Annotated in this window: 42 protein-coding genes and 1 pseudogene (1 of these 43 only partly in view); 11 read left to right on the forward strand and 32 right to left on the reverse strand. The window is 42.1% G+C overall.

Annotation, left to right across the window (positions count from 1 at the left end; genetic code table 11):
* From ACSQ8O_RS34365 to ACSQ8O_RS34410, 10 genes are all read right to left on the reverse strand, one after another.
* Positions 1-1010, reverse strand: partial view of a hypothetical protein gene (locus ACSQ8O_RS34365; protein ID WP_436245378.1) — the 5' portion only. Its footprint begins 307 nt before the window's first position; the window shows 1010 of its 1317 coding nt (coding positions 1-1010); its start codon is at positions 1008-1010; its stop codon lies off the left edge, out of view.
* Positions 1011-1030: 20 nt separating this feature from the next.
* Positions 1031-1867, reverse strand: a complete 837-nt coding sequence (locus ACSQ8O_RS34370) for a sugar phosphate isomerase/epimerase family protein (RefSeq protein ID WP_436245425.1) — start codon at positions 1865-1867, stop codon at positions 1031-1033.
* A gap of 114 nt (positions 1868-1981) precedes the next feature.
* Entirely contained in the window at positions 1982-2908 is a 927-nt protein-coding gene (locus ACSQ8O_RS34375) for a GNAT family N-acetyltransferase (RefSeq protein WP_436245379.1), read from the reverse strand.
* A gap of 11 nt (positions 2909-2919) precedes the next feature.
* A complete protein-coding gene (locus ACSQ8O_RS34380; protein WP_436245380.1) occupies positions 2920-3972 on the reverse strand; it encodes a response regulator transcription factor in 1053 nt (350 codons plus the stop codon).
* 4 nt (positions 3973-3976) lie between these two features.
* Positions 3977-5779 carry a sensor histidine kinase gene (locus ACSQ8O_RS34385; RefSeq protein ID WP_436245381.1) on the reverse strand — a complete coding sequence of 601 codons (1803 nt, stop codon included), beginning with the start codon at positions 5777-5779 and terminating at the stop codon, positions 3977-3979.
* A 116-nt stretch (positions 5780-5895) separates the two neighbouring features.
* A complete protein-coding gene (locus tag ACSQ8O_RS34390) occupies positions 5896-7869 on the reverse strand; it encodes a DUF4838 domain-containing protein (protein ID WP_436245382.1) in 1974 nt (657 codons plus the stop codon).
* Positions 7870-7884: 15 nt separating this feature from the next.
* The gene (locus tag ACSQ8O_RS34395) at positions 7885-8751 is read right to left on the reverse strand and encodes a carbohydrate ABC transporter permease (RefSeq protein WP_436245383.1); all 867 of its coding nucleotides are present in this window, start codon (positions 8749-8751) and stop codon (positions 7885-7887) included.
* Positions 8752-8786: 35 nt separating this feature from the next.
* A complete protein-coding gene (locus tag ACSQ8O_RS34400) occupies positions 8787-9755 on the reverse strand; it encodes an ABC transporter permease (protein WP_436245384.1) in 969 nt (322 codons plus the stop codon).
* Between the two features lie 111 nt (positions 9756-9866).
* Entirely contained in the window at positions 9867-11489 is a 1623-nt protein-coding gene (locus ACSQ8O_RS34405) for an extracellular solute-binding protein (RefSeq protein WP_436245385.1), read from the reverse strand.
* Between the two features lie 117 nt (positions 11490-11606).
* Entirely contained in the window at positions 11607-12977 is a 1371-nt protein-coding gene (locus tag ACSQ8O_RS34410; RefSeq protein WP_436245386.1) for a hypothetical protein, read from the reverse strand.
* Between the two features lie 430 nt (positions 12978-13407).
* Between ACSQ8O_RS34410 and ACSQ8O_RS34415 the strand changes: the two genes are divergently transcribed.
* Positions 13408-15990, forward strand: coding sequence for a LamG domain-containing protein (locus ACSQ8O_RS34415; protein ID WP_436245426.1), 2583 nt, complete (start codon positions 13408-13410; stop codon positions 15988-15990).
* A gap of 100 nt (positions 15991-16090) precedes the next feature.
* On the opposite strand, the gene ACSQ8O_RS34420 is transcribed toward ACSQ8O_RS34415, so the two are convergent.
* The 11 genes from ACSQ8O_RS34420 to ACSQ8O_RS34470 form a co-directional block, all read right to left on the reverse strand.
* Entirely contained in the window at positions 16091-16909 is an 819-nt protein-coding gene (locus tag ACSQ8O_RS34420) for a carbohydrate ABC transporter permease (RefSeq protein WP_436245387.1), read from the reverse strand.
* Positions 16910-16917: 8 nt separating this feature from the next.
* On the reverse strand, positions 16918-17817 hold the full coding sequence (locus ACSQ8O_RS34425) for a carbohydrate ABC transporter permease (RefSeq protein ID WP_436245388.1): 900 nt from the start codon (positions 17815-17817) through the stop codon (positions 16918-16920).
* Between the two features lie 72 nt (positions 17818-17889).
* Positions 17890-19200, reverse strand: a complete 1311-nt coding sequence (locus tag ACSQ8O_RS34430) for an ABC transporter substrate-binding protein (protein WP_436245389.1) — start codon at positions 19198-19200, stop codon at positions 17890-17892.
* 60 nt (positions 19201-19260) lie between these two features.
* Positions 19261-21027, reverse strand: coding sequence for a sensor histidine kinase (locus ACSQ8O_RS34435; RefSeq protein ID WP_436245390.1), 1767 nt, complete (start codon positions 21025-21027; stop codon positions 19261-19263).
* Positions 21024-21851: a response regulator transcription factor gene (locus ACSQ8O_RS34440; protein WP_436245391.1), complete on the reverse strand. Its 828-nt coding sequence runs from the start codon at positions 21849-21851 to the stop codon at positions 21024-21026. Before ACSQ8O_RS34440 ends, ACSQ8O_RS34435 begins: the two co-directional genes overlap by 4 nt.
* Before the next feature lie 81 nt (positions 21852-21932).
* The gene (locus tag ACSQ8O_RS34445; RefSeq protein ID WP_436245392.1) at positions 21933-22538 is read right to left on the reverse strand and encodes a FumA C-terminus/TtdB family hydratase beta subunit; all 606 of its coding nucleotides are present in this window, start codon (positions 22536-22538) and stop codon (positions 21933-21935) included.
* A 15-nt stretch (positions 22539-22553) separates the two neighbouring features.
* Positions 22554-23459, reverse strand: coding sequence for a fumarate hydratase (locus tag ACSQ8O_RS34450; protein ID WP_436245393.1), 906 nt, complete (start codon positions 23457-23459; stop codon positions 22554-22556).
* Positions 23460-23481: 22 nt separating this feature from the next.
* Positions 23482-23844, reverse strand: coding sequence for a hypothetical protein (locus tag ACSQ8O_RS34455; RefSeq protein WP_436245394.1), 363 nt, complete (start codon positions 23842-23844; stop codon positions 23482-23484).
* A gap of 89 nt (positions 23845-23933) precedes the next feature.
* Positions 23934-24356: a succinate dehydrogenase, cytochrome b556 subunit gene (sdhC, locus tag ACSQ8O_RS34460; protein ID WP_436245395.1), complete on the reverse strand. Its 423-nt coding sequence runs from the start codon at positions 24354-24356 to the stop codon at positions 23934-23936.
* Positions 24357-24376: 20 nt separating this feature from the next.
* Positions 24377-26113 (reverse strand): FAD-binding protein, encoded by a 1737-nt coding sequence (locus ACSQ8O_RS34465; protein ID WP_436245396.1) that lies wholly within the window; start codon positions 26111-26113, stop codon positions 24377-24379.
* Positions 26113-26835, reverse strand: coding sequence for a succinate dehydrogenase/fumarate reductase iron-sulfur subunit (locus tag ACSQ8O_RS34470; protein WP_436245397.1), 723 nt, complete (start codon positions 26833-26835; stop codon positions 26113-26115). Before ACSQ8O_RS34470 ends, ACSQ8O_RS34465 begins: the two co-directional genes overlap by 1 nt.
* A 121-nt stretch (positions 26836-26956) precedes the next feature.
* Between ACSQ8O_RS34470 and ACSQ8O_RS34475 the strand changes: the two genes are divergently transcribed.
* The 6 genes from ACSQ8O_RS34475 (at position 26957) to ACSQ8O_RS34500 (ending at position 32161) form a co-directional block, all read left to right on the forward strand.
* The gene (locus ACSQ8O_RS34475) at positions 26957-27703 is read left to right on the forward strand and encodes a GntR family transcriptional regulator (protein ID WP_436245398.1); all 747 of its coding nucleotides are present in this window, start codon (positions 26957-26959) and stop codon (positions 27701-27703) included.
* Between the two features lie 33 nt (positions 27704-27736).
* Positions 27737-28522, forward strand: coding sequence for a sulfite exporter TauE/SafE family protein (locus ACSQ8O_RS34480; RefSeq protein ID WP_436245399.1), 786 nt, complete (start codon positions 27737-27739; stop codon positions 28520-28522).
* A gap of 114 nt (positions 28523-28636) precedes the next feature.
* Positions 28637-28915, forward strand: a complete 279-nt coding sequence (locus ACSQ8O_RS34485) for a UxaA family hydrolase (RefSeq protein ID WP_436245400.1) — start codon at positions 28637-28639, stop codon at positions 28913-28915.
* A 3-nt stretch (positions 28916-28918) separates the two neighbouring features.
* Positions 28919-30076 carry a UxaA family hydrolase gene (locus ACSQ8O_RS34490; protein WP_436245401.1) on the forward strand — a complete coding sequence of 386 codons (1158 nt, stop codon included), beginning with the start codon at positions 28919-28921 and terminating at the stop codon, positions 30074-30076.
* A gap of 203 nt (positions 30077-30279) precedes the next feature.
* Positions 30280-31071, forward strand: coding sequence for a FadR/GntR family transcriptional regulator (locus tag ACSQ8O_RS34495; protein ID WP_436245402.1), 792 nt, complete (start codon positions 30280-30282; stop codon positions 31069-31071).
* A gap of 40 nt (positions 31072-31111) precedes the next feature.
* Positions 31112-32161, forward strand: a complete 1050-nt coding sequence (locus ACSQ8O_RS34500; RefSeq protein ID WP_436245403.1) for a YeiH family protein — start codon at positions 31112-31114, stop codon at positions 32159-32161.
* Between the two features lie 384 nt (positions 32162-32545).
* On the opposite strand, the gene ACSQ8O_RS34505 is transcribed toward ACSQ8O_RS34500, so the two are convergent.
* The 4 genes from ACSQ8O_RS34505 to ACSQ8O_RS34520 form a co-directional block, all read right to left on the reverse strand.
* The gene (locus tag ACSQ8O_RS34505; RefSeq protein WP_436245404.1) at positions 32546-32821 is read right to left on the reverse strand and encodes a hypothetical protein; all 276 of its coding nucleotides are present in this window, start codon (positions 32819-32821) and stop codon (positions 32546-32548) included.
* Between the two features lie 83 nt (positions 32822-32904).
* A complete protein-coding gene (locus ACSQ8O_RS34510; RefSeq protein ID WP_436245405.1) occupies positions 32905-33672 on the reverse strand; it encodes a YheC/YheD family protein in 768 nt (255 codons plus the stop codon).
* Positions 33666-34580 carry a CapA family protein gene (locus ACSQ8O_RS34515; protein WP_436245406.1) on the reverse strand — a complete coding sequence of 305 codons (915 nt, stop codon included), beginning with the start codon at positions 34578-34580 and terminating at the stop codon, positions 33666-33668. The genes ACSQ8O_RS34510 and ACSQ8O_RS34515 overlap by 7 nt, the downstream gene beginning before the upstream one ends.
* 575 nt (positions 34581-35155) lie before the next feature.
* Positions 35156-35668 (reverse strand): hypothetical protein, encoded by a 513-nt coding sequence (locus ACSQ8O_RS34520; protein ID WP_436245407.1) that lies wholly within the window; start codon positions 35666-35668, stop codon positions 35156-35158.
* A gap of 380 nt (positions 35669-36048) precedes the next feature.
* Between ACSQ8O_RS34520 and ACSQ8O_RS34525 the strand changes: the two genes are divergently transcribed.
* Positions 36049-37854, forward strand: coding sequence for an ABC transporter substrate-binding protein (locus ACSQ8O_RS34525; protein ID WP_436245408.1), 1806 nt, complete (start codon positions 36049-36051; stop codon positions 37852-37854).
* A 194-nt stretch (positions 37855-38048) separates the two neighbouring features.
* Here the strand turns inward: ACSQ8O_RS34525 and ACSQ8O_RS34530 are convergent, their stop codons facing one another.
* Positions 38049-38207, reverse strand: coding sequence for a hypothetical protein (locus tag ACSQ8O_RS34530; RefSeq protein ID WP_436245409.1), 159 nt, complete (start codon positions 38205-38207; stop codon positions 38049-38051).
* A 373-nt stretch (positions 38208-38580) separates the two neighbouring features.
* Between ACSQ8O_RS34530 and ACSQ8O_RS34535 the strand changes: the two genes are divergently transcribed.
* A complete protein-coding gene (locus tag ACSQ8O_RS34535) occupies positions 38581-39183 on the forward strand; it encodes a MepB family protein (protein ID WP_436245410.1) in 603 nt (200 codons plus the stop codon).
* Positions 39184-39753: 570 nt separating this feature from the next.
* Here ACSQ8O_RS34535 and ACSQ8O_RS34540 read toward each other — a convergent pair.
* Complete coding sequence (locus ACSQ8O_RS34540; RefSeq protein WP_436245411.1) at positions 39754-40134, reverse strand: ParB N-terminal domain-containing protein; 381 nt, start codon at positions 40132-40134, stop codon at positions 39754-39756.
* Between the two features lie 617 nt (positions 40135-40751).
* The gene (locus ACSQ8O_RS34545) at positions 40752-41612 is read right to left on the reverse strand and encodes a hypothetical protein (protein ID WP_436245412.1); all 861 of its coding nucleotides are present in this window, start codon (positions 41610-41612) and stop codon (positions 40752-40754) included.
* 1008 nt (positions 41613-42620) lie between these two features.
* Between ACSQ8O_RS34545 and ACSQ8O_RS34550 the strand changes: the two genes are divergently transcribed.
* A complete protein-coding gene (locus ACSQ8O_RS34550; protein ID WP_436245413.1) occupies positions 42621-43286 on the forward strand; it encodes a protein kinase family protein in 666 nt (221 codons plus the stop codon).
* Between the two features lie 355 nt (positions 43287-43641).
* Here ACSQ8O_RS34550 and ACSQ8O_RS34555 read toward each other — a convergent pair whose 3' ends face one another.
* The 4 genes and pseudogenes from ACSQ8O_RS34555 to ACSQ8O_RS34570 all read right to left on the reverse strand — a co-directional run.
* Entirely contained in the window at positions 43642-43848 is a 207-nt protein-coding gene (locus tag ACSQ8O_RS34555) for a hypothetical protein (protein ID WP_436245414.1), read from the reverse strand.
* Positions 43849-43972: 124 nt separating this feature from the next.
* Positions 43973-44611 (reverse strand): S-layer homology domain-containing protein, encoded by a 639-nt coding sequence (locus tag ACSQ8O_RS34560; RefSeq protein ID WP_436245415.1) that lies wholly within the window; start codon positions 44609-44611, stop codon positions 43973-43975.
* A gap of 383 nt (positions 44612-44994) precedes the next feature.
* Positions 44995-45615: a VanZ family protein gene (locus ACSQ8O_RS34565; RefSeq protein WP_436245416.1), complete on the reverse strand. Its 621-nt coding sequence runs from the start codon at positions 45613-45615 to the stop codon at positions 44995-44997.
* A gap of 64 nt (positions 45616-45679) precedes the next feature.
* Positions 45680-45916 (reverse strand): annotated as a pseudogene (locus ACSQ8O_RS34570) (D-alanyl-D-alanine carboxypeptidase family protein); the annotation flags it as partial.
* A gap of 299 nt (positions 45917-46215) precedes the next feature.
* Here ACSQ8O_RS34570 and ACSQ8O_RS34575 point away from each other — a divergent pair.
* Complete coding sequence (locus ACSQ8O_RS34575) at positions 46216-47481, forward strand: IS110 family transposase (RefSeq protein ID WP_436245417.1); 1266 nt, start codon at positions 46216-46218, stop codon at positions 47479-47481.
* The last annotated feature ends 12 nt before the right edge of the window (positions 47482-47493 follow it).

A 47493-nucleotide genomic window follows, 5' to 3' on the forward strand; every position in this document is an offset into this window, starting at 1 on the left:
TCCTGCCGCTTACTAAGCGTGAGAAGCTGCCTCGCAAAAAAGGAGTCCGCCTCTGTTATTGCTATCGTATTCTCAGGATATTCTGACGCACGAAGCAGATCTTCAGCTTTCTGGAGATCCTCTGAGGTTGGCTTTCGTACAGCAAGTGAAAGCAGCTCGCATCGCCCTTCTACATGTAGCGAATTCTCTGTGAAAGCTTTTTCTCTCGTCTTGATAATTTCACCCGCTAACACTTTCCCCATATGGCGAAAGGCGTCTGGCTCGGGTCCTAAGGCATGCATAAAATTAAGATGATTAATATTCCCGCAAGCCCCGTTAAGAAAAAGACTTATGAATGAATTGCCGTAAACCGCTTTCAATACACGGCTAATTTCTCCTGGATAGTCTGCGCTATACCGTTTTCCACCTATCGTGTCAGGATGACAGGAAAAATTCGTTATGACCCCAAGTGGATTGCCGTCCTCGCCATCTAATCGAATGACGAAAACATCTGAATCAATAGGACCAGCCGGCTCAAGAATGTCTGGATTATTAAAACCTGGATTAGTCCGCAGACTTCCATCCCGCATAAAATAACGACGATTAAACGAAATCCCGTCCTCTTCACCTTTGGCGAATCCAATTTTGGCTTTTCTTCTGTTTCCATAGGCCAGCACTGCTGCGTCCGCAGCCTTCTTGACTAAGTACGCTGTGTACTCGTCACCATCAGGACCGCGATCACGGTAAATGGGCCCACCAGTATGCGTATGTGTAGCAGCAACCAGAATATGGGATGCAGGAATTCCGGTATCCGCTGTCACCCGTTTGCGGATGGCATCCACTTCTTCCTTCTCTATCCCAATCGTATCGAGTGCGATGATCGCGGATAACCTCTTGCCATCGCCAATTACAACGGCTTTAACATACAGATTGTCTTTGATCCCAATGGCAGGTCTTAGTGTAAAATAACCTGGAATTGCTAACCCTAGCGGGGGTGTGATATCAATTTCGAATAAGCCGCATTCGATCATGGATTGTTTGTTCCTCTCTTTTACATCCGGTTATTAACAGGTAAGCCGAGTTTCTGCTCGACATAGTCCCTACAGACCATCAGACTGTTCAGAGGGGTGCTCGTTGACTGATCAATTTCAATCGTCATCCATCCGTCGTATTGGATTTCCTCCAGAAGACGAACTACTGCTGGAAAATCAATGGACCCCAACCCCAATTCGCAAAAAATCGGCAGCGCCTCGTCTCCGGACAACACAGGAAACTTGGTACGATCCGGTTCGTCCGGAGTGACGTCCTTGATATGCATATAAGCAATCCTATCCTTGTAACGCCGCATCACGGTGACAGGATCCATGCCTGCTTTCGTTAGATGGGCTGTATCCGGACAAAAGAAGACGAAGTTCGGGTCCGTCATTTCCATAATGGCATCAATTTCGTTTTCATTTTGAATCTCTGTATTCAGATGCGGGTGCACACAGGCTTGCACACCCAGATCGTAGCAACGTTTGGCAGATTCATTAATCGCTCTTGCAGCGGTCTTTAATTCCTCTAACGTAGTACCTCCCGTTGTTCGCGGTCCTCTCGGTCCAAGTACGATTCGATCACTGCCGTTCTGAGCGGCAAATCTAGCGACTCGCGTATTATATGCCACAGTTTCATGGAATTGTGAAGCATCGCTGAATCGGCCCCCACCATATAACGCGGATAATACAAGGCCATAGCGCTCAAATAATACTTTGAATTCATGAACGCGATCTTCGTATTTCAGTGCGATTCTTGTAAAAGTTTCACAAGCTCGGAAGCCCAGAGACGACGCTTCCTCCATCCCTTTAACGAAATCTTCTTCCCACGTAATTAAGTGACAGGATACTTTCATCTTCAAGACCGGTACTCCTCCTTTTTACCCATTGGGAGATATCCTAACTTTATTCCATTTTTTCATAAATCGGGATGGCATATTGTATGGAAATATGTCTTTTCATGAGTAATCTTATTTGGCATATAAATTGTAGGTTATCCAGATGGAAAACCCTACTTTGGTATAGAAATCGACCTCCGTAGTCCAATCGATGACCATCAGATGATGATTCCTTTCTTGTAAAACTCGCATACCTGCTAGAAGAATGGCTTTTCCGTACCCATACCCACGATAAGGAGCCGCAATCCCGAGTGGACCGATGCCACCGCAAGGCTCCTGAAAGCATGGACTCCAAAATTGATTGCCTGCCAGAATGGGGGAACTTTCGTCATTAATGCGGCAGAAGCCAATAATCGTATTTGACTTACGCAAGAGGACAAATTCTCTGCCAGTCCCCCCTGATGCAAAATACCGGTGTGTTGTCTCTTCCCAACGCCCAGGAAAGGATACATGCATGAAAGCGAGCAATTCTTCACGATCAGCTTCTCCGGCGACAGACAACGTGACTTCAGATCCAACAACTTCCTCTACGATTAGCTTACTACGAAAATCACCTAACAGATCGTAAGTGATTCCCCTTTGATTGAACCCACGATTTTCAAACCAACGTTTCATACCTACGTACTGGGAGGGTATTCCGGGAAAGAAATGTCCAGAATCCCCGCCTAGTGCAATTGAGCTCATTCCTACGTCGTTTAACGATTTTTCAGCCATTTTGAGCAATGTACCGCCAATACCTAAATTTCTATAGCGAGAATCAACGAGCAACATTGAAATATAACCCACACCTAATCGCTGAAATTTGCTTATGACAACACCTACCAAATAATCTGTCGATTCTTCCTCAACGACAAAAGAACCCTCCGATAAAAAATCCGGATGGTTCATGCTGTTTTGATGCAATAGACGTGTGCGAAGCGGAAAATCGCTACCTATCTCCCGATTCCACAGTTCACAAATTCGTTCCAAATGGCTTGGTCTTAGCTTCACTGTTCGCATTTCCAACCTCCTCATCCTTCTAAGGAATGGCGGTACTCTGACGGAGAAAACTTGTAATATTTCTTGAACACTTTAGCAAAATGAGCATATTCATTATAGCCGACCGCATAGGCAACCTCGTAGACCTTATTGTTCGGATCACTCAATAGCTCGATCGCCTTGTCCATTCGTAATTTGGCTATATATTGGGTGTAGCTAACGCCAACCTCTTCTTTGAACGACTTACTGAAATACGTAGGCGACATCCCTGCTAGTTCAGCTGCGTTCATCATGGAAAACGATTCGTTCGCAAAATTCTGATTGATCTGTTTCACGGATTCCAACATATTTTTATGCGAACCCCAATTGCGAATATGTCGGATTTCATCCATTGCACCTTGCAGTACTAACTCAATATGTCGTTTCAATTGCTCGGCTTGACCGTTCCACTCATAGTCTGGAAGCGTTTTTAATTGAATTCTGTTGCCGCTCAGTCCTGCTATTTCCGCCTGCAACAAGTAAAACAAGTGAATAAACATTTCCTTAAGTCTCGCTGAATTAGCTCGATAGGTCTGCAACCGTTCGTGTATCCCTTCAAGCTGATCCCCTACGGCAGCCACGTTGAGGACCCACATGTGCTTCGCCAATGTCTCCGCTTCTACCTTACACAGAGCGATCCATTCACTCCGTTCAATGATGCCTTTACGTTCATTGCCCAGTTTCTTCTCGGTTAAAGAAAGTACTCTTAATACTTCGTCAACATCAAGCGGCTTAAGTAAATAATCGGAGACGCCATGTCGAAGTGCCAATTTTGCATAGCTGAAATCGCTGTATCCGGAAATAATAATCACTTCAGTCTGGATCCCACGGCTTATGATCTCCTCAGCCAGTCGCAACCCATCCATGACCGGCATTCGAATGTCGGTTATGACAACGTCCGGTAAGGTGTCGCAAATAAGATCCAGCGCTTCTTGTCCGTTCTCGGCAAATGCACTTACCTCAAATGAAGAAGTTTCCCGCTCAATGATCGTCTTCAAACTGCGTTTCACTGATGGCTCATCATCCACAATAATTACTTTATACATGCCCTTACCTCCCTGGCAATGTAATATCCATTTGTGTACCGTTCCGCCCTGACTCACGGATATATATGCCGTATGGTTCTCCGAATGTAAGTCGAAGGCGGCTGTGCACATTCCACAATCCAAGATTTTTCTCTTGAAATTGATGCTCGCGAACCATTTGTTGAATAGTGACCTCCGTAAATAATCGGTTCAACCTATTCAACGTCTCCTGAGTCATTCCATTTCCTTTATCAATTAACGAAATGACATACGTACGATCATCTGTGAAACTTCCAGATATTTTCAAGTACTCTGGCTTGCGACCATGATCTTCGTATCCGTGCTGAAAGGCGTTTTCCACAAGCGGTTGTAAAATGAGACGTACAGTGGAAATTTGCATCGCTTCAACCTCATCAACATCCCATTCAACTTTGAGGCCTTCATAGCGCTCTTTTTGAATAGACAAGTATGTCTGCATATGTTCAATTTCTTCCAAAAGTGTGACCGTTTTTTGTGGATTTCCGACGTTATAACGGAACATTTTGGCGATGGAGGTCACCATTTTACTAATCGGCCTTACCCCAGCTTCAATGGCATAGGAATTCACTACCTCCAACGTGTTGTAAAGAAAGTGTGGATTAATTTGCGACTGTAAGATAAGAAGGCTTGACTCCATTTGCTTAATTTCATTTTCCTTTTGTTTCAACTCAGCTAAATGCACAACTTCAATTAGCCTTTTGATTTCGGAGACCATGTTGTTAAAGCTGCCGAACAGGCTGCCAATTTCTTTGCTTTTATGCGCTGGCGCACGAACATCCAGATTTCCGTTTTCGGCTTTGCGCATAAGTTTCTGTAGAAGGAGCAATGAACGTGTTATGGAGAGTGTGAAAGTCCCAACTGCTACTAGAACCAAAGCAACTAATACAATGCCAATTCCAAGTGTGATATAACGCAGATTCATCAAGCTGCCGATGAGTTCTTCCAGCGGGAGCTCATCCACAATGACCCAGCCTGTAGATTTAAGATCATCGTAAATGACGAGTTTCTTCTTACCTGTTGATCGATCGATATAAAAGCCGCTCTTCTCTTCTCCTTGCAGACCCGTGTAAGTTGGAACTGCCTCATTCACATACTTGCCCCACAACTTTTCATCCTGGTGATAGATGATTCGATTCTCCGAATCCATCACCCAGATTAAATCAGAATTGCCTAGCTTTACGTTTTCCAGCAAACGAGGAATCACTTTATAATTCACATCAATAATGAGCATTGCTCTTATTTTGTTTTTTGAGATATCCCGCAAATCGCGCGTTATTGTAAGCACATTTGAGGAGTTAACTTTTCGGACGCCTTCGATGTTGAAGTTTTTGAATGTCCGGTTCGTTGTACGATTCCCCTTATATTCGCTAAAAGCTTCAAGAGAACCACGGTCCTCATAGCTGCTCACGATCAAACCATCCTCTGAGACAATGGAGAGATTAATAATGTCTGTTCGTACCGATAATATATTTAAAAATAGCTCATTGTCTATTTTTCTCTTCATAGTGTACATATCGTAAGTGTCTGCATTTGTTGAATTTATAAACTGATTCACTAATGGAGAAGTTAAAACGGGTGAAGTGATGGTATCTAGCTCCACGAAGTAAGAGTCGAGGTTATCATTAACTTGTTCTACAATTTGACGGCTGTAGTGTATCGCGTTATTTTCGATACTTTGAGTAGACTGTTCGTACCAGATCATGCCAGATACTATAAAAGGGATAAAGACAAAGCCAAGAACTAGGATGGCCAATTTCACATGCATCGATAGCTTCCTAATTTGGACCATCCTAATCCCACCTACCAGCTTTTTAAAACCTATTATACCATGGAAGCGTTTCATTTTGGACAACCTTTTTAGGACTCAAGCGTATGTCCGAAGAAGATTCCCCGTTGGACATAAGCTTAGGTGACTTCTCCGCCGAAATGTGTTTTCGTTTCATCATCAAACATCTTGTGCAGTGTTTGAATATACAGAAATACATCAAAAACAGGCTGGTACAGATCTTCATTACGCTGGACATAATCGGACGTTTTTGCCCAAAGTTGTCGCGCTTCCTCTGCCTTACCATCCGCTCTGGCCTCTAAAGCACCAGCAAAAAGACTTATGATTTCGGCATGAATTTGTAAATATTCCCAAGATTTTGCGATCGTTGGATGGAGCTCAGAACCTATGTTTCTCTCCAAAACAGGTCGAAAAGCGTTCACTACCTCTTGTACAAAACGCAATTTGTCAGCTGCTTCACGGCTGACTCTCGGCTTCTCGCCTCTCATATAAGGTGGATCAAAAAGGTCAGAGATCGTTTTTAAATAAGTTAAACAAGCTTCACCCTCATCCCCGAAGGAATCAATGAAATATGCTTTAGCTAATTGCTTAAAGTCCGCTTCATCGTTCCATAACGTTTTTCCAAGCACATACATGCCTAGGCCAGTTGGGAAAAAGGATCGCTGCGTTTGATCACTGATGATTCCGTTTAAACGAAGCATCTTTAGATTTTTCACATCTTGACTGATCATCTCCGCCATTTGGAAATACCCAGGATCAAGATAATGATCCCACATATGATGATACTCGTAGGTAAAGCCATCACCATCAAATAAATGTTGCCACGCTTTCAAGAAGGCCACATTCTCTCGGATGTTCGTTGGGAACTTCAGTTTGTTTCGAACAAATGGTTGGATTTCGATACCCGATGTATCCGAATCGTAGCTTCGGCTGTACGTTCGGCTAATGGGTGCGAATAAAAGCATGAATCGACCCGGATTTTTCAATGTTACATTTTGGGGTACCCACAATAGATCCAAATAAAGCAAGAAAACAACTCTCGTACTCAAATTTCGTATAGACAATTCCTCGTCTAATTCATTTAACATCATGATATAAAAATCAGAGGGCAGCTCCTTAACGCAATTTTCACATTCGCAGTGGTTATTGAATGCATCAGCTAGCCAAAAATGCAGCATATCGATTTGAGGGTTATTTTGCGCATGTTCGGCAGCGTATTGGACGACCAACCTTCTTACGTCCGGATTGGAGAAGCATAAATTCGTATTCAGCGGTACGCCGTGCCATAGCTCCCTCTTTCCATCCACTAAGGCAAAATAACGAGATTTCTCTTCTTCAACCGTATAATCAACAGAATCCCAGCCTAGACAAGGAAGTCCAAGTGGCTCGCCTGTCCAGCCGTGGCCTACTGCATGATAAAGCAGACCCCGTTTTTTGATTTCATGCTCCATCTCCACCGTAAAAGCATCTACTTGTTCGATTGTAATGGTCTCGGGTTGTTTGTACTTGTTATGCCGATGACCATACCAACGGTCAAAAAATGTAAAGGGGGTTTTGAATTCCAGGAAGTAGGAATTGAAGCCTGCTTTCGGCGCCCAATGTATGTTGTCCAGCATATTTTCGATGCTGACTGCTCCCTCGATACAAAGCCCTCTATGTCGATATGCGGCGATCTCGTTAACCTGAACGTTTATCGTGTCCAAAGCCCTCTTAGGAACATAATCTCCATCCGCTCCGGGGCGCAGCCAACGACATCCTGCCTCTTCGAGGAATCGATAAACTCCCAGCAAAACGCTGCGGGGATTGGAACCGACAATGCGCCCCTTTCCGTCAGTTACATCGATATAGATGGCATCATCCAGCTCGGGATTATCTAATTCAGGCAGCGGAATTCCTAATTCTTCGAACAGTCCTATCCAGAGGTGCGAAGTTCCTTCCTCGGTATAGACGACTTTTTTTAGCGTGTCTACACGAGAATCCGGGGACATCCGAAGCAGAAAACCTGACAGCTCCTGAATGGCAAAATGAATTGTTGGTTGTTCTTGGGTCGTGGCAATCGTCACTATTTTGACATCTGCATTGTTCAATAACATGGTTGGAATTTCCTCCTATTCCTTCAAAGAGCCAACATTGGCGCCTTTGACGAAATATTTTTGCAAGAATGGATAGACGAGAATGATTGGTCCCGTTGCAAAAATGATAACTGCGGACTTCATGGATTCGACGGTGTGTTCGAGAATTTGGGATTGGTCGAACTCGAGCGACAGTTGACTATCCTGGACGATGCCCCGCAATATAATTTGCAGTGGATACATCTGTTTGTCTCGGATGTAGATCAAAGCATCAAAATATGAGTTCCACTCGCCTACCGCATGAAAAAGCCCTAAAGTCGCGAATACGGGCAGAGATAACGGGATCGTAATTCGGGCAAAAATTCCGAATTCAGAACATCCATCAATGGAAGCAGCATCGAACAACTCGGATGAGATTCCCTGAAAGAAAGTTTTCATAATAATGACACCGAACGCGCCAACTGCTCCTGGAAGAATTAGAGCCCAGTACGTATTGATCATTCCTAAACTTTTGATGACTAGAAATTTAGGTATGAGCGGTACTGAGAAAATGAAGGTTACAATAATGAGTTTCAATATTAGTTTACGACCTGGCATCATCGATCTTGAAAGCGCATAAGCCATTGTAGAGGTAAAAAACAAATAGGCAAGAGTCCCCATAATAGTAATGAAGCAAGTAACAGCCATAGCCCTCCACATATGGGCTTGCGTAAGTATGATTTGATATACGGACGTATTAAACCCTTTTGGCCAAATAAAGACTTGATTTAATTTCACATATTCATTTGAACTTAGAGAAACTGCAAGCACATGCAGCATAGGAGCAAACATGGAGAGGCTAAGCACTGTAAAGAACAATCCGTTAAGGAAATGAAACAATCGTTCAGATTTATAAATTGGCAATGTCCAGTCCTCCTTTCTCCAAAAGAAAAGATCCCTTAGTAGATACTCTCTCCTGTTACGCGTTTAGCTAACTTGTTCATTCCAAAAATTAAAATAAGTCCTACGACTGCTTTGAAAAATCCGAGGGCCGTCGTATAACTGTATTGTGCACCTTGAATACCCACCCGATAAATATAGACATCAAACACATCCGCAACATTCCGGTTAAGCGAGTTGGCATAAATCAAGATTTCTTCAACACCGGTATCCAGGATATGACCGATTCGCAACAGGAGTAAGATGACAAGTGTGGGCATCAAGCTAGGCAGCGTAATGTACCACATTTGCTTCCATCGGTTCGCGCCGTCAACTGTTGCAGCTTCATATATATTAGGGTTGATACCAGCAATAGCTGCTAAATAAAGAATCATACCCCAGCCAACTTCTTTCCATATCGCAGAACTGACTACAATTGTTCTGAAAAACCGAGAATCCTGTAGGAAGATGATTCTATCCATACCGAACCATGCGAGGAGATCATTAATAATCCCTTGAGGATCAAGCAGTTGATAGAATATTCCTCCAACGATTACCCATGACAAGAAGTGAGGGAAATACAACAACGTCTGTATCGTACGTTTAAACAGCATCTGCCTGATCTCATTCAAAAACAATGCTAGAATAATGGGTGCTGGGAAACTAAAAAATAGCCTATAAAAACTAATAATTAGGGTGTTTTTAAGAAGATGGTAGAAATCATACAATGAAAACATGTTCTTAAAATGCAAAAAGCCTACCCACTGACTGCCGAAAATACCTTTGAAAATGTCATACTTTTGAAAAACAATCACATTCCCAAACAATGGGATATATTTGAATATGGCAAAATGTATTAACCCTGGCAAGCAAATAAGGAATAGAGCCAGCTTCCGATTGGAACTGATCTTGTTAATAAGGAATGGGATGTTAAATCGTGAAAGCTTCCGATTTGGAGCGATATTTTTAGTTAGGGAAGTGTTGCTCATCAGAATACCACCTTTACTCGATTGCTCAACAGCGTACAACGTAACGTATTTGAATGATGGAAATTAGAGATGAAAGGGGAAGTTTTCACTTCCCCCTCAAGTTGCTCATCATTATTTCTTTTTGTTTTTAGCATACCAGTCATTTGCTTCCTTAATCGCCTGTTCTCCGCCGCGTTTTTTCCAATCAGCAACGAAATTGTCAAAGCCTTTATCAGGATCAATCTTGCCAATCATAATTTGAGTAAGAGTATCCAGGAACAATGAACCAGCAGCGAAACCAAGTTCTGGTTTTGTTTTGATCGTGTCTGGCGTTGGCATGCTCATACTTGGAATCTCGAACAAGTTCTTCTCTTCGAATCCCACGCCTTTTTTAACCAACTCAGGATCAATGACGCCTTCTCTTTTAATCACTTCAGGATCCATCCGTGTATCGCCTGACGGATTCACCATTGTTTGGTATTGCAGCTTTTCATTCGCGTTTGCAGGTAGCTTAGGATCCCAAGTAATTTGACCGTTGGCTTCTGTGTAGTTACGGTCTTTGATACCGTAACGGAAGAATGTGTCCTTTTTCGCGTTATCCGAGTAGGTCCAGTCAAGGAATTGGACGAAGCGCTCTGGATTTTTCGCGTTTTTGGTCAGAATATACACTTTGGCGATACCCGTTCCTTTTGGACCGAGTATATATTTGCCATCGGCTTGCTTCATACCTGGCAGCAAGTCGATTTTCGCGCTTTTTCCAGCAAATTTATCTGGCGTCCAACTATTCAAATTCCGCAAATCGTGACTCCAAGTAGCCACTTTATCGTCTTGAATCGCCTTAACCCAGTCTGCGTCTTTCACGTTGATAAAGTCTTTGTTAATATAGCCTTTATCGTATAGCATTTTGTAAAACAACATAGCTTCTTTCATTTTCGGATTAATAATATCCGGGATGAACTGGCCGTTTACATCATGCCAAACAAGCGCTCCATTCTCACCCGGTGAAATACCTTGCGCATAGAAGAAGAAGTTACTGAATCCAAACATACCACGAATTTCATATCCGACTTCGTCATTTTTTCCATTGCCATTTAGATCAGTTGTTTTTACCTTTTCGAAGAAAGCAAGATACTCTTCCATCGTCTCAGGTTGTTTCATGCCTAATTTATCGAGCCAATCCTTGCGGATCAGAAGTGCTTGAGGGTTGATTGGAGTTAACAGTTTCGGAATCCCGTAAATTTTTCCATCTTTGCTCAAAGCGGGAAGGGACCAAGTCGCTTCAGGAACTTTTGCCTTAATATTTTTACCGTACTTGTCAATCAAATCGTTTAATGGAAGGAATATGCCATTCTCCACCGCAGTAGCATGTGCAGAGTTAAGAATGGAGTCCGATGTTACAACTTCTGGAATGTCACCAGACGCGAAACGAACAGTCACTTGCTGTGTATAATCGGCCGATGGGATGAATTCATACTTAATCGTAGTCGGCTGACCTGAAAATTCGGAAAATAATCTTGCCATTTCCGTGTGATACGGATCCTCTTTTGTTGCCGTCTTGGAGTATGCATAACCACCATCGTTGGATATAACGTTAAACGTAGCCTGAACCTTTGGTGCCTCTGTTGCCTTGGATGTTTCTGTTGTTGCAGTTGCTTTAGTATCTGTAGCTGAAGGCGCATCATTAGAGCTACATGCTGTAAGCAATACGGAAATACTCACCGAGACTGAGAGTGCTGCGGGTAACCACTTTTTCATGCGTTTTCCCCCTTTACCTTGCTTCATATTGGCTATACGTAAACGTTTTACGTTTCTTCTAGCTTAAAAGAAATAGAGACATCCGAATATGGAAGAAATAGTTCTTGTTATGTGCTTTTATGACTTATTTACTATGATTAGCCCCCCTTTTGGAGTTTGTAGCCTTTTCTCTGCCTCTTTGACGGCACCTAGGATAATCCATTCATTCTCCGGTACGAAAGGCCCGCGATACCCGTGAAGGACGAATGCCTCCGCTTCATAACCGCCTTCTATTAAAATTTGACGTGTAGGTATATAGGTAGGAACTCCGTTGCTGTAGCCTAATACCATTACGTTCATTGTGGTGAACAACCTTTTAATCTGTAAGGCATATTCAGTGGGTACCTCTCCTTCCAATGCGATTATACGGAACCCCTCACTCAGCCCCCACACTGTGATTGTAAAAGGAAGAATTTTGCGCACTCTGCCCTCGTAAATGGCTTCGATCGTTCGTCTTGCAGCTCGTCTTCTATAATCGGTTTTCGTTTCGTCATCTACGATGGCAAGCATTTCAGTAAGCCCCCAAGGCTCAGTGAAAAGTCTAACTTCCAACTCCACAGTCTGCATCTCTCCTGTAAGCTGCACAGCTTCACACTCAGACATGATTCGCTTAACATCTTCCGCCAATTCCACCCCAGCTTCTCGCATTTCTTCTTCCGAGCACGATTTGAATCGCTCTCCAATTACTGTTTTCAGCGGTTTTATGTCCGCAGCGCAGCCTTGTAAAAATATCGCAATGCTACCCGGAAACGATGCTTCCAATTCCGTGCATGCTTGACCTACAAACTCCGCCGAAATCTTATTCGGCCCAATACAAGTCGGATGACATCCGTAGCTGAACAACAGACCCTTAAGCTCACCCTGCGAATCCTGGAATTGAAGCACGAAAAGGTCTTGATCTGTTTCTGCTTGGAAATTGGGCTTAAACAACAGGCCTTCATCTGTCATGAGCCGTCTACATACCCCTGCTTTAGATATCCCTTTCATGAGTTGAAGCGTACCTTCTACTAGGTTTTCCGAACATTGCTTCACCAAGCCGACTATCGTATCGCGAATAAAACGAAAATAACGGATGTCCTCCGTGTAATCGATGTCCGTGTCATTCTCCGGCCATCGCTCTTGCCCAAGGCTGTACCCGCCTCTGCGTCCTTCTTGTGCCTCTCCTGTTAAAAATACGGAGCAATGTGTGTGTGAAAAATTAATCAACACCTGCTCGGCTTTTAACCCAGATACTTTTCGAATTGCTTTCTTTATGTCTGTTACAAAACTGCGATCCCCGCCAAGTGCATCCAAAGTAATGACAACAAGCTGGTCCGTGCTTTCAAGCCAGGCAACTTTAACGAAGATGTCATCCAGCACCCCTTCGCTCTTTCGATCCCTAGTTCCGAAGCCGGCTAAAAAAACAGGAGTATCTGGCGTAATGCATTGTTTTACGACCGCGAATTTCAAAAAAATCAACTCCTACTTGTATGAGTTGCGCCAACTCAATCCCTTCTCTTAATAGTACTTGGAGCGGTGAAAAAGAAATATGTTCAGACGCCAAAAATTATGTGTTTTTATGAATGCATCAAATAAATGCTTCCCCAATCGATTTAGCCATGAATTAATAAAAAAACACATATACATGGCAATCCATTTCCGCTATATCTTAAGATGCAGGGAACCTATTTCATGGAAAGGAGGCCTTACGTAAGGAAGCTGAGATCCAACTAGTTCAACTCGTTTCGAAGGTCAAGGTTTCAAATGTGCCAATTACACAATGGTCGGATGCACATCGGGTTTGTAGTCATCGTATATGTTAATACAGACTGCCATCTAGAGATGATGATTGCATCTGGATGTCCCGATCACAAATCCGGAAATGGAGTGTGAAACGGTGATGAGAATGAAGTCTTTCCAATTGTTTAAGAAGTCTGTATTATCCGCTGCTGTAACTCTTCTAACTGTTGCTTCCGCTGTCTTAACTCTCCCTCCTCAGCATGCACTTGCTGCATCCGAATTCACAATTAATACAGGTACTGTGTTGCAATCTGATTTCGTCGGCAGTGGTACGGAGTACAATCAGAACCTTTACTCAACGATTAGCTCAGTAGACGGAATTACTGCAGGTAACATTGGTCTATTGGAAACTAAAGTAAAAGCGCTTGATTCGCAAATCGTTCGAATCTTCTATGATTCCAGAGGCGAAGATACCATCACTTACCCGGATTATATGACCTCCTTCGAGCAAACTGTGGCATTGGCGCAAAGCTCTGGCGCTGAAGTTAACATCACCTATTGGCATGGTCCTTACACCAGTATAACGACGCAGATGCAGACTTTTGCGAACGAGTTGTACCGTTTGAAAGTTACGCTTGGTTATTCCAACGTCAAGTACGTTACGATTCAAAACGAAGTCAACTCGACCGCTATTACGCAAAGCGATTATGAAACATTCTACCGAACGCTGAACACACAGCTTACAACGCTTGGAATTAAGAGCGGCATCAAGTTTATCGGTGGCGATCTGTTGCTTAATAATCAACAGTCCTGGTTCGATTACATGGATGCCCACATGACGGATATCCTTGATGGTTACTCCATTCACATTTACTGGGATTATGATGATGTGCAGTATGGGATTGATCGTTTAGATGGCGTACGCACGATTATTAATGGTTTATCGGCGGCTGGGCAAAAGCCAGTGTACATCATGGAGTACGGGGCACGTGGTGAGAAGACGACTTGCACTTACGACCCAGGTTGCTTAAACGGCACATCTACCCCTATCGGAGATACTGTGATCAGCGCTTATGAACATGCCGAATTTACGATGAATGCGATGAAGAGGAAGTTCGTTGCCCTGACTAAATGGGATGCTTACAAAGCGAAGTATGATAATGGAACGCAGTACCACAGTGAAATCGGTAGTGGAACAGATGGCTACCCATTGAAGCCCGTGTATAACGCAACGCGGTTGTTCACACACACGGCTAACAGTCACTGGAACCTCGTGAGTGTATCCGGTTCGGTTAGTGGTAAGATCGTGAATGCCCTCAAAGATCCAAGCTCTAACAATTTGGCAGTCTATGCACTGAACGACACAGGTGCTGCGACAACCATCTCTTTTAACGGAGTTGGCGCAAATACAGCGTTCCGATTGTTCGTTTGGAATGAGAATGGTGATGGTGGTATTACAGATAAAGGTATCGTTTCTGCTGACTTTATCGGACATATCCAAGTACGCCTAAACTCGCAAAGTTTTGCAGCATTTACGACGCTGAATGTTACCGACTTGGAACGTCAAGGTTATTGGAATTTCGACGAAACCAGTGGTGCTGTTACGGCTGATGGCACGGAATATGCTCGTAATGGAACTGTGGTAAGCGGTGGCGGTTGGATTGGCGGCAAGATTAGCAATGCTTTGGATTTCAACGGTTCTTCCACTTATGTTACGACTCCGCACATCTTGAACCCAGCCTCCCCATCCAACTATGGCGCATTTAGCGCTTCGGGTTGGGTGAGACCGGACACAGACACGGGCCTTTCTCAATACATCCTCCAGCAAGACGGAACCAATGGTAAGGTATGGTTGTTGCGTTACCTAGACGGTCGCCTTGAAACTTTCCTCGGCGGTATAGGAACGTTCTCCACTGGCACAATTCCGCTCAATTCGTGGACACACGTAGCCGTGACTTATGATGGCACGACAGTCCGTCTGTTCTTGAATGGTGTACAGGATGGTTCTCGTACGATTGCAATGAATTCTGAGCCTGTCGGTGGAATGATTATTGGTGCAAGTAAGACTCTTGGCAACCTCTTCAACGGAGGAATTGACGAAATTTCCATTTACAACCGTCAGTTGACCGCGAACGAGATCAAGGACCAGTACAATAGCACTTGGTGGAAATTCAACGAGACTTCCGGTACTGTAGGCAGCGACTCCGCAAGCTATAGCCAAGCAGCCACATTGATTAACGGCGCTAGCTTCGCTTCAGGTCGAGTTGGTAATGCGCTATATTTGGATGGCGTAAACGACTATGCTACTACGCCAAATGTTGCAAATCCAGGCACTAGCAGCTTCACTGCAACGGCATGGGTGAAACATGATGGTGCTGCTAGTACGGCAAAATACGTATTACAACAAGACGGTACTAATGGTAAGATTTGGTTGTATCGCGATAGCACAGGCGTTGTCGGAACATACCTCGGAGGGTTACCGCTACTCGGTACTACAAACATTCCAGTAAACCAGTGGGTCCACCTTGCAGTAACCTACGATGGAACGACGGCAAAAGTCTATATGAACGGTGTTCTTGAGAATTCCGCTGCTAGAACCGTCGCCTCCGAAACTAGTGGGATGATCATTGGCGCAAGCAAAACTTTCGGTAACCTTTGGAAGGGTTGGATCGATGACACGCAAGTATTCAATCGTGCGCTAAGTGGTACCGAAATTTCGGATCAATACGAACTGGGACGTTAATTCCAGTAACCGTCATAGATGTAGAAGAAGCCAACTCCCTATACTAGGGGCTGGCTTCTTTGTTTATACGCATCGATTTCTAACTCCTCTTCTGTCAGCTTTAACCTTTTAAAGCTCCCGCCTGTAGCCCGCTCACAAAGTATTTTTGCAAAAATAAGAACATGACGATAACCGGAGCCAATACGAGTATAAATCCGCCAAACAACAAGCTTAAATCAGTCTGACCAAGGTCTGAGAAAAATTTGTACAGACTTAATGTAACTGTGGGATATTTATTCGAGGTCAATAGGACTAGGGGCAGCAACAAGTCATCCCATATGTGTACGAATTGAAAAATAAATAGTGTGGCGCTGATCGGCTTCATTAGCGGAAAGACAATTTGAACAAATAGACGGATCATCGAACATCCTTCTATCTTGGCAGCTTCCTCCAGCTCGATGGAGATTCCCTTGATAAATCCGACAAACATAAAAATGCTGAACGAGGAAAGCACCCCGATATAAACAGCGGAGATGCCGAAAAAGCTGTTATATAAATGAAATTTTTTCAAGACGAAGATAAGTGGGATGAAAGCCGCCTGAATCGGCATCAAAATGAGCGATACATAAAACCAGTAAACGGACTGAAAAAACCAGTGGTTAATCCGAGCGATCGCGTACGCTGCCATGGCGGAGAAGAAAATGATATACGTCAAACTCATAATGGCAATAGAAAAAGTGACGGCATAAGCTTTAAGTATTTCCATTGCTTTAAACGCTCTTATAAAGTTATCCAGCCCGATACTGAAATCTGGGAAAGCCAATGGATGCTGTTGAATTTGCTTATTGGATTTCAGTGAGTTAACCGCTATTAAATACAATGGGATGCTGTATAAAAGAGCTAGCAGTAGGACGGAACCTTCGAACATTCTTTTTTTCATTCGCGGATTCATTCGTAAGCTCTCCCCTCATATTTCTTAGTCACTACGACGAACAGCAGCGTAATGGCAAGTACAAATATGACCAATACGCAGGCTGCCGCCATTCCGTAGGCCAAATCAAGCGATTGAAATGCGTTTCTATAAATTCGGATCGCTAGCGTTTCGCTAGCACGTGCTGGGCCTCCGCCCGTCAAGGCAAAAGGCAGGTCGAACAGCTTGAGCCCGGACGCCAACCCGATCAACGTGTTTACTGTAATACCAGGTGCAACCATAGGCAGAATGATACTGAAAAATTTCCTGCTTGGCGAAGCCCCATCCATGATGGCCGCTTCCTTTATCTCGTTGGGAACGAACTGCAGGGCAGCCAAATAGACAATCATTATAGGCCCGGTCAGCTGCCAAACCGCTACCAGGATAATGGTGTAGGCCACAAAGTCGGGTGAATCGACCCATAAAACTTTTACTGGTTTCCCCATAAGGCTGCTGATGATTTTGTTCATCAACCCGTTGTTCGTATCCAAAATGTAGCCCCAGACGTACGCCCCTAATACGATTGGAAGTAGTTTAGGGAAATAAAAAAGCGTTCTCATCAAATTTTTCGTTTTGAATGCCTGGTTGACCGCGAGGGCGAGCAGCATACCGATCACATTCGTCAGTAAAGCGATTGCGACTCCCATCCATAGTGTTCGATACATCGTCTTGACGAAAGACGCGTCCGAAAATATTCGCTGATAATTTCTAAAGCCGATAAAACGGTACTCACCCAGTCCGTCCCAATTTGTAAAGCTGTAGTACATTGTTTGAAATACTGGGATTAGCATAAACGTGACTATCATGACAGAGATAGGAAGCAAAAACAGAATGCCGATCCAAAACGTTTTGAGGTTTAAAGAACCTTTCCTTCTCATGTGCGCATTCCTCCAAACTTTTAGCAAAAAAGGAGAGAAGCATGATGTCCCCCCTCCTACCGAACCATTGGTTTATTTTTTGATTTTATCGTTGTATTCCTTGATCCACTCGTCTGCGGCCTTGTTCACATCGCCGCCGAATGTAACGCCTTGCGCCGTCTCAGCCAACTTGATGAAAACGGGGTTCGTCATTGGTTTCAGGTTGGCGAATGTAATGACTTTTCCGGATTTCAGCCAGTTTTGTGTATCGGCAAATACCGGGGACACATCGCCAATACCAGGCATCGCTGACATGTTTTGTTTGGCCTTAATAATCTTGGCGAAATTTTCTTTGCTGAAGAACCAGTTCATGAACGTTTTGGCCTCATCCAGATGTTTCGACTTCGCATTAATAGTCAAACCATCCTCAATTGTATATATATAACTGTTATTCTTATCTGAGGAATAAGGTAAATTCATGAATCCCCATTTAAAGTTGGGGTTATTCTGTTCGATATTTGGCGTAGACCACGTACCGCCAAGAACCATAGCCGCCTGGCCTTTTGCAAACGCCTGATAACCTTGTTCGATGGCATAGGTGTAGCTTCCGGTCAGCACGTATTTATTCAACTTATTGAATCGGTCATAGCCTTCCAACAAGACATCCCTGTATTTGGTCCAATCCACTTTATTGTTTAAATAGGCGGTCTGGAAATCCTTATCCATTAGCCCTTTATTTCCGAACGTCCAGTGGAACACGTTGCCGATGGCCGTTGCCCACTTACCGGAGTACACAAGAAGCGGTACGTTCTTAGCTTTCAACTTTTCTCCGGCATCCATCAATTCCTCCCATGTTTGCGGCGGCTTCGAATAGCCGATGGATTCAAAGAGGGGGATATTGTACGCAAATCCCACGAAGCCAAGACCTGTTGGAAATTCTGCCATTTTCCCGTCCACAGTAACACCACTACGAACATCCTCGGAGAAATTTTTGGCTGCTTGCAATTGACTCATATCGTACAGATAACCCGCCTTGTTAGAAAGTGCGGTCAACTCTTGTAGCGCATTGAGCTGGTAAATGTCCGGCATTTCAGCCGTCGTGATCATCGTTTGTAGCTTAGCATTTCTTTGATCAGCGGGAAGTGTCTCTAGTTCCACATTGATTTCTGGATGCACTTTCTTGAATTCGTTAATCATGCCTAATACCGTATCCTTGTTGACGATCAACCCTTCAGCGATCTGCATCGTGAGAGTAACCGGATCCTTCTTCACCTCGGGCTTTACGCTGCTTTGCGGAAGCGGCTTGTCTGTGCTGACATTGGACGATTCGTTGCTTGAGCACCCTACCGACAACACTAGCAGCAGCGCACTTATGACACCCCATGAAATAGTTTTACGGAACATAGGCACAACCTCCTTTTATATATATCATTATTATAAGAGGCTTTCATTCTTCGTTCTATCCTACGGAATTAGCATATCACTCGTACAGATTTGCTGAGTCACATAATCTTGCTTCATGATGACGTACGTCCCCTTACTAGGAACACTGTTTAAATGGATAGTTCCATTGTGAGATTGAAGTAAAAACCGTTGTGCTGTCACGTATAGCCCTGTTCCCCAATCTTTCAACTCGTCTACGTTGTCCCGGGTCAAGTGCAGATCGATTGGCCCCGGAAAACCTTGGCCGTTATCCCTAACCTCAAAGCAAAGCCTGCCGGCATCCGCATAGACTTTTATCAACAGTTTGGCATTTGGGTTTATTTGTTCGAACCCGTGAATGAATGCATTCTCGATAATGGGTTGTAGAATGAGCTTACTCACCTTGAAGGACATGATCTGATCCTCGAATTCAATTTGAACGTCCACCCGCATACCAATCAACTGCGACTGTAAAAAAATATAATCTCTTAACCATTTTAGTTCTTCTGCGCATGTCACCTTCTCCCCGGGACGGGTCGTTGTATACCGTAAAATAACGGACAGCGCTACGATCAAATCCGATGATTTATCCGGATCTCCCTCGTATACACGGCATTGGATCAAGTCGAGCATATTATAGATAAAGTGAGGGTTGATTTGCGACTCCAGCGACTTCATCTGGAAGTAAAGCTTTTCCTGATATTCCTTCTTTTGATTCTCGAATAGTCGCTGAATCTCCGTAGTCATATCATTGAAAATATCACATAGCATCCCGAGTTCGTCAGTTGAATATTTTCCGATTTTTACATGGAAATGACCTTCCTTGGCTTTTTCCATCTTGTCCGCTAATATGTACAAAGGCTTTAGCTGACGAGTTACAAACCCGATAATCGCAGCCAGCATGAGGATGTTAGCAATGACAAATAGCCCGTTGTTCTGGATTAAAGGCACGATGTAACTCCGTGAAAGACGCTCACTAGAGAGATAGGCCCTGACTTCCCAGTTGTAAGGTTGGATTGTTTGCTTAAAAATATGGGAAGCATCCACCGGAAAACGCTCAGTATGGTCATTCGTATAAATGAGCGTCTCTTGCGCGTCGGTTACTACCGTTTTGATTAATTTGTTATCAGAAGGCGATTTTAGCAGTTGGTCGAACAAGGAGGTATTTACGGTTATCAAACTAACACCCAAGGGACGCAGATCAATCGGGCTGCGAATTACTTGACCAAATGAGATGTAAGTGGATGGATCATCCTCTTGAAAATAGGATCTATGTGCCGAGAACACTGAATTGATTGGACCATTTGCTTTAATTTGTTGAAACCACGGTGCTTCCTTGTAGGATGATAAGAAGTTTGAAACATGTACTTGCGCGGATTGATTGGAGCGTTGATAAATAATGTTGCCTTGCATGGAGAGGTAGGTAAACATGATTTGAGCTTTCATTTGACTGAAGAACTGATTGCTTAGTTGAGTAAATACCGCGTTCACATAAGAGTCATTTATTGGAGAAGGGTTGTCCGATAACAAATTCAATTTGTCGAGCAGCAAGTTATCGCTTTGATAATCCCGGTAAATGGTATCGTTCATTTTCTCGATGGAAACGAGGTTTTGACGAAGAGATTGTATGGAATCCCCTAGAATCGTTTCATACTGATGGACAACAATACCCCGAGTGATGCTTAGCCAAGAGCGAAACAGGACGATTTCAAAGAATAAGAGAGGAATCGTAATAAAGACAATAAAACCAATCACAATTTTTTTGCGGAGGGACGACTTGATCTGTGACGGATACAAGGATCCCCTCATATCGAAAACTCATTGGGCGTTATAGACTTTTGTTTGTATTCCGATGCGGATAAACTCGTTTGTTTACGAAATAAACGGCCAAAGTAGGTAATATTGCCAAAACCAATCATTTTGGCGATGTCGCCAATTTTCATATCCGTATCGTCCATTAGGGTTTTTGCAAGATTGATGCGAAAACTGTTTAGAAATTGTATTAAATTCATCCCTACCTTTCTAGAGAATATGCGGCACAAGTGACTCTCACTAACATGTAATCTCTCAGCCAAACTGCTCAGTGTAATTGCATGCATGTATTCTGTGCTAATAATTCTTAGTACTTGTAGGACGACCTCATCGGTAATTTTCTTCTCAAGAATCAATACGTTTAACTGCTTCTCTGCATATGAACCCAGCGGATATTGGGGCAAACCGAACACAACTGACGTGCTGGCTGTAAGTGATCCTATTCGCGCATCCATATCATCCGCCAGCCGTACCAACACCTCTTCGAGAATAGAATTGGAGATAGGCTTCAATAAGTAATCGAACGCACCGCTGCGAATAGATCGTTGCGTGTACGGGAAATCGGAATAAGCCGATAAAATAATGCATTTCGTTTGCTGCTTCTCTTCCTTGCTTAACCGCTCCAATAGCTCCAAGCCGTCCATAAATGGCATGCGGATATCAATAAAGGCAGCATCTGGACGCGTCACTTGAATCATCTTCAAACCATCCAAACCGTTGTACGCCTTCCCAACAATCTCGTAGTCATCATGCAATCTAGAAATTCGTTTGGTCAATACGTTGCACAATTCCTGTTGATCTTCCACAACTACAATTCGCATACAGAGCCCCCCATTCCCGATAGGTGGATACTACTGAAAGTTGAAAAGGAGCCTGTTATATCACTGGCTCCTTTTTGGTTTCTATTTTATACCTAACCGCTCATAAATCTTATCGAGATTATTTACAGCCTGGGTTTTCACATCTTTATACAAATTTCCACCATAGCTGTCCACGGAAACGAGCAGCGGACCGAAGTCTTTAACTCGCAGCTTCCAAATCGCTTCCGGCATTAAATCTTCCCACCACACATCTTCAATTTCTTCAATCTGTGTGGTCTCAAGCGCTGCTGCTCCTCCTACGATGGAGAAATAAACACCTCCTACTTGGACACAAGCTTGTGCACCCGGCTCAAGCATTCCGCCTTTTCCCGTAATCGCCTTAACGCCGAATTTCTCGAACAATCCTTCTACAAAACGATCCATTCGTGTACTTGTTGTTGTTCCAATACATACCTTCTCATACTTACCATTTTCCAGTTTCTTGACACCAGGAGCTGTATGAATAGTTACAGCGCCTCTAAGTTGCGGGATTAAATCTTCAGGTGGATCAATCTTATGATCAAACATCCGGATCAGGTTCGCATCGCGAATACCGAAAATATGTCCGTTGACTGTAACGGTGTCTCCGACACGAAGCTGTTTAACGAATTCGTCTGTCATTGGCGTTTGAAGTTGATGATGTGCCATGAGAATCTCCCTTCATTAATAACTAATTACAACCGGTTGACTATCTTCAAAGGTAGCTCTAATTCGTCGGGCTGGCCAACACATCATATTAACAGCAACCGGATTCATCGTTATATGCGTATCAGCCGTTTCGATATGAACGGCTAGCGCTGTCACAGCTCCTCCCAATCCATTCGGGCCAATGCCAGTCAGGTTGATCGCATCTAACAGTTCTTCTTCAAGTGCCGCGATAGTCGGATCAGGATTAGGTTTACCAATCTCTCTTGCCGCAGCTTTTTTGGCCAATGCCGTACAGAGATCTGCCGTACCGCCCATCCCAACACCTACTAAGGTTGGAGGACATGGATTCGCTCCTGAATTGATTACACAGTCAATGATAAATTTTTTCGCGCCGTTAAGCCCTTCAGCCGGATATAACATTTTGAGATAACTCATATTTTCGGATCCGGAACCTTTGGGCAGCGCCATCAACTCGATGGACGATCCCTCTACAAATTCCCAATTGAGCACCGGAACTTTCTTACCGATAGCAGTTCCTGTATTTTTACGAGTAATCGTATCGCATACACTTGATCGTAAAGGATGCTCTAATGTGGCCCTTTTCGTACCTTCACGAATGGCTTCTTCCAATCGAATCCCATCGAAACGAACATTTCTGCCAATTTTAATGAAAAAGACAGGGATGCCCGTATCCTGGCAAATCAGCATGTTTTCTTCGTCCGCTACATCAATATTTTTTAAGATTGTACTCAAAATTTGTTTTCCAGTCGCATAGGTTTCTTTATCATAAGCACGTTGTACAGCTGCCCGAATATCAGGAGGAAGATCTTTTAATGACCGAATATAGATGTCTTTACATGCGTTTTCAATTTCCTTATAAACGTGTTCCTCTACTTGCCAGATCGGTTGCATGTTGCTCATTCCCATAGCCTCCCCAATTTTGTTAACCCATTGTCATAATTTTAATTAAAGCAGCCCCACCCCAAAGGGAAAAAACAATTCCGACTGTCATCAAACCAAGGCTCCAACGTTTAATTACACGTTTGTTACTTGTATAATCAAGCACAATATTGCGGATTCCGTTTAACCCATGAAATAATGAAAGAGCAAGCAAGCTAAAATCCAAGGCGATATACCCGATTGTACGTAACCGTTCGATTAAATCCGAATAATTTGGATGTACGTCGGGATGAGCATAATGCGAGTTCCACATATGAATCACAATTAAAAAAATAAGGGCGACACCGGTGACTCTTTGAAAAAACCAGGTAAGAACATTTCTTCTTATTTTAGATGTCGTATCCATGGTTATATCTCCTTCCTAATTAGGTAGGGGGGGCCCCGAAAAGTAATAGGAATAAGCTACAAAGCATAACATCACTTTTTGGGGTTTTGTTATAGGAATGCTCGAATAAACAGCCAAACAAATATACCTACAGCAAGACAGCAAATGAGCGCAAACAACTCTTTTTGCCTTTTCACAAAAAAACCCATATCCACTAAAACCAATCGAATCCCATTTAATGAGTGGATAATAACACCGGCAAGAATGAGTAGATCGAATAAGAGAAAGACAGGATTATGAAATAAAACTTGAAAAACTCCCTGAAAGGCGTCCTCCCCCATGAACATTGCCGTACCCATCGTTCCAATGTGGGCTAGTAAATATAATAATAATCCTACACCGGAAATGCGGTGAACTAGCCAGGCTTTCATCCCTACGGAATGGCGTCGCAGAACATCTATCTTGTGAATCTCGGGATCGACATCTACTAATTTGTGATCCTTTGTTATTTTAAATTCCGCCATCTCTTCCATCCTTTCAAGATTAACTTTATTTAACTTGCAGCGACCTTTTCTCTGGCGACATCCCCAAAAATTTCTTCAGGCTGCACATGCGTAAATTCAACAGGATGAATCTCTGTTTCAGGCCCATCTTGACCTTGTTTCATAAAAATATTATTGTACCAATTCTCATTATCTGTTACTGGACAATCCGTACGGAAGTGAGAACCACGGCTTTCTGTCCGCAAATAGGAAGCTAATGCAATCATTTGTCCGATTTGCACGATATTTTTTACATTCAACACTTCATGCCATGCGAGATTATAGTCTCTCACCCCAGCTACGCTAATTCGATTTACACGTTCGGCATATTCCGATAACTTCTCAAGGGCGATTTTGAGATCGGGGCCATTTCTTACGAGCCCTACCTTCTCCCACATCAAATCGCCAACTTCTTTACGCAATTGAAAGGGGTTTTCACCTTTTTCCCGTTTGAAAGGCTGCATCATTTGATCAACAAATAGATTCACCTGACTTTCAGACACTTGATGGCGTTTCACTACCATGACGTATTCAGCAGCAGCATCTCCAGCTCGTGCTCCGAAAACCGTGGAGTCTGCCACGCCGTTTCCTCCAAGGCGATTCGAACCATGAATCCCACCCGCATCCTCACCGGCAACAAATAGCCCGGGTATTCCGCTAAAGCAATCTTTATCAATGGTGACGCCCCCCATGTGGAAATGTCCGGTAGGACTTACATCCACGGGCTCCATACTTAGATCGCGACCAACATCTTTGCACCGATCAACCATGCCTGGGAACATTTGCAACACTTTTTCACGACCCAAATGAGCAACCGATACTTGTACACCGCCTAGACGAGTCCCCCGTCCGGCCATAATTTCCATGTAGGCTGCTCGCGCTACACGGTCCCGCGTCGAACGTTCCATCCGTTCCGGATCATACTTTTGCATAAATCGTTCGCCGAGTGAATTATATAGGTGGCCGCCAGCACCTCGAAGCCCTTCCTCTAATACGCCGCCATTCAAACGCGAGTTTTCGGCTAGCAGACCCGTTGGGTGGAATTGCATCATTTCCATATCAATGAAATTAGCCCCCGCCCGATAAGCCATTGCCATGCCGTCTGCGGCTTTTTCCAGGGATGGAGCAGCAATTCGATACATGCTTGCTCCGCCGCCAGTTCCGATAATGACAGCCAAAGACTCTACTACGATGAATTTCCCAGTTCGTAGATTTAACATTAAACACCCTGCTATAACACTTTGATCGTCGTTATATAAAAGCTCGACAGCACGAACTTCATCCCAGCAAATAACGCTTTCTTTGGCATAAAGTTGATCCCTGAGTCGGTTAATAATTTCTATTCCCGTTAAATCTCTTCTATGTACCGTGCGGTCAAACGATTGTCCAGCAAAAGCCTTTTGATGTATCGTTCCATCCGGGTTACGGTCAAAGAAGCAGCCCATCTTCGTTTCCAACTCACGAATTCGTTTGGGTGCATCGCTGACTAACGTCCACGCTAATTCTTGGTTGTTGATCATGCCGCCGCCTTTAAGGGTATCTTTGAAATGCATATCGAGGGAATCGTTAGGATTAAGAACGACATTATAACCGCCTTGAACCATACGGGTGCATCCGCTTTTGCCGACCAATCCTTTTGCAGCTACAATAATCTTCAATCTCGGGTTACGGTCGTAAGCATGATGGGCGGCAAATAATCCCGCACCTCCGCTGCCAAGAATGAGAATATCACATTGGACACGTTCCATTATTTGTTACCTCCCTTAAATGCAGCAGTAACCGCACGCGATTTCAATTTTTGGATGGACCAAGTTGGAGCTAGCTTCTTCGGACAAACTTCCATACAGTTGAAAAGGGTATGACAACGGAGAACGCCATCCTCACTTGCAGCCACTTCCATCCGCTGCCCAGTACCTTGATCCCGTTCATCTGCGACAAGCGTGTAAGCTCGATTCAATGCAGCAGGACCGATGTAGCTATCGTCTAAAGATACTAAAGTACAAGCTGAATAACAGGCACCACAAGTAATACAGTCTATGTTTTGATCAATAATTTCACGGCTGCCCGAATCTGGGGGAATCACGGCAAAGTCATTTTCCGCTTCAGCAGTTGGTACAAAATATGGCTTGATACGCTGCCATTGCTTAAAGAATGGATCCATATTCACGGCAAGATCTTTAATGATTGGCAAATTCCGTAGAGGACGTACGGTTATCTCCGAACCAAGCTTCGCAATTTTCGTCCGGCATGCGAGTCCTTCTTTATTATTCATGATCATTCCGCAGGAACCGCACATGCCCAGACGGCAGGAACATCGAAATGAAATCGTTTGATCTTCGTCGGAAAGAATAATAAATAGCGCATCCAATACCGTCATATTCTCTTTCGCATCCACGGTATATGAATCATACCTAGCCTCCGTATCGACATCTGGATGATAGCGAAGCACTTTGATTTTCACATCTGCCATGTAGTTCCCCCATTTCAAAATCTTTTTGCTTTACATTGTATTCAATCATTATAATTTGTATTATAATGTTATATAACGATTCGTCAATCATTTATTTTTAACTTAGGAGGCAATTATTTATATGATAGATCGCACTAGCCACATCAGTATGTATGCACAAATAGCAGCCATTCTCGAGTCTGCCATTCAAATGGGAGAGCTTCAGCCTGATCAGAAAATTCCCACTGAAGCAGAGCTAATGGAAACATACAATGTTAGCCGTATGACTTCCCGGCAGGCCATTGAAATATTGCATGAGAAAGGGTTAGTTGTCAGAAAGCAAGGGAAAGGAACTTTTGTCATTGGTCCGATGCTTAAACAAGAGTTAGGCGGCATGGAAGCGTTCTATGATTCTTTCTTGCAAAAAGATTTAGTACCCAAGCTGCTTGAAATGAAGGTTACCGATACACCAGATGATGTTGTGAGCATTTTAGGGGAACAGTTTAAACAATCCCTTTTTCTAAAAAGAATGTACTACCGCGAGGAAGAAATTTTCGGTTTCAGTCTCATGTATTTGCCAGTGAGTTTAGCTTCCACCGTTACCTGGCCATTGGCTGAACAGAATGCAGGCTACACTTTGCTCACTAAGCATGGAGGATACTCTTTGAAAAATGCTAGCTTGACTATTCGCGCCCTTCCTGCCAATAAAGAACAAGCAGATCTCTTGAAAATTTCGACCAAAGATCCATTGCTCCAGTTGTCGAGAACAAGCTTCACCGCAGAGGGGCAGCCGATCGAGCATATCAAGCTTTATTTGCGTTCTGACTTATGTGAATTAAACATGAACGTGCCAGGTAATTCCTTCTTGGTTGATGGGATTAGAAAATAGAACGAATAAGCAGCTAATGAGGAGATGGATGACATGTCATTTGCTTTGATTCTCATTGGATTTACCGGTGGTATTTTAACGGGGTTAATGTCAGTTGGAGGCGGGTTAATTCTCACTTTTTTACTGCTGTTGACCCCTTCTTTGTTCGGACAGGAATACAGCATGCATCGGATAGCTGGAATGGTCATCGTGCAAACTCTATTTTCCTCAAGTTCGGGTTTAGTTACTTACTGGAGAAGCCGTCTCATTGATACGTATCTGATTCGACATATGGGACCACCCTCTTTGATTGGCGGAGCTATAGGCAGCGCTTCATCGGAACAGATGAGCCATGAGCTGCTAACCGCCATTTTTGCCATACTTGCCCTGATTGCAACGGCCTCCATGTTTATGCGGCGTGTTGAAGCGAACTCAACACCGTACCGTAATAAAACATGGGCTGTTTGTTTAGGCCTCGGTATCGGTTTATTAGGCGGTTTATTTGGTTTAGGAGCTGGTTTTTTAATTTTACCAGTTATGATTAATCTATTTCATATCGAATCTAGAACAGCCGTAGGTACTGGACTGGCGGTTGGATTACTTCTTGTGGTCGGTGCCCTCATCGGAAAAACGGTTGGAACTGCTGGGACCGGTTTCCCTTGGCTCGAAGGCTTCATTTTAGCCATAGGTGCGATACCTGGTGGATTACTCGGATCAAGACTTGGGAAAAGGATGAAATCACAATCTCTACATATCATTATGGCTATTGCGATTATTATCGTTTCGATTAAAATTTGGGCTGGTCTACTTAGTAATTATGGACTTGTACCAAAATTTTGAAATTGTTATTGTCAAAACCGAATTGTCAGATTATACTGAACTCATAATTGGTAATACCACTTACCTATTACTCTTATGATAGGTACCAAAAAAATCTTTTAGGAGGCTTACACGATGCACAAGTTCCTAATTCACAAACAAGGAGATCATGTCGGCGTGGCTACGTCTGACATCGAATCCGGCGAGAGAGTAATTGGTGTCTTTATGGATGACGAGTCAACCATTGAGGTTACAGCCAATAGCTCCATCCCACTCGGTCACAAAGTATCCATTGTCGATTTGGCTCCAAAAGGTCATGTTCTAGAATACGGCTTGCCAATCGGGGTTGCCCCAAACGGTTTTAAAATCGGTGATTATGTTCATACCCACAATATCAAAACACTGAGGTGGTAGAAAATGACAAAACAACTTTATGGTTATCGTAGAGAAAACGGTGATGTAGGTATTCGCAATCATGTAATCATTCTCCCGGTAGACGATATTTCCAATACAGCTTGCGAAGCGGTAGCTCGCAACATTCAGGGGGTTATGTCTCTCCCCCACGCTTACGGGCGCCTTCAATATGGGAAAGACCTTGAACTGCATTTCCGTACTATGATCGGTACAGGTTCCAACGCGAATGTAGCAGCAGTGATCGTCATCGGCATTGAGCCGAATTGGACGAAAGTTATTGCTGATGGTATTGCCAAAACCGGAAAGCCAGTTGCCTCCTTCTCCATCGAAGGAACAGGCGATCTGGAAATCATTCGCCAAGCTTCATGGAAAGCAAAAGAATTCGTTCAATGGGCATCCGAATTGCAGCGCGAACCTATTGAATTAAGCGATTTAAAGGTTAGCATCAAATGTGGCGAGTCCGATACGACAACAGGGTTAGGTTCTTGTCCTACTGTCGCTCAAGCTGTTGACCGTCTGATCGATGCCGGTGCAACTGTATTTTTCGGCGAAACTTCTGAACTGACAGGAGGCGAGCATCTAATTGCTGATCGTTGTGCAACGCAAGAAGTTCGACAGAAGTTTATGTCCATATACGACGATTACATTACTGAAATTAAATCTCAAGGAGTCGACCTTCTTGGCTCGCAACCGACGCAAGGTAACATTGCCGGAGGATTGTCAACGATTGAGGAAAAAGCACTTGGTAATATCGAGAAAACAGGCAGTAAGCCGGTAATTGGCGCCCTTGAACCAGGTGAAATGCCGCAGAACGGGCCTGGGCTCTATTTTATGGATACATCGTCCGCTGCTGCCGAGTGCATTACATTGATGGCTGCAGGTGGAGCGGTTCTCCACTTCTTCCCTACAGGTCAAGGCAACATTATCGGCAATCCGATAGAACCCGTCATTAAAGTTACAGCAAATCCAAAAACAGTTAACACAATGAGCGAGCATATCGACGTTGATTGCAGTGGGTTGTTATCACGTGAAATCAATTTGACCGAAGCAGGCGACATGCTAATGGATTACCTCTGCCGTGTTGTAAACGGCCGTCTGACTGCAGCAGAAGCGCTTGGACATAAAGAATTTGTTATGACTAAGCTTTATAGAAGCGCATAAGACTCCTGAGTTCAAATACGCAACAAATCCTCATAGTTGGATGCCTTACAAGGTATCCAACTATACATTTATTTGTGAGTTTCATCCTTCCGAATAACGTGAAAGGGATGTCTTTAGAGCACTATTTTGCTATAATGGATCCGTTCATTCACGTAGTTAAGTCTGTCCCTTGTACGAGGGTAAGAGAAAGAAGGTTAATTCACTTGTTTAAATCGATTAATGAGGAACGTAAAACATTTTCACGCAAAGTGGTCGAACATATCCACGAACTTCTCGCTTCCGGTCAGCTTAAGCCGGGTGATAAACTTCCTTCTGAACGTGAATTGGCTGAAATGATGAATGTTAGTCGGCCAACCATTCGGGAAGCATTCAAAATTTTGTCAGCCATGAATTTACTTAACATTCGTCAGGGTCATGGCGTTTTTGTTGCAGATCAAAATGCGCGACTTGACAATTTAGCCTCCTTCTTGTTTCTGCAGACCGACACGATTTATGAATTATTCGAAGTTCGAAAGATGATTGAAACGGAGAGCGCCGCCAAAGCAGCTAAGCGGGGAACATCTGACTTCTTGGAACAAATCTATGAAACAACACGTGATTGTTACAATAAAGTCATCGTGCAGCAACAGTTTCAAATCAAAGAAGAACGTGATAAGTTTTTGTCCGAATCCGATCAACAGTTCCACCTGACCGTCGCTGAAGCAGCAGGTAATGAAGTTGTTATGCGAGTTATGACCAATTTGATAGATTTACTGCGGGAGAGTAGAATGCAATCCATGAAAATTCCAGGGAGGGTCGAGCAATCCCTGAAGGAACACATGCTTATTGCAGAGGCCATTAAAGATCGAGACGCAGAGTTGGCGCGTTCGAGAATGTTCGAACATCTTAGCAGTGTCGAAAGAACTCTTCTCCTTGAACTAGAACAAGCAGGAATACCAGCCAACTTAAAGGATGAAAGCGAAGATCCTTCGGACATATCTGAGAAGCCGTTCTAATTACTTTATAGAACGAAATTTGGCGATGGGAGATGTTAGTTTGCAGATTCCTAATACACAGCCGAGTCCTCTCGGAACAACCGCTGTAAGTGATATGGCCAGTTGGAAAAAGCCTCTAAAAGGTATCGCTTTGACGGCAACTCTCGCTGTATTGGCGGGGCGAATTGCAGAAGCTCCATTCTTTTCCATTATGGGAATTATGATTATTTCCATCATGCTTGGTGTCCTATGGAAATCTGTCATGGATATCCCTGTAGGTGCCAGCATCGGCATAACGTTCAGCAGCAAGTTTTTGCTTCGGGCAGGAATCATTTTGATGGGAGTTCGTTTGAATCTTAATCAAATTTTGAATGCTGGAATGCGAGTCGTTTTTATCGACATCATCGTGATTGCATTTACTTTGACTATCATGATCTTCTTGGGTAAATGGTTACGGGTGGATAAGACTTTAGGGGTTTTGATTGCCGTTGGCACCGCGGTTTGCGGCGCGGCTGCCATTGTCGCTGTTGCACCATTAATAGGCGCAAAAAAAGAACAAACGGCTATTTCCATCGCTTGCATAGCTATTTTAGGGACTATTGGAGCTGTTTTTTATATCTTCTTGTATCCTTATTTGGGGCTTGATCCTTATACTTACGGAGTTTTTGCAGGTTCTACACTGCATGAGCTGGCACACGTCATAGCAGCTGGAGTTCCTGGCGGAGATATAGGCAGCGAGACAGCTATTCTAGTCAAGCTTGGCAGAGTGGCTCTTCTCATCCCTGTTGCTCTTGTATTGAGTTACTTCTACCGTAGCGGTGAACGAACAGAAACGGATAAAAAGAGTTGGAGAAACTTACCCGTCCCTTGGTTCATCTTCGGCTTTTTAGCTATGAGTTTGGTAAACACAACAGGCCTGCTGCCTTCGTCGATTATTCACTTCTTGATTGCGGCAAGCGTTTTCTTAATGTCTATTGCAATGGCAGGACTTGGATTGAGCATCAACATGACTGATTTCAAAAAAGTAGGAAGAAACACCATTGTTATGGCTATTGTGGGATTTGTTGCGTTGACAATACTGGGGCAGGTACTTATCTCCGTTTTTTACTAGTTCTTCTTAGCTAAAATTTATAAATGGTGTTCGACAGAAACGGTAGCCGTCAATTTGACGGTATGCCGTTTTTTTATTACAGCACTACCTCTCATCTACTTAATTTCCTTCCGAGCGCCAATCACCTTGCTTAAACTCCTTTAAATAACAAAGGAATGCGACACATAACAAAGCACTGCAGATAATTTCTTTAAGTAAAAACATCGTGATCATCCTCACATTCGATTTAATTCCGATTGGTTTACTTGTATTAATAATATATGTAATACGTAATTTTGTCAATCAGTTAAACGAATGATGGACATGGCGGTACTACCAATTTTCTATTTGAAAGACGAAAAAAGCCTCCTTGGCAAGTGGCTTTTCGATCATTCCATATTAACATTAATTTCTTATCAGAACTAATAATCCTGATTTATTTCGCACGCTATTTCTTTGTTGTATACGTTCAGCTTTAGCCTCATTAATTGCCCCTTCATATCCTTGTCTAAGTATACAATTCCACCTGAATGAACACGCGCTGATACTGCTTCCAATACGCTCGGCAGCTTCTGAAAATGCCTTTAATTCGTAACTCCCTTGACGGATATGCTTAAGGGTTATTTCTACTAAAATTGCGTCATTTTCGGAGATCATCAAGTCATCGCTTCTTTGATTCATTCGTTCACCTTCATTTCCTTTTTCTCCATTTTCGCCTAGATAGATACGTTTTATTCGTATTTATTCATTCTTATAGTTTTTCGTTAGTTTGTGAATCTTTCGTAACGTATAATTTTGCGATACATCCGCTTATCGGAAAGAGCATTAAAAATGTATTTATCTGGCCGCGTATTGACCTCTATGATCCATGGCTTCATCTCTTTATCAATACCTATATCAACCCCATACGACCTAAAATTCGGGAAAATTCCACTCATATGTTTACTGATCCTAACTCCTAGCGCCTTAAGTGATTCAACATAGGAAACCTGCTCATTTTTAGGAATAAAAGGTGAAAGTAGCTTTCCCACCGGCATTGGCCTACCCCCGCTATGGTAGTTGGTCACGACCTTATTAGGCATGGCTAATCGTCCCACGATACCGGTTACCTCCCACTTACGCTTGCGGTTTCTCTGAACCATTATACGCAGATCAAACGGAAGTCCCTGATAGTGGAGTAAGTGTATGGCCTTCTGCACCAAGTAGGTTTTTTTCCTTTTTGCTTTCTGAAAAGCGACGTACGCTCCTTTAAAGGTTGCGAACGAACGGTGCCGTGTGCCGTTATCTAACCGATATTTGGAATCAATGCGAGACAACTTAAAAATACCATAACCTCCGGTGCCATTACTCGGTTTTAAATAGACAGCGTGATATTTTTCCAACAGTCCCTCCACGTTTGTTTCGGTTGCAAGGATTGTTGGCGGTAAATTAAGCGCTAGTTCCTCATTAGTTAATAACGCCTTGTATTTGCCTAGCTTGTTATTCCAGTAACCCATACCTTCACCCCAATTTGTTGATAACCGTTCTACCAATCCGGTACAACCCGATAAACGTTTTTCTTCCCTGCATTTTGCAAAATGCGGGTTGGCACTTTTGACATTTTCAACACGTCCGTTGTTCCTTTTGCATTTTTCGTTACTTTTAACATTAAGATTGTTCCTCTCAGTCTAGCGGTATGCCGGGGAAGTTCGGTGGATACGAAATTTCCCAGAGAAGACGCCGCTACCCGATTTCTAATGACTCTGTCGATGTCCTTCACCTTAAACATTCTTATCGGATGCAGTACATGGGGATGCGCTCCTAGCACTACATTTACACCTTGCTTAAACAGCAGCTGCATGAGCCTGATTTGGTTGCGGTCGGGATATGTTCGAAATTCTTTCCCGAAATGTAGGCAAGCGATGATAAAATCTGTTCTACCCTTCAAACTGCGTACATCCGCTATTATTCTTTGATGGTTTAGCCGATTGACTAACCATGGCTCTGGCACTGAGATCCCATTTGTGCCTTTCGTATAAGCCAATATTCCGATGTTTATTCCCTTTACGTTAACAATTAGTTTCTGGCGGGCTTCCTGTGCAGAGCGATACGTTCCCGTATGTTGCAGGCCATGTCGATCGAGGACATCTAATGTTCGTCTCAAACCGGATCGTTTCCCGTCCATACAATGGTTATTGGCTGTGCCTACCACATCAAAGCCCAAGTTCCGGAGCGTAGCAGCGAATTCGTCAGGGGTATTGAACAATAGCTTCCCGGGATCTTCGCGAAAATCGTTGCCGGAGAATGTCGTCTCCAGATTGCCAATCGTTAAGTCAGCTTTCCGCAGATAAGGTTTTACTTTGGAAAAAATAGGATCGAATCCGCCTTCCCGTGCGGCTGAAGCGATCATCTTCTTTTTCATCAATAAATCCCCAACTGCAGCGATTGTGATTGTCGTCAATCCACCCACTCCTCTCATGATTACACCTTATGCGGTAGAAAAGCGAAATGCTTGAAAGTTGGGCGCCCTTGGAACGGCCAGTAGAAATAAAAGCTCAAGTCTGAATTAGCTTGGCTTTCGCATTCAAATCCTTTATATCTTAACTCTCCTGTCCAATCTGTAATTGGAAAATAAAAAGGAGCTGTCTGTTGACAGCTCCTTGATTTGAAATTCTCAGTAATATCTTCTTCGGACAATTGTTCAATCTTTGAAGAGTCCTTTTTTTCTGACCTGAACTACTTAACCTATATGCTTTCAATTAGCTCTAAGGCAATTTCCATTAGAACGCCCCCCTAAACTGCCCTTTAGCTTAATGAAAATAGAACAGCCGATGATCGCAAACTGCTCCATGGCGCGTTGAACTAACGTTCTCTCTTAGTTTAAGAATGCGATGCGGTTAGGTGGTACAGGGGTGTCTGCCCTGATTCCACGTCCTCAAAATCGTCTCGGGCAGACCAAGGGGCGTCAGCCACGAAACGTGAATACGGTGTTATCGGATGTTCCCTCTTCTTCGAATTCGCTAGGGCTCGATCTATTTAATAATTTCTATCTGTCATATCTTTGTCTTTAAACCATATTTGAATTTCTTCAATCAGGTCTTTACCTCTTAATGCGATTGAAAACTCACCACATACAAATATATCTTCCGAATATTTTACAGTATTAAATTTAGTGTTTGATTTTATATGATTTATTGCGTCCAGTCGGTCCATTCCAATCCTAATCGAAAATATGGAGTAGTCAGGATTAGAAAACTCCAAGGAACCAACCTTACCATTAAGATCATTATCAGCATCATTGGAAAAACTAATTCTAACTTTCTTCTCGTTATACGCTCGCCCATGCCCCCCCATACCATTGATATATTCACCTGGGCCCCATTCTTGAATTACTTCGTCTTCAGACATTCCAAACTTTATGTCTTCAATTAATAAATTCTTATTTAAGGTGTCTATATCTATCTTGGATTTCTCATACCAAAGAAATGACAAAATAATAAGGGATAAAAATACAATACCTGTTAGGATATATCGTTTTCTTAATTTCATTTTTATCATCCTTTAGGGAATTTACAATAACGTCTTATTTGAGAAATTCGAATAATAATCTGGGTTAGATGGATTTACGTACTTCACAAATAACCAAAAACCATATTGAACTATTCGCTAGGAAATTAATATCTTCCTTCTTTAATCCGATTCAACTACTCTACCCCGATACTTCAGTGAATCATAAAAAGAATTCCTTCAATACAGCGTAATCCACACCCAAACTAGCGTTCCAACACTAATTCTCTCTTTTTCATTGAAGCCATTCACATCATTCTATAAGATAGAAATTGTTCCGTAGTCTCAAATATCCTAAAATGTTATACTTCAATAATCTACTATGATTTTCTGTATTTTTAGCGACCAAAGGGGTGATCAGCATGCTGATAGCTGAACGCTATCTGACTTTATACGACCGTTTTGGCGGTGGAAACTCGAATGGCGAAGCTGTGGAGGCAACTCTGGAAGAGTTGGCAAATGCGCTATTCTGCTCGTCAAGGAACGTGAAACTTGTGCTGAAGAAATTAGAGGAAGAGTGTCTCATAAATTGGCTGCCTGGCCGCGGTCGCGGTAATCGATCACACATAATTTTCAAGGTGCATAAAGAAAACTTCTTGCTTAACCTTGCTACGTCCAAAGCAGATCAAGGCGATTATCGCACATCGTTCGAAGTGCTCAGCATGTACGGTGAAGGAACAGAAGCCAAGATCAAGTTCATCGAATGGCTACAGGGGAGATTCGGCTATCAGAAGGAAACAGTGAGAGGTCTTACCGAATGCGATACGCTTCGTTTTCCTGTGTACCGTAGCGTCCAAACGCTCGATCCTGCTAAAGTGAATTATGCCTTCGACTCACACATCATCCGGCAAATCTTCGATCGTCTAGTCACGTATGACGAGACCGTAGATCGGATAGTTCCCGGAATTGCTCATACGTGGAACACAGATTCGCAGGCAATGGAATGGACTTTCTACTTACGCAAAGGTGTCTTGTTCCATTCAGGTCGTGAACTGACCTCTCAGGATGTAGTCTTTACCTTCGAACGGCTTCGCTCTCAAAACATGCCTAACCGCTGGATGATGAGAAACCTTTCGGTTGTGGAAGCTCTAGGACCGCGTACCGTGCGTTTTGTACTCTCACAATCAAATAGGATTTTTGACCGTTTTTTATGCTCAGCCGCTTCTTCCATCTTGCCTCTGGATTTGAACGGACACAGTGAAGAAGACTATTGGCGACTGCCGACGGGCACAGGACCTTTCCAACTGCTCTCCTTTTCTTCACATCGCATCGAGTTGGCTGCCAATACCTCCTTCTACGCGGGAAGACCCTACTTGGATGACGTCGATATCATCATCATGCCGGAAGATTGCCAACAAGAGTCTACAATTGGCTTGCCCTCCGTGATACAAACTCATGATGGGGATAAATCGGTGCAGGAAGAGAATCCAGAAGAAAATTGGCAATCTCTCGTCCGGTTGTGCGATGGCTGCACAATGATGACATGGAACGGAAATAAAGAGGGGTGGCCACAGAACGAGAACTTCCGCAAAGCCGTAAGTCTCATGCTCGATCCTGTGGCTATGCAATCCGAACTAGGCGGAGAACGCGTGCTGCCTGCTTATTTTTTGCGCCCTGAAGACAGTTTGCAATATGAGCGCAAAACTGCAACCGATTCGGAAATCTATCATGCACTGTCTCAATCCAGCTACGACGGGACCGAGCTTCGACTTGTCGTACATGAAAAGTATGAACGAGACGGACGATGGATCGTAACGCGCATGACTAACTTTGGCATTGCTGTCGAGCTATTTTTGGCGAATTGGACCCAAGTTTTAGATCCTAAAATCATATCTAGCGCTGATTTCACTATTTCGGGGATCATTCTAGCCGAAGATGATGTCTGCGAGATTGACATGTATGAACATGAGGAATGCATCTCCAGTACTTATCTAACTCCTTCACTCAAATGCTGGATTCTTTCCAAAATTGACTTGGCTCTTGGCTCTGAAAACATTCAAGCCCGTAGAAGCCACATGCGCGATATCGAGGAACGTCTCCGGGAAGAGTGTCATATCATTTTCCTGCATCATCGACAGCTGAATACTTATATGCATCCTTCGGTTAGAGGCGCTTCATTCAACTCTAACGGCTGGATAGACTTTAAACAAATTTGGCTGGAAAAATGATCAAAAGATACCGTTTCACGTATAGTGTTAAACTCCCTACCGTTATTTCATTAAAGCAAAAAAAGAGCTACCGCGATGAAGTGACCCCTATTGTTAAACACCATCTAACGATTGGAGGTGCAGTTCATCTTTAGCCGTCTGCCTTCATGCTTTATTGATTGAACTATCGTTATCCGTTAGCTTAATGATATATCTTACACTCTATTTACATTTGTTAAATTCCCAGGATAAGCTTCTGTTAATGTAATTGATATTAATTGAGTAGGTTTAGTTTGTTCAGAATATTTTTGTTGAGATGAACATGCACTCAGCAAAAACAAGCTTAAAATCGCAACGATTAAAAATTTTCTCATGAAATCCCCTCTTCCTTAATAACTACTAATCATTTAGACGTTCAGCATCCATAAAAGTTCCATCATTTTACAGTATTTCTATCTTGGTTATTCTGTTCAAGGAAAATAAAGTACTAGACCGGATGTATTGATCCCACGCGGCTTTTAGCATTACAAAATCGTCAGACTTCGTAAAATAAGTATTAGACTGACCCCAATAATAGAAACAGCGGCAGTCTTGGACGAGAAAATAAAGTCTTAGACTGTCGCTATTTTATTGAGCTATTGTTTCCGCTAGCTAAGTGAACTTGTGTACTTGCGATGATTGCATTAAGATAGTGAACATTAAGAGCAACAATGGATTGCTACATGAAACATGGAGGACTTTGAACAGATGGATGAAAAAAATCGAGACATGTCAGAAGCATGTTCTAGCGATCAAAATTCTTGGATTTCCTCTGACACAATTCATAGTGACTTACTTGCTACCAAGGATTTTGTTTATAACAAATGCAGGTTTGATTGTTCTCGACCACTCCTAGAAGCACAAAATTCTGAATATGGGGCGTATGTATTTAACTTGAATGCTCTCTCTGTTAGATTTCGTGTTGCAAGAATCACTCCTACAAAGATCGGGCAGTTTGTGACTTTATGGGAGAGAATTGGGGATGGACCGATCCAACCTTATGACGTTTCAGATTCAGTTGATTTCTTCGTTATTAGTACACGAAAAGGTAGTAATTTTGGTCAGTTTATATTTCCAAAAGCTGTTCTATGTGAGCAAGATATAGTATCCAATAAAGGTAAAGGTGGTAAAAGAGCAATACGCGTTTACCCACCTTGGGACATTCCTACAAGCCGTCAGGCTAAAAAAACTCAGAGATGGCAGTTGGAATATTTCCTAGAGATACCTGTGAATATACCAATAGACTTTGTTCGTGCTCAAATGCTTTACAGTTCCAAATCGTTAGTGGAAACCAACAGAGGTCCCAAATAATGTTTATCTCTTATTCATAGAGTTAAATTGCTCTAAATTCAATATGCAAAAACACAGCAGTTTATCAAAGTGGGTTCGGGACATACATCACGAACCCACTTCGTTTATATGATACCAATGCTTCATATTCAAAACTCATCACTCCCATTGTTTAGTTCTATACTAAATCAGACGAAGCGAAAAAGTAAAAAATTTCCATAATTCAACTTTTATTACTTAGACTATTTCACCCTAATACTCGATAATTGAGAAAAGGCTACTGATTCTGCGGTAGCCTTTTTCAGGTCGTTTTAATTCAATAATAAATAAAACATTAACTGATAAATCCCCTTGTTCTTATGTCTTCTTTGTTTAGTAATATTCCAGCTTTAGAGTTCATTGCACTGATTATTCCTTGTTCTTTGTATAAAAAAACAGGCTTCATCTTTTTTACACCATTGAGTAAACTGAAATCAAATTTTAAATTGGAAACCCTAATTTTTGGATGTCAGATTTATTGACAAAGATATTTTTTATAAACCAAAATAGAGAATTCCCCTTTAGGTCTCTGGTACAGTCTAGGGATATCTCCTAGTTTGTATTATTCAAATGGAAATGGGAAGCCATTTCCAAATTGTTATCCCAAATAATAACAAAATACTTTTCTTTCTTTAGTATTTCTAAAGCACCTAAACGATGATTACCATCTCTTATACTAAATATTCCATTTCTATTTTCCGCAATTAATGGTGGCATATCCCACCCACCTTCAATACGTTCACAAATTTGATTAATGTTGTAGTTCCACCAATCTTCATTTTCAACGTACTCCATATGCTGTTCAGGTCCAACCACTCTATCGAGACGATTTATTTCGACTTCTAATGGACCTAGATAGTATCGTTTTTGCATTTTTAAACCTTCCGATAAACCAACATTATCTCCTTCACCATTCAAAAAAAATGAATCCATGTTTCAATATCACCATTTGAGGCATATTCCATAGCTGCTTTCAATGTAAATTCCGACATAACTTACACCTTCTTTTTATATTTTTTCCTATTCCATGAAGTATTCGTGGAGTAATTCAACTAACGTTCTGCGTTAGTTGAACGAGGTGTTTTTAAATTTCTGCCCTTTTCGCATCATCTCTAGCCATGTATTTATTGGAAGCAACTTCTCCATATCCAATTCTTGCTTCAATGCAACTCCTGCGCTATATTTTACCGCTAGAGTTCAGCAAATGAAATGCATGCTCATGCTTTCTGTTAATGTAAAATCATCATTAAGCTCGTTATTGTCCAAGCCATTATACCAAAGCATATAGAACTGAGGATTTTATATAAGCTGTTATGCTCCTTTTGTGCTACAACTGTGATAAAGCAAAACATAAAAATAAAACCAATGAATGGCATAAAATAAAGTCCAATAGCCTGTGACAACATTTGCATTTCCAAACCTCCCTAAATCTTAAAATAATCTTATGATGACAGGTAAACTATAAACATTCAATTAATTTTTCCTTTAATTGTAAAAAGGCAGCTAATCAATGTCAGCCGCGAATCTCATTATTTAACTATAGTTATCCGTTAGTGGAATGAGGGATTTGGGATAAAATCTTTCACCCGAATATACCCTTTTTGTCCTCCTGAACTAATTATTTGGTATACTGGACCGATCCTAGATATTTGCGTCTCTGACTGAATAAAGACCGAATTAACCCACTGCTCATCTTTAATCTGACCATGTTCATCGTAGATGGTCGAGTGCGGCGCAAGTCTGCCCTCCTTGGCTTTAACTGGGTCGTAACCTTGTAAGGAGGACTTTGGCACCCACATATCTGCACCATATTCCGCATCATACTGTACGATACTCACAGCCACCCAATCCATATAGGATTTTTTAATAAGGACCACCTTACCAGCCCACAAGTCCAAATGCAGATTTTTTACTTTATTACCAGGAGCAGAAGACACCGGCACTTCATTTGCGACGATCATTTCATAAGGGGGTTCTATTTGAATATTGGCGGCTTCCTTACTGAAATAGAATTCGGGAATCCAGCCACTTAGAGCTTTGGATTCGACTTGGACGTACTCGTCTTGTATCGCTAATATACGAAATGTATCACCTTTGTTCACTTCGAACACCGGTCCAACACCTGAAACCTCATTTGGATCATACCGAGCGCCAATATCAGCCTGCACTGTATAGGTTTGATTGACTTGAAGTCCATATGCCGAGACAGATACTTCTCTGGTAGTATTTGAAACCTTAGTTGAGGATGTAGTTTCGTCCGTCACCTCATAAGTGGAGGTATTCTTCTCTTTTTGGATTGTTTCTGAAACAGCTTCGAAGGTGGAAACAGCCTTAGTCTGAATTTTCTCTTTTAGGCAGCCAGATATCAAAATGACTCCACAAATGAGTAGCAAAACGGGAAGTGTTCTCATCACTCGATCTCCTATCCCTTCTTTTCTTTTAGTTTCACGTTTCAAAGTAGCACATTCTGTGACGGTTCAATCAGGAGCTCGGTTGTTTTTTCGTTGTTTCTTCTTTGGATGGTTTAGATTTTTTACACTTACTACTCTACAGCTTTCATATAATCCAAGAGACATTAGTAAGTTGTATCAAAATGCCCCCTATTTGGTTGGTAAACATTTATGGATCGCTTTAATAATTTCGATTATGCTTCAACAAATATCTTGATAAAGTTACTGTTAGAATAAGTGATGTAATTGCAATAATAAATAAACTAATTACTTCAACAAGACTTTGAATTTGTAATCGCACATTCAAGTGATCCAATATTAAAAAGCGTATAGTTATTAAAGTAAGGTAATAAATAGATCCAAACAATAAAATGAATACTATCATTTTTATGAACTTATACATGAGAAACACCTCTTTCAAAAAATAGGTGCGGGGGAAAATCCTCTTGCAATCACCTAATTAAATCCATTTGCTTACATATATAGACGTAGCAAGTTCTATTTAGTTGATAATAGTGCTTCAAAGTATGAACTTAATTACACGAAACTAACATCGACTTGTTCCACTCTACCGCCCGTTAGCACAACGCGGCTGCCGATCCGCGCCAGCAGCCGCGTCTTTGTTGCTTTATGTCATCATCAAGTATTTAACTTGTTGGTAATCGGAGAATTTCTTGTGTTGATACAAACATGAACATCAAACTCCTATAAAGTAGGTGGATTTGTGTCGCAAGACTACAATGTTGGGATTGAACTTCGCTCTAGTAAAAAAAAATTTTTAAAATAATACCATATGATGCCTTAAATGCCTACATTAATGACACAAATCTACCTAGATTGTTTTTAGCGCGTAAGATGTCGTTATCTAACCATCTATAATTTTTGATATATATGTCCAAGCAATTTTTGCACGGTCCACATAAAATAAATCATAAATCTATCAATCTCGTAGAAATAGGAGGGGCTATGATGGGAACCATATGGGGTGGATATACCGTTGATCTTAACTTGATCGGGTCTGGAGCTTTAGGCAAGGTCTATAAAGCTTATGATTCCAAAGGACGCCAGCTGGCAATCAAAGAGACTTCCAACCGTGAGGCGGCAAGACGCGAAGCGCGGATTATGCAGAGTTACCGGATCGGCGAGTTTTTGCCACGCTACTATGATTATTTTGAGATCGGGGAAAAAGGCTATTTGGTTACTGAGTATATCCAGGGGTCGACTTTGGGCAATGACTTTCACAATACCTTCACCAATAAGCGGGATCAGGACTTAAGTGTAGAGATTACAATCAACGTCCTCAAGGGGCTTAGACAACTCCACAAAACAGGGTATATCCATAATGATGTGCTGCCCAAAAATGTAATGATACTTCACAATAAGCCTGAGACTGTCAAAGTAATAGATTTCAACATTGCCAAAGAGATTGTGAGTCCCGCTGTCATGAATAAGGAGCTACAGGCTGTGTGCAAAATATGCGCTTTCCTCATGAACGGGACGCTAGCGGATATCCATAAGGCGGAAATTCGCGATAGAGATCTTAGGCGTGTGTTATTGAATCCCTTTGACGTAAACAATAAGGACAGGTATCCATCGACTGACGCACTCATTGCCGCATTGCGGCCTTTTTGCTAAGGCACCTGACTGGACCTATAAACTATCGTTTCCCGTTAATTTATTCAACTTTATTATGTTGAGAATTGAGATATAACACGAATAATACAAGCCCCGCGATACTGAGAATTATACTAATAATAAGCGTGTAGTTTACTAAATTCCAAATATCAGTGGTTATTAAATTCTTCAATTGCTCCTTCTGTATACTCTTAAAAGAAATAGCTCCAGCTACGTAGATCAACACTTTTTCTAATCCACTTATACCAAACAGAAAAACCCCACAAATAAATAATAATACCTTCATACTCACAATCTAATAATACCATAAATTGGAATACTCCCTCTTGCTTTTAAATTAGATCGTCATTAAACATTACCACCCATCAACACAAAAGGCTGCACGAGGCAGCCTTCTTGTGTTTGTTAAACTATAGTTTACGTTAGCAGAATTCCGTGAATTAGAAAATTCACTCTCTCCTAAAATCGAATTTCTCATTTGAGGAACAGCAATCCACTTGAAAGCAAAATTTAAGTACATATTTTTTGGTTCTCTTAATTTCATAAATAATGTTTTGGTCATCGTTTAAATGTTCCATATTCCTCCACTAATAATGACCTAATTTAATTTTCTTAAAGTATAATTTCATTTTACTATTGCGCAGAAAAAGACGATTTAATCTGGCTCTTCTTTAAATTGGGGACACTTAATATTTTATCGTTAAGTCATCCAAACCGAGTAAAACCATTTGCCGAGAAATTGGAACTGAGCCATTATAAAATCCGTCTGAACGTAGATAAGGAAAAAATTTCAAAGCCAAAGCCACATATCCTTTTGCATAATGGGATATTGTTTCATCGTTTCCTCCTTGCGTTTGTTTTGCTTCTGCATCTTTTCCAAGACCACGTACCATAAAAACAGCAAATTGCTCTTTTGTCACCTCACCACTAGGGTTGAACTGATCTATCGCTATACCCTCGATAACACCTGCTTGGCGAAGTGCTTCTATATAGGGTAGCGTATATCCAATTTGGTCGTCTGCCTTTACATCGTTGAAGCTTGAAGTTTTCAATGTGCTATTTATTTCTACACCTACTGCAAGAGCAACGATCTTCGCGAACTCCGCACGGGTTATTGTTTCATTTAGACCGAACCATTCCTCTGAGTCCCCCTGTATAATACCTGCAGATAACCATTTGTCTACTTTAGCTTTTGTCGCAACATCCATATCGTTAAGATCTTTGAAATCTGCAGATGTTTTCGCATCAGCAGCATGGGTCCCAGTGTTTGCTATTATTATTGAGAGTACAATATACAAGCAAATCAAAAGTGATTTTCTCTGCATTTTAATCTACACCCTTCCAATTTTATGTCTTATATCATTATTTATTTGTGGTGAGACGATATCCTTTAACTTCTTGCCGATATTAACAAATAATCCCATATAATGGGACGCTTCAAATACATTATTAGTTGCGCACAATTCCTCCCAAGGTTACAAAAAATGGTAACTTTAAGACAGGGTACCACCACGTAATACTGCCCGTTAGCGGAGCGTGCTCTTTTAAACATGTCAGCAATCGGACACTCAAGAACTTGATCCGATTAATAAAAAAATCCGCGATTTACGCGGACTTGATTCGGACAATGTTCTTGCCATCCGACATTTATCTTTTATTCTGAAGAAAATTTAATTAGTCTGTTTCTGACCCGTTTTTCACTCTTCGACTACGGAAGTAGTCTAATTTTAATGCCTAGTATATAAAATAATATCGCTTTAAATGTAATAGCAAACAAAATAACGATTAGTCCTGTTACTACAATTGTCAAACGCACTTTCTCCTCATCCTTAAAGATCAATAATAAAACTTTATATACTAAAATCCCAATTAATCCACCTAAGCTATTTAAAATAATATCATCAATGTCTGTAGCTCCAATTCCAAATATAAATTGGAATATCTCAACAAGTAAACTAATAAGAAAAACAATACCCATACTTATGGATATTTTCTTGTCCTTCTTTAATAATTGTACATACACGCCCAAAGGCATAAACAATATAATATTACCCAATATATTCGTCATTACGATAATAGGTGAAACATTCAGTTCACCTGATAAATAACTATATATAGTATAAAATGGTATTACATCTACAGATCTATAGTATATTCTATCTGGACTAAATAATTCTAATGGTGAAACATACTTAAAAAGAAATATGAGAAGAAACAGAAAAATATAAGATATCAGAAAAACACCAAATAATATAAATGACTTAATACCTTGTCTTATATACATAATCACTTTCAACTCCACAAATACTAATTCGTTAATAATTCCCAACAGTATATCCACCACTGTTGAAAATATTTCCTATCCACGTTAATAAGCATTATAGCACAAAGGCTGTTTTTTCCTTCGGATAAAGTAAAATAAACCCGTATGTCCAGGCATTTTTGGTCAGCCATTTTCCTTCAGGCGCTTGATTCATATCCGGTTGCGTAGATCCAATATCAAGGGCCAAACCTAAGTTATGTTCGCTGTAACCCGCTGGCAAAGCATAATCAGCACCCATATCTTTATAAAGCTGACCTTGTTCTTTGTTGTCGCGATAACCGCTGTTAATCATAAAATGACGAACCCCATCTTGGGCATCGGCGTTTCCTCCTTAACACTGCATGCCTTCAGGATAAGGAAAGCTGATTAAATTAGAAGTGGGACAAATATAAAATTTTTCTTAAATGTCTGAAATCATTGCGGCAAACGCACTTCATCGCCATAATTGATGACTGCCTTTCATGTTGTTTTTGAACTCTCGTTGCTCGTTAGATTCCTGTAAATGGATAAATTTCAGCTTTGTAAAAAAAGGAGCGCCTCTGTACGATGGAAGTACGCTACGGGTCAAAAGCCCTTTAATTCCATCATCCAGGAGGACGCTCTACTATGAAGTTTAAATCACAAGATAAGCAAAATCAACTCATTGAAAACATTACCTTTAATCATATTGTTGTTGGTGTAGACATTGCTCAGGAGTCACATGTTGCCAGAGCGGTTAACTTTCGAGGTGTCGCTCTCGGTAATCCTTTAGTGTTTAATAATGACGAGGATGGTTTCAAGTCCCTCGACCGGTGGATTCGCGACTTGTTAGCTTCATTTAAATTATCTCAAGTTATCGTTGGTATGGAACCGACCGGCCATTACTGGCTAAGCCTTGCCGGGTGGCTCCAAAACAAAGCCATTGAAGCCGTACTTGTTAATCCTCACCTAGTTAAAAAGAATAAAGAAAACCGCGACAACACACGCTCTAAAAGCGACAAAAAAGATGCTTTAGTTATTGCCGACATGGTGAAAAACGGCTACTACTCCCCTGTTCGCTTCCATTCTTCCGAATACGAGGAGCTGCGAGTGCTTATGGCTAACCGAGAAACGGTCGTTAAACGACTCGTAAGTGCCGTTAACCAGATCCACCGCTGGGTCGACATTGTCTTCCCTGAACTGAGACAAGTCTTTAAAATCTTAACTTGCAAGGGTGCATTGTTAACCCTTCGGCTTTTTCCGCTCCCGGCTGAGCTATGTAAACTAAGTCCTGACGATGTAATTAAAGGATGGCAGAAATCAATGAAGCGGCATTCTGGTGTGCGTAGAGCTCATCTACTCATCGATCTTGCCAAGAAAACTGTTGGATCTAAGCAAGCAACACATGCTTACAAACTCCATCTGGAGCAGCTCCTTGAGGAGCATGACTTAGCCACTAAACAACTGCAGAGGATAGAAAAAGAAGCCAAAGACGTTGTGGAACGTATCCCCTATTCAGGCAAAATCCTTGCCATTACTGGAATAAGTGCAATTGCTCTGGCTGGTGTTTTAGGAGAGTCTGGGGATCTTAGAGGTTATGCCCACGGGAATGCTCTACTCCGTCACGCAGGACTTAATTTAACCGAAGCAAGCTCTGGAAAATGGAAGGGACAACTGAAACTCAGCAAACGAGGTCGTCCTCGACTGCGTCACTTTCTCTATTTAATTACTATGTGTATGGTCATGAGTAACCAAGAATTTAAAGCCTTACACCACTACAATGTTCAGGTGAAAAAGCTTAAAAAGATGAAATCTATTATGAAGCTATGTGGAAAGTTAGCTCGATTCTTAGTAGGAATGGCTCGTAGTGATGAAGCTTACAAACCCAATAAAATCTTTGCATTAGCAGCTTAACATAAACCTTAT

This window comes from Paenibacillus sp. LjRoot56, assembly GCF_964253335.1.
Taxonomy (GTDB): domain Bacteria; phylum Bacillota; class Bacilli; order Paenibacillales; family NBRC-103111; genus Paenibacillus_E; species Paenibacillus_E allorhizoplanae.

What these genes read in the sequence shown, in the direction of transcription:
- ACSQ8O_RS34370 (WP_436245425.1), bottom strand. Translation starts at nt 1,867, where the DNA reads ATGAAAGTATCCTGTCACTTAATTACGTGGGAAGAAGATTTCGTTAAA.
- ACSQ8O_RS34375 (WP_436245379.1), bottom strand. Translation starts at nt 2,908, where the DNA reads ATGCGAACAGTGAAGCTAAGACCAAGCCATTTGGAACGAATTTGTGAA.
- ACSQ8O_RS34380 (WP_436245380.1), bottom strand. Translation starts at nt 3,972, where the DNA reads ATGTATAAAGTAATTATTGTGGATGATGAGCCATCAGTGAAACGCAGT.
- ACSQ8O_RS34385 (WP_436245381.1), bottom strand. Translation starts at nt 5,779, where the DNA reads ATGGTCCAAATTAGGAAGCTATCGATGCATGTGAAATTGGCCATCCTA.
- ACSQ8O_RS34390 (WP_436245382.1), bottom strand. Translation starts at nt 7,869, where the DNA reads ATGTTATTGAACAATGCAGATGTCAAAATAGTGACGATTGCCACGACC.
- ACSQ8O_RS34400 (WP_436245384.1), bottom strand. Translation starts at nt 9,755, where the DNA reads ATGAGCAACACTTCCCTAACTAAAAATATCGCTCCAAATCGGAAGCTT.
- ACSQ8O_RS34405 (WP_436245385.1), bottom strand. Translation starts at nt 11,489, where the DNA reads ATGAAAAAGTGGTTACCCGCAGCACTCTCAGTCTCGGTGAGTATTTCC.
- ACSQ8O_RS34415 (WP_436245426.1), top strand. Translation starts at nt 13,408, where the DNA reads ATGAGAATGAAGTCTTTCCAATTGTTTAAGAAGTCTGTATTATCCGCT.
- ACSQ8O_RS34420 (WP_436245387.1), bottom strand. Translation starts at nt 16,909, where the DNA reads ATGAAAAAAAGAATGTTCGAAGGTTCCGTCCTACTGCTAGCTCTTTTA.
- ACSQ8O_RS34425 (WP_436245388.1), bottom strand. Translation starts at nt 17,817, where the DNA reads ATGAGAAGGAAAGGTTCTTTAAACCTCAAAACGTTTTGGATCGGCATT.
- ACSQ8O_RS34430 (WP_436245389.1), bottom strand. Translation starts at nt 19,200, where the DNA reads ATGTTCCGTAAAACTATTTCATGGGGTGTCATAAGTGCGCTGCTGCTA.
- ACSQ8O_RS34435 (WP_436245390.1), bottom strand. Translation starts at nt 21,027, where the DNA reads ATGAGGGGATCCTTGTATCCGTCACAGATCAAGTCGTCCCTCCGCAAA.
- ACSQ8O_RS34440 (WP_436245391.1), bottom strand. Translation starts at nt 21,851, where the DNA reads ATGCGAATTGTAGTTGTGGAAGATCAACAGGAATTGTGCAACGTATTG.
- ACSQ8O_RS34445 (WP_436245392.1), bottom strand. Translation starts at nt 22,538, where the DNA reads ATGGCACATCATCAACTTCAAACGCCAATGACAGACGAATTCGTTAAA.
- ACSQ8O_RS34450 (WP_436245393.1), bottom strand. Translation starts at nt 23,459, where the DNA reads ATGAGCAACATGCAACCGATCTGGCAAGTAGAGGAACACGTTTATAAG.
- ACSQ8O_RS34455 (WP_436245394.1), bottom strand. Translation starts at nt 23,844, where the DNA reads ATGGATACGACATCTAAAATAAGAAGAAATGTTCTTACCTGGTTTTTT.
- sdhC (WP_436245395.1), bottom strand. Translation starts at nt 24,356, where the DNA reads ATGGAAGAGATGGCGGAATTTAAAATAACAAAGGATCACAAATTAGTA.
- ACSQ8O_RS34465 (WP_436245396.1), bottom strand. Translation starts at nt 26,113, where the DNA reads ATGGAACGTGTCCAATGTGATATTCTCATTCTTGGCAGCGGAGGTGCG.
- ACSQ8O_RS34470 (WP_436245397.1), bottom strand. Translation starts at nt 26,835, where the DNA reads ATGGCAGATGTGAAAATCAAAGTGCTTCGCTATCATCCAGATGTCGAT.
- ACSQ8O_RS34475 (WP_436245398.1), top strand. Translation starts at nt 26,957, where the DNA reads ATGATAGATCGCACTAGCCACATCAGTATGTATGCACAAATAGCAGCC.
- ACSQ8O_RS34480 (WP_436245399.1), top strand. Translation starts at nt 27,737, where the DNA reads ATGTCATTTGCTTTGATTCTCATTGGATTTACCGGTGGTATTTTAACG.
- ACSQ8O_RS34485 (WP_436245400.1), top strand. Translation starts at nt 28,637, where the DNA reads ATGCACAAGTTCCTAATTCACAAACAAGGAGATCATGTCGGCGTGGCT.
- ACSQ8O_RS34490 (WP_436245401.1), top strand. Translation starts at nt 28,919, where the DNA reads ATGACAAAACAACTTTATGGTTATCGTAGAGAAAACGGTGATGTAGGT.
- ACSQ8O_RS34505 (WP_436245404.1), bottom strand. Translation starts at nt 32,821, where the DNA reads ATGAATCAAAGAAGCGATGACTTGATGATCTCCGAAAATGACGCAATT.
- ACSQ8O_RS34520 (WP_436245407.1), bottom strand. Translation starts at nt 35,668, where the DNA reads ATGAAATTAAGAAAACGATATATCCTAACAGGTATTGTATTTTTATCC.
- ACSQ8O_RS34525 (WP_436245408.1), top strand. Translation starts at nt 36,049, where the DNA reads ATGCTGATAGCTGAACGCTATCTGACTTTATACGACCGTTTTGGCGGT.
- ACSQ8O_RS34530 (WP_436245409.1), bottom strand. Translation starts at nt 38,207, where the DNA reads ATGAGAAAATTTTTAATCGTTGCGATTTTAAGCTTGTTTTTGCTGAGT.
- ACSQ8O_RS34535 (WP_436245410.1), top strand. Translation starts at nt 38,581, where the DNA reads ATGGATGAAAAAAATCGAGACATGTCAGAAGCATGTTCTAGCGATCAA.
- ACSQ8O_RS34540 (WP_436245411.1), bottom strand. Translation starts at nt 40,134, where the DNA reads ATGGATTCATTTTTTTTGAATGGTGAAGGAGATAATGTTGGTTTATCG.
- ACSQ8O_RS34545 (WP_436245412.1), bottom strand. Translation starts at nt 41,612, where the DNA reads ATGAGAACACTTCCCGTTTTGCTACTCATTTGTGGAGTCATTTTGATA.
- ACSQ8O_RS34550 (WP_436245413.1), top strand. Translation starts at nt 42,621, where the DNA reads ATGGGAACCATATGGGGTGGATATACCGTTGATCTTAACTTGATCGGG.
- ACSQ8O_RS34555 (WP_436245414.1), bottom strand. Translation starts at nt 43,848, where the DNA reads ATGACCAAAACATTATTTATGAAATTAAGAGAACCAAAAAATATGTAC.
- ACSQ8O_RS34560 (WP_436245415.1), bottom strand. Translation starts at nt 44,611, where the DNA reads ATGCAGAGAAAATCACTTTTGATTTGCTTGTATATTGTACTCTCAATA.
- ACSQ8O_RS34575 (WP_436245417.1), top strand. Translation starts at nt 46,216, where the DNA reads ATGAAGTTTAAATCACAAGATAAGCAAAATCAACTCATTGAAAACATT.